General features: G+C 67.9%; 49 protein-coding genes and 5 pseudogenes. 32 read left to right on the forward strand and 22 right to left on the reverse strand.

Annotated elements, in window-relative coordinates:
• From ACH4DX_RS34805 to ACH4DX_RS34830, 6 genes are all read right to left on the reverse strand, one after another.
• On the reverse strand, positions 1-232 hold a 232-nt coding region (locus ACH4DX_RS34805), incomplete at its 3' end, for a hypothetical protein (RefSeq protein WP_398158048.1).
• Positions 233-925: 693 nt separating this feature from the next.
• Entirely contained in the window at positions 926-1,429 is a 504-nt protein-coding gene (locus ACH4DX_RS34810; protein WP_398158049.1) for a hypothetical protein, read from the reverse strand.
• Positions 1,430-1,460: 31 nt separating this feature from the next.
• On the reverse strand, positions 1,461-2,429 hold the full coding sequence (locus ACH4DX_RS34815) for a helix-turn-helix domain-containing protein (RefSeq protein ID WP_398158050.1): 969 nt from the start codon (positions 2,427-2,429) through the stop codon (positions 1,461-1,463).
• A 1,067-nt stretch (positions 2,430-3,496) separates the two neighbouring features.
• Positions 3,497-3,682, reverse strand: coding sequence for a hypothetical protein (locus tag ACH4DX_RS34820; RefSeq protein ID WP_398158051.1), 186 nt, complete (start codon positions 3,680-3,682; stop codon positions 3,497-3,499).
• A 5-nt stretch (positions 3,683-3,687) separates the two neighbouring features.
• Positions 3,688-3,867, reverse strand: a complete 180-nt coding sequence (locus ACH4DX_RS34825; RefSeq protein WP_398158052.1) for a hypothetical protein — start codon at positions 3,865-3,867, stop codon at positions 3,688-3,690.
• Positions 3,868-4,313: 446 nt separating this feature from the next.
• Complete coding sequence (locus tag ACH4DX_RS34830) at positions 4,314-4,736, reverse strand: hypothetical protein (protein ID WP_398158053.1); 423 nt, start codon at positions 4,734-4,736, stop codon at positions 4,314-4,316.
• 72 nt (positions 4,737-4,808) lie between these two features.
• Between ACH4DX_RS34830 and ACH4DX_RS34835 the strand changes: the two genes are divergently transcribed.
• Positions 4,809-5,021 (forward strand): hypothetical protein, encoded by a 213-nt coding sequence (locus ACH4DX_RS34835; protein WP_398158054.1) that lies wholly within the window; start codon positions 4,809-4,811, stop codon positions 5,019-5,021.
• A gap of 51 nt (positions 5,022-5,072) precedes the next feature.
• Positions 5,073-5,206: pseudogene (locus ACH4DX_RS34840) on the forward strand (DUF664 domain-containing protein); the annotation flags it as partial.
• A gap of 487 nt (positions 5,207-5,693) precedes the next feature.
• Here the strand turns inward: ACH4DX_RS34840 and ACH4DX_RS34845 are convergent.
• Positions 5,694-5,855: pseudogene (locus ACH4DX_RS34845) on the reverse strand (sporulation protein); the annotation flags it as partial.
• 750 nt (positions 5,856-6,605) lie between these two features.
• On the opposite strand from ACH4DX_RS34845, the gene ACH4DX_RS34850 reads away from it, so the two are divergent.
• The 6 genes from ACH4DX_RS34850 (at position 6,606) to ACH4DX_RS34875 (ending at position 11,609) form a co-directional block, all read left to right on the forward strand.
• Positions 6,606-7,217 carry a hypothetical protein gene (locus tag ACH4DX_RS34850; protein WP_398158055.1) on the forward strand — a complete coding sequence of 204 codons (612 nt, stop codon included), beginning with the start codon at positions 6,606-6,608 and terminating at the stop codon, positions 7,215-7,217.
• A 1-nt stretch (position 7,218) separates the two neighbouring features.
• Positions 7,219-7,920 carry a cupin domain-containing protein gene (locus ACH4DX_RS34855; protein WP_398158056.1) on the forward strand — a complete coding sequence of 234 codons (702 nt, stop codon included), beginning with the start codon at positions 7,219-7,221 and terminating at the stop codon, positions 7,918-7,920.
• Positions 7,917-8,684, forward strand: a complete 768-nt coding sequence (locus ACH4DX_RS34860; RefSeq protein WP_398158057.1) for an SDR family oxidoreductase — start codon at positions 7,917-7,919, stop codon at positions 8,682-8,684. Before ACH4DX_RS34855 ends, ACH4DX_RS34860 begins: the two co-directional genes overlap by 4 nt.
• Before the next feature lie 219 nt (positions 8,685-8,903).
• Positions 8,904-10,130, forward strand: coding sequence for an MFS transporter (locus ACH4DX_RS34865; RefSeq protein ID WP_398158058.1), 1,227 nt, complete (start codon positions 8,904-8,906; stop codon positions 10,128-10,130).
• On the forward strand, positions 10,120-11,316 hold the full coding sequence (locus tag ACH4DX_RS34870) for an aminotransferase class I/II-fold pyridoxal phosphate-dependent enzyme (protein WP_398158059.1): 1,197 nt from the start codon (positions 10,120-10,122) through the stop codon (positions 11,314-11,316). Before ACH4DX_RS34865 ends, ACH4DX_RS34870 begins: the two co-directional genes overlap by 11 nt.
• Positions 11,313-11,609 carry a chorismate mutase gene (locus tag ACH4DX_RS34875; RefSeq protein WP_398158060.1) on the forward strand — a complete coding sequence of 99 codons (297 nt, stop codon included), beginning with the start codon at positions 11,313-11,315 and terminating at the stop codon, positions 11,607-11,609. The genes ACH4DX_RS34870 and ACH4DX_RS34875 overlap by 4 nt, the downstream gene beginning before the upstream one ends.
• 341 nt (positions 11,610-11,950) lie before the next feature.
• Here ACH4DX_RS34875 and ACH4DX_RS34880 read toward each other — a convergent pair whose 3' ends face one another.
• From ACH4DX_RS34880 to ACH4DX_RS34895, 4 genes are read right to left on the reverse strand one after another with little or no spacing between them, the layout of a single operon-like run.
• Complete coding sequence (locus ACH4DX_RS34880; RefSeq protein WP_398158061.1) at positions 11,951-12,106, reverse strand: hypothetical protein; 156 nt, start codon at positions 12,104-12,106, stop codon at positions 11,951-11,953.
• A 17-nt stretch (positions 12,107-12,123) separates the two neighbouring features.
• Complete coding sequence (locus tag ACH4DX_RS34885; RefSeq protein WP_398158062.1) at positions 12,124-12,339, reverse strand: hypothetical protein; 216 nt, start codon at positions 12,337-12,339, stop codon at positions 12,124-12,126.
• A 33-nt stretch (positions 12,340-12,372) separates the two neighbouring features.
• Positions 12,373-12,582 carry a hypothetical protein gene (locus ACH4DX_RS34890; RefSeq protein WP_398158063.1) on the reverse strand — a complete coding sequence of 70 codons (210 nt, stop codon included), beginning with the start codon at positions 12,580-12,582 and terminating at the stop codon, positions 12,373-12,375.
• Positions 12,583-12,588: 6 nt separating this feature from the next.
• Positions 12,589-12,906 carry a transposase gene (locus ACH4DX_RS34895; protein WP_398158064.1) on the reverse strand — a complete coding sequence of 106 codons (318 nt, stop codon included), beginning with the start codon at positions 12,904-12,906 and terminating at the stop codon, positions 12,589-12,591.
• Positions 12,907-13,093: 187 nt separating this feature from the next.
• Here ACH4DX_RS34895 and ACH4DX_RS34900 point away from each other — a divergent pair, with 187 nt between their 5' ends.
• A complete protein-coding gene (locus ACH4DX_RS34900; protein WP_398158065.1) occupies positions 13,094-13,372 on the forward strand; it encodes a Dabb family protein in 279 nt (92 codons plus the stop codon).
• An 89-nt stretch (positions 13,373-13,461) separates the two neighbouring features.
• On the opposite strand, the gene ACH4DX_RS34905 is transcribed toward ACH4DX_RS34900, so the two are convergent.
• Together ACH4DX_RS34905 and ACH4DX_RS34910 are read right to left on the reverse strand one after the other, a co-directional pair.
• Positions 13,462-13,893, reverse strand: coding sequence for a hypothetical protein (locus ACH4DX_RS34905; protein ID WP_398158066.1), 432 nt, complete (start codon positions 13,891-13,893; stop codon positions 13,462-13,464).
• Positions 13,894-13,912: 19 nt separating this feature from the next.
• Positions 13,913-14,917, reverse strand: a complete 1,005-nt coding sequence (locus ACH4DX_RS34910) for a tetratricopeptide repeat protein (protein ID WP_398158093.1) — start codon at positions 14,915-14,917, stop codon at positions 13,913-13,915.
• 415 nt (positions 14,918-15,332) lie between these two features.
• Here ACH4DX_RS34910 and ACH4DX_RS34915 point away from each other — a divergent pair, with 415 nt between their 5' ends.
• The 5 genes from ACH4DX_RS34915 to ACH4DX_RS34935 all read left to right on the forward strand — a co-directional run bounded on the left by ACH4DX_RS34915 (position 15,333) and on the right by ACH4DX_RS34935 (position 19,274).
• A complete protein-coding gene (locus tag ACH4DX_RS34915) occupies positions 15,333-15,467 on the forward strand; it encodes a lasso RiPP family leader peptide-containing protein (protein WP_398158067.1) in 135 nt (44 codons plus the stop codon).
• Positions 15,468-15,629: 162 nt separating this feature from the next.
• Positions 15,630-17,468, forward strand: coding sequence for an albusnodin/ikarugamycin family macrolactam cyclase (locus ACH4DX_RS34920; protein WP_398158068.1), 1,839 nt, complete (start codon positions 15,630-15,632; stop codon positions 17,466-17,468).
• On the forward strand, positions 17,452-17,754 hold the full coding sequence (locus ACH4DX_RS34925) for a PqqD family peptide modification chaperone (RefSeq protein ID WP_398158069.1): 303 nt from the start codon (positions 17,452-17,454) through the stop codon (positions 17,752-17,754). Before ACH4DX_RS34920 ends, ACH4DX_RS34925 begins: the two co-directional genes overlap by 17 nt.
• A gap of 5 nt (positions 17,755-17,759) precedes the next feature.
• Complete coding sequence (locus tag ACH4DX_RS34930) at positions 17,760-18,173, forward strand: lasso peptide biosynthesis B2 protein (RefSeq protein ID WP_398158094.1); 414 nt, start codon at positions 17,760-17,762, stop codon at positions 18,171-18,173.
• Positions 18,174-18,263: 90 nt separating this feature from the next.
• Entirely contained in the window at positions 18,264-19,274 is a 1,011-nt protein-coding gene (locus ACH4DX_RS34935; protein WP_398158070.1) for a protein-L-isoaspartate O-methyltransferase, read from the forward strand.
• A gap of 57 nt (positions 19,275-19,331) precedes the next feature.
• On the opposite strand, the pseudogene ACH4DX_RS34940 reads toward ACH4DX_RS34935, so the two are convergent.
• A pseudogene (locus ACH4DX_RS34940) lies at positions 19,332-19,649 on the reverse strand (transposase); the annotation flags it as partial.
• Between the two features lie 350 nt (positions 19,650-19,999).
• Positions 20,000-20,377 carry a peptidase inhibitor family I36 protein gene (locus tag ACH4DX_RS34945; RefSeq protein ID WP_398158071.1) on the reverse strand — a complete coding sequence of 126 codons (378 nt, stop codon included), beginning with the start codon at positions 20,375-20,377 and terminating at the stop codon, positions 20,000-20,002.
• 612 nt (positions 20,378-20,989) lie between these two features.
• On the opposite strand from ACH4DX_RS34945, the pseudogene ACH4DX_RS34950 reads away from it, so the two are divergent.
• The 3 genes and pseudogenes from ACH4DX_RS34950 to ACH4DX_RS34960 form a co-directional block, all read left to right on the forward strand.
• A pseudogene (locus ACH4DX_RS34950) lies at positions 20,990-21,172 on the forward strand (ATP-dependent DNA ligase); the annotation flags it as partial.
• A 19-nt stretch (positions 21,173-21,191) separates the two neighbouring features.
• Entirely contained in the window at positions 21,192-21,320 is a 129-nt protein-coding gene (locus ACH4DX_RS34955; protein WP_398158096.1) for a hypothetical protein, read from the forward strand.
• A 440-nt stretch (positions 21,321-21,760) separates the two neighbouring features.
• Complete coding sequence (locus tag ACH4DX_RS34960; protein WP_398158072.1) at positions 21,761-21,910, forward strand: ATP-dependent DNA ligase; 150 nt, start codon at positions 21,761-21,763, stop codon at positions 21,908-21,910.
• 709 nt (positions 21,911-22,619) lie between these two features.
• On the opposite strand, the gene ACH4DX_RS34965 is transcribed toward ACH4DX_RS34960, so the two are convergent.
• Positions 22,620-22,805, reverse strand: coding sequence for a hypothetical protein (locus ACH4DX_RS34965; protein WP_398158073.1), 186 nt, complete (start codon positions 22,803-22,805; stop codon positions 22,620-22,622).
• A 396-nt stretch (positions 22,806-23,201) separates the two neighbouring features.
• The gene (locus ACH4DX_RS34970; protein WP_398158074.1) at positions 23,202-23,552 is read right to left on the reverse strand and encodes a hypothetical protein; all 351 of its coding nucleotides are present in this window, start codon (positions 23,550-23,552) and stop codon (positions 23,202-23,204) included.
• A 1,318-nt stretch (positions 23,553-24,870) separates the two neighbouring features.
• Between ACH4DX_RS34970 and ACH4DX_RS34975 the strand changes: the two genes are divergently transcribed.
• The 4 genes from ACH4DX_RS34975 (at position 24,871) to ACH4DX_RS34990 (ending at position 27,926) form a co-directional block, all read left to right on the forward strand.
• Positions 24,871-25,101, forward strand: coding sequence for a hypothetical protein (locus ACH4DX_RS34975; RefSeq protein ID WP_398158075.1), 231 nt, complete (start codon positions 24,871-24,873; stop codon positions 25,099-25,101).
• On the forward strand, positions 25,098-25,988 hold the full coding sequence (locus ACH4DX_RS34980) for an XRE family transcriptional regulator (RefSeq protein ID WP_398158076.1): 891 nt from the start codon (positions 25,098-25,100) through the stop codon (positions 25,986-25,988). Before ACH4DX_RS34975 ends, ACH4DX_RS34980 begins: the two co-directional genes overlap by 4 nt.
• Before the next feature lie 10 nt (positions 25,989-25,998).
• The gene (locus tag ACH4DX_RS34985; protein ID WP_398158077.1) at positions 25,999-27,006 is read left to right on the forward strand and encodes a hypothetical protein; all 1,008 of its coding nucleotides are present in this window, start codon (positions 25,999-26,001) and stop codon (positions 27,004-27,006) included.
• A 752-nt stretch (positions 27,007-27,758) separates the two neighbouring features.
• Positions 27,759-27,926, forward strand: a complete 168-nt coding sequence (locus ACH4DX_RS34990) for a hypothetical protein (RefSeq protein ID WP_398158078.1) — start codon at positions 27,759-27,761, stop codon at positions 27,924-27,926.
• Between the two features lie 101 nt (positions 27,927-28,027).
• Here ACH4DX_RS34990 and ACH4DX_RS34995 read toward each other — a convergent pair whose 3' ends face one another.
• Positions 28,028-28,405, reverse strand: a complete 378-nt coding sequence (locus ACH4DX_RS34995; RefSeq protein WP_398158079.1) for a hypothetical protein — start codon at positions 28,403-28,405, stop codon at positions 28,028-28,030.
• 508 nt (positions 28,406-28,913) lie between these two features.
• Between ACH4DX_RS34995 and ACH4DX_RS35000 the strand changes: the two genes are divergently transcribed.
• The 7 genes from ACH4DX_RS35000 to ACH4DX_RS35030 all read left to right on the forward strand — a co-directional run bounded on the left by ACH4DX_RS35000 (position 28,914) and on the right by ACH4DX_RS35030 (position 34,355).
• Positions 28,914-30,032 (forward strand): sensor histidine kinase, encoded by a 1,119-nt coding sequence (locus ACH4DX_RS35000; protein WP_398158080.1) that lies wholly within the window; start codon positions 28,914-28,916, stop codon positions 30,030-30,032.
• Positions 30,029-30,667 (forward strand): response regulator, encoded by a 639-nt coding sequence (locus ACH4DX_RS35005; RefSeq protein WP_398158081.1) that lies wholly within the window; start codon positions 30,029-30,031, stop codon positions 30,665-30,667. Before ACH4DX_RS35000 ends, ACH4DX_RS35005 begins: the two co-directional genes overlap by 4 nt.
• An 803-nt stretch (positions 30,668-31,470) precedes the next feature.
• A complete protein-coding gene (locus ACH4DX_RS35010) occupies positions 31,471-31,812 on the forward strand; it encodes a zeta toxin family protein (RefSeq protein ID WP_398158082.1) in 342 nt (113 codons plus the stop codon).
• 191 nt (positions 31,813-32,003) lie between these two features.
• On the forward strand, positions 32,004-32,519 hold the full coding sequence (locus ACH4DX_RS35015; RefSeq protein WP_398158095.1) for a multiprotein-bridging factor 1 family protein: 516 nt from the start codon (positions 32,004-32,006) through the stop codon (positions 32,517-32,519).
• Positions 32,441-32,818, forward strand: coding sequence for a toxin Doc (locus ACH4DX_RS35020; RefSeq protein ID WP_398158083.1), 378 nt, complete (start codon positions 32,441-32,443; stop codon positions 32,816-32,818). Before ACH4DX_RS35015 ends, ACH4DX_RS35020 begins: the two co-directional genes overlap by 79 nt.
• A 491-nt stretch (positions 32,819-33,309) precedes the next feature.
• On the forward strand, positions 33,310-33,672 hold the full coding sequence (locus ACH4DX_RS35025) for a hypothetical protein (RefSeq protein ID WP_398158084.1): 363 nt from the start codon (positions 33,310-33,312) through the stop codon (positions 33,670-33,672).
• Positions 33,669-34,355, forward strand: a complete 687-nt coding sequence (locus ACH4DX_RS35030) for a nucleotidyl transferase AbiEii/AbiGii toxin family protein (protein WP_398158085.1) — start codon at positions 33,669-33,671, stop codon at positions 34,353-34,355. The genes ACH4DX_RS35025 and ACH4DX_RS35030 overlap by 4 nt, the downstream gene beginning before the upstream one ends.
• A gap of 252 nt (positions 34,356-34,607) precedes the next feature.
• On the opposite strand, the gene ACH4DX_RS35035 is transcribed toward ACH4DX_RS35030, so the two are convergent.
• The 3 genes and pseudogenes from ACH4DX_RS35035 to ACH4DX_RS35045 all read right to left on the reverse strand — a co-directional run.
• Positions 34,608-34,820 carry a hypothetical protein gene (locus ACH4DX_RS35035; RefSeq protein ID WP_398158086.1) on the reverse strand — a complete coding sequence of 71 codons (213 nt, stop codon included), beginning with the start codon at positions 34,818-34,820 and terminating at the stop codon, positions 34,608-34,610.
• A 512-nt stretch (positions 34,821-35,332) separates the two neighbouring features.
• Positions 35,333-36,127: a hypothetical protein gene (locus ACH4DX_RS35040; RefSeq protein ID WP_398158087.1), complete on the reverse strand. Its 795-nt coding sequence runs from the start codon at positions 36,125-36,127 to the stop codon at positions 35,333-35,335.
• 313 nt (positions 36,128-36,440) lie between these two features.
• A pseudogene (locus ACH4DX_RS35045) lies at positions 36,441-36,689 on the reverse strand (GDP-mannose 4,6-dehydratase); the annotation flags it as partial.
• Positions 36,690-36,876: 187 nt separating this feature from the next.
• On the opposite strand from ACH4DX_RS35045, the gene ACH4DX_RS35050 reads away from it, so the two are divergent.
• Positions 36,877-37,179, forward strand: a complete 303-nt coding sequence (locus tag ACH4DX_RS35050; RefSeq protein WP_398158088.1) for a hypothetical protein — start codon at positions 36,877-36,879, stop codon at positions 37,177-37,179.
• Between the two features lie 132 nt (positions 37,180-37,311).
• Here ACH4DX_RS35050 and ACH4DX_RS35055 read toward each other — a convergent pair whose 3' ends face one another.
• Positions 37,312-37,905, reverse strand: a complete 594-nt coding sequence (locus ACH4DX_RS35055) for an exonuclease domain-containing protein (protein ID WP_398158089.1) — start codon at positions 37,903-37,905, stop codon at positions 37,312-37,314.
• A gap of 89 nt (positions 37,906-37,994) precedes the next feature.
• On the opposite strand from ACH4DX_RS35055, the gene ACH4DX_RS35060 reads away from it, so the two are divergent.
• The 3 genes from ACH4DX_RS35060 to ACH4DX_RS35070 form a co-directional block, all read left to right on the forward strand.
• Complete coding sequence (locus ACH4DX_RS35060; RefSeq protein WP_398158090.1) at positions 37,995-38,867, forward strand: phytanoyl-CoA dioxygenase family protein; 873 nt, start codon at positions 37,995-37,997, stop codon at positions 38,865-38,867.
• Positions 38,868-38,915: 48 nt separating this feature from the next.
• On the forward strand, positions 38,916-40,202 hold the full coding sequence (locus tag ACH4DX_RS35065) for a nitrate/nitrite transporter (protein ID WP_398158091.1): 1,287 nt from the start codon (positions 38,916-38,918) through the stop codon (positions 40,200-40,202).
• Between the two features lie 297 nt (positions 40,203-40,499).
• Positions 40,500-41,292 (forward strand): IS701 family transposase (locus tag ACH4DX_RS35070; RefSeq protein ID WP_398158092.1); only part of this gene is annotated, 793 nt, incomplete at its 3' end.

Genomic DNA, 41,292 nt, shown 5'->3' on the forward strand with positions numbered 1-41,292 from the left:
TCCGCGCCACGAGGGAGTCGGTGATGCGGAAGTCGGAGATCTCGTGCCAGGGGAGCGCGCCCTGGCCCTCGGGCACGTAGGCGGGCACCTCACCCCGGACGCGGGGCGGCGCCTTCGCCGTCGTCTCGCCGGTGCGTGCCCGTTCCTTCTGCTGGGCCCGCCAGGCCGCCTGCTCCCGCGTGGGCTCCGCCTCGGCGACCGGCGCCACCGGCCTGGTCTCACCGACCTTCACCGGCGGGACGGTGAAGGGTTCCCTGGGTTTTCCCCACACGGATGACGGCCCGGGGTCCGGCGGTGCCGGGGCAGCCAGCACCGCTGTTCCCGACGCGGCGAGCGAGAGGGCCGCCACCGCCGCTACCAAGGCGAGACGTGATCTGTGAGCAGATCTGCGGGCACGCCGAACGGGCGTGCCCCAGGCACGTCTGGACATGTCTTCCCCCCACGAGAAGAGACCTCACAGCGACCCCGTTGGTCACTGGAGGCGCACACGCTGCCACGACTCCTTCACAGAAGGCCCTGTCATTCCCCCGAATTTGCTGCACATGCCAACCGAAATCAGACAAGTCCCTGATCTTCTGTGCTGAGGCGAACCCTCACTCCAGGAAGGCGGCTTCTGACCGGCATCAGACTGGCCTGGAGGTCTTGACCGTCGGGTCACGTGAGAGGCCACCCAAGATTGACTGAAAGCCTTTGCTAATTTCGGCGCGACGAACACCCCGCCTGGGCGGTGGTTCGCTGACCCACTGCTATGGCAAACAATCAGCTATAGGCGGCCGATTCTGCCGCTCGTCGCTGCTTCCAGTCAGCCCGACTTAACGCGCAGACCGCCGATTGAGGTATCGGCTCCGCAGCCCCGGAACGCGGGGGCCCTGCTGATGGCCGCGGGAGCACTCCCCGCGCAGCTGTGCGCGGACCCCTCGCGCAACTACCGCTGTAAGGACGAACCGTGGCCGTCATCGGCTGCGGCGGGCTCTGCTGCGCCCGTTCGTCGGCCTCCTGGTGGCCGAACACTCCCACCGTCGGGGTCACTGCCGGTGCGGCAGGGGGGAAGGGACCGCCTTGCCCGGCGGCCGGCAGCCAGCAAAGCTGCGACGGTGGCGTCGTCGGTCCCGGTGATGGTGGCGATCTGGCCGATGCTCAGGCGCAGGACGTCATGAAGCAGCAGGGTGTCCTCGGCCGGTGCGGGGGTGCGGCCGGTGCGCCGTGCGATGGCCTGGGTGTGTGTTTCCCAGGCCCGTGCGGAGGGGCGTGGTGTGGTGACCACGGTGGTCCAGGTGGCCGCGATGAGTTCGAAGACGTGGGTGACGGTGATCAGGGCTTCGTGCGGGGGGAGGTGGGCGGCTGCGTAGGCGTGGTAGGTGGGGCGGTGCAGGTCGTAGAAGGCGTAGAAGGCGGTGGAGAGCACGCTGGGTGCGGTTGCGGGCTTCATGGTCTCCTCCTTCGCGGTGGCCGGGGTGGTGTCAGCCGAAGGCTGAGGCGTCGATTCCGCAGGTCTGGGTGCTGGTTTCGGCTTCGGCGTGCGCCAGGCGCCACAGGCGGCGGGCGATCTCGGGCTGGGACTGCAGGGCGGCGGCGATCTGCTGGATGGCCGGCCAGGGGGGCACGCCGGGGCCGTCGAATGCCTGGCGCAGGTCCGCGGTGGTGAGGGTGTGCTGGAGCTGGGGGGATTCGAGGATCTTGCCGTTGTCCGTCTCGCTGTAGTTGGCCGCGTAGCGCAGGGCACGCAGGTAGGTGCGCAGATAGTGGACGGTGTCGGTGGTCGGCAGTGGGGCGCTGGATGCTGCTTCCCAGAGCGGTTTGATCAGTTCGGGGCTCTTCGCGCAGGCGTCGCAGATGATCTTGGCGTGCTGCCAGGAGACCTCGCGGTGCCCGGAGAGCATGCGAGAGACGTAGGAGGGGTCGACGTCAAGGAGGGCGGCCAGTTTCCGCTGGGTCTGGCGGCTCTGTCGTGACATGCGGGTCAGGGCGCTGGCCAGACGCTGGCGGGGCATGCGCAGGTCCTGGCGTTTCTGGTGCGGCGATTCCGGTGCGGGGTCGCCGTCGTGGGGGCGGGGGTGGGGGCGGGTGCGGGCGGCCAGGGCGGCGTCGATGCTGTGCGGCGGGTACTTCTTGCGCAGGCGGTCCTTTGTGCGGTCCAGGAAGTACGCGGCCTCGTCCAGTGATTCGCCGCGGGAGCGCTGCAGCACCACGGTGGCACCGGTCAGTTCCTCGAGGAGCCGGTGCAGGGTGACGATGTGGGGCAGCAGGTTGGAGACGGCCGTGCCCGGCCCGTACGCGTCGTTCATCAGGTTCTCGGAGGCCACGGTGAAGTCCTCGGCGATGTCGCGGATCGCCTCGGTGCACCGCCGGGCACGTGTGGTGTCGGCCGCAGGGCGGGAGGAGGGAGGGCGGCTCGCTGTGCGGGCCCGGGTGCGGGTACGCGTGGACACTGGTGACCTCTTTCGGGGGTACCTGGCGGGTATCTGTGCCCGCTGGCTGGAGATGCAGAATCGGCTGGGTCCGGGCTGCGTGGCGCGGACAGCCTTGTCCGCGCCACGCAGCCGACCGGCTCAGTGGCGGCGGATGCGCTGACGGACCAGGGCAGATCCGTGAGCGGCCGTCACAAAGAGGACTAGGAGCGGCAGGACGCGGACAGAAACGCTGCCCGCGGACGCGGCGAGCACCGCCAGAGCGCCAGCGGGAAGACTCCCGCGCACGATGACAGCCGAGGCATCCCACCCGAAGGTTTGGGCCACAGGGGGGAGAGGGATGATACGTTCGCGGCTCGGTTTCCGGAGTACGGGAACCCGAGTCCGGCGTCGACAGGAAAGCACGAAGACTCCTTCGTTCAAAAATTTCCGACTGGCGTCAGCTGCGACAAGACCCCGGCGAGGGCCACCAACCACACAGCCGGGGTCTTTGCGCGCCCGGCGAGATGCCGGGAATCGGACAGTACTACCTAGCGCACGCATCCGGTGCCAGAACGTAGCGCCGTGGGCACAGGCACCCGCCGCCGTGAACCACGAACTGACCAACGGTCAGCCGTTTACCTGCGTACACACGTTTGAGAACCGGTCAGAAACGGCCCCAGGCGAGCGCATACGCGACGCGAATTGTCTGACCTGTGGGGGCATATTCCGCCCGCGCGTACTCCCCCAGGGCTCCCCCAGCCCGCCCGCGCGCCTCCCCGCCCCACCACCCAAGATCGACAACCGTGTCAACGTATCGACACTGCACGAGATCCCCGATACCCCCAGAAGTAAGGTCTCCCGCCAACAACAAGCCCTACGCCAAGCGCCAGTCTGCAGACGACGGCTGTCCATGGCGGATGATGGCAGCAGTCTGCTTTCGGCACCTCAGGACACGGGCACCCCGCCGAGGCTGTCAGCGCAGTCGCACGGGACGTCATTGAAGCCGGTGGCGGACCCGGTGGTTGCTCCTCAGCTCTGGTATGGCGCATCAGGACGGGTCCGTCGATGCTTGCGCGAGCTCGCCGTGTACGCCGTGATGCTTCTCTTCAGTTCCGGATCCAGGTGCGGATCCCCGCAGCGGTACTGCGCACGTCGAGGGCGTCCCGGTCGATGCGCTCGGAAAGGTCGGCGGCCGACTTGGCGCTGACGGTGACGAACAGACCCGACGCGCTCAGGCAGGCCGCGGCGACAACGGCGGCGAACAGCTTGTTGCGTGCCTCCAGAGCGGGCACGCGCACTAGCGGGTCAGGGCAGCAGCACGGTGGTGCGCCTCGGTGTAGACGTAGACGTCCATCACCTTGTCGGCGTGCCGGGCGACGGCAGCCCGCAGACTGCCGAAGTCGGTCACTTCCGGGTCATCGGGCAGGGTGCGGTGGGCCAGGTCGAGGAGCCAGGCCCGGTCGATGCGGACGAACACGCGGCGTGCCCGCCCCTGCGGGCCCGGGCGCCGCCGTGGCCATCGGTGCCGAACCGGTCGTCGAAGTGGTCGGCCCACTTCCCCACGCGGCACCCCGGCGGCGCCTTCCTCCTCGCCGACAGCCCCGGAACCCTCAGCACGGGCGCCCTCTCCGTGATGGAGCGGCTCCTCGCGGCCTTCGTCGGCGGGCATCCCCGTCGACGGCGCGGGCGGCGCGGCCGACACCCTCCTCAGCCACGTCACCGGCTTCGTCCTCCAGGAGCAGCCGGAGAAGGAGTCCCCGGGCGCCGCGACCCCGCCCGTCACCGCCGAGGTCCCCGCCGAGCTGCGCGCCCGCTTCCCCCTCATCATGAAGCAGATGCCCCGGCTCGGCCAGGACGAGAAGTTCCGGCGCAGCGTGCGGCTGCTGTGCACGGGGTTCCGGACGCTCGCCTCCGGATGCCCTGTCAGGCCAGTGGCTTGCGGTCCGGCCACCACCGCTGGACGGCCTCGACGGTTGTCGTCGGGCTCACGTTGAAACAGAGCTTCGCGGCGGGCGCCAGTTCGCGGGTGACGTCGACCAGGACTTCGAGGAGCGGGGTCAGCGCCGGGTCCAGCCGGATACCGGCGCCTATCACCACCAGGTCGTAGTCCTTCGCGGACAGCGCGGCGCGGTAGACCGCCTCGGCCGTGCGGCCGTAGTCGAGCAGGCAGAGGTCGACGGTGAAGCCCAGCTCCTGGAGCCTGGCCCGCTCGGCGGCCACCCCGGCCCGGACCACGTCGACGTCGAGATCGGGGAACGCCGCCCGCGACGAGGCCGCGTCCTCCACGAGGGCGGGATCGAGCCCGATGGTGAGTACGGACGCGGCTGCGGATGTGGTTCCGGACATGCCTCGGTACCTCCTGTGCGGTGCGGTTTCCGGACCGAGGGTGGCATCGGGCCGCCCGCGTCGCCAGCCCGTATGTGCTCCCCGCACCCGCGGGGGTGGTTCGGCGGACTGCTCCTCGCCCTCGCCCGCGCTGGACTCGCCGTCACCGGAACCGCGGTCAAGGACTACCACCTGCCGCTGACCGCACAGATCATCGGCGGATGCGGGGCCGCCGCGGTCATCGCTGCGATCGCTGTTTCGCTTCTCGTCGTGCGCCCCGACACCGGCGGCGACGCCCCCACATGAAACGGCTGCCCGGGCAAGCTCTCACCCGGGCAACTGACCATGTCTTGGGCGGCGCCAAACCTGGCCCCCTGGTGGCCACACCCCACGTGAAGCTGTTCAACATCTTGATCCACATGCTCACCGAGACCAGTCGGCACGCTGGACACGCCGACATCCTGCGCGAACAGCTCGACAACTCGACAGGGACAGGGGTCCCAGCCTCCCCTGGCGCGTTCGTCTGGCTGAGGCTCGGGAGGAAGTCTGGCGCCGAGGAGTGCCCGGGGGCGCAACGCCCCGCTCTGGTGGACGCTCCGGCGGCCCCGGAGACCGCTGGAGTGCCCGGCAGCCAGAGCAATGTTCATCCGTGTCCAAGAGCTCCTCGGGTCGAACTGGTCCCTGCACGGCCTCCGCCACATTGTCTCTGCTTAGGGTCCGCACCATGGACGGGCGGAACTGACGTAGTGCATGACGCTGCCCGCGGCGTCGACCGTGCCGTGCGGATGGACGAGTTCGGCCAGGCCGCAGGCCAGGTCCCGGGCCAGCCGACCTCACCTGCGTGTCCAGCAACGGCGCCGCGCGGAGTTCTCCCTGACGGTCTGCCGAACCCGCTGGAATGTCTGGAGGGGGGCGAGCGGCGGGCGCTGTTCGCGCACGAGCGCGCCCACCTCGCGGGCAGGCATCACCGGTTCCTACGCCAGCCACCGCCGGCTCCGTGTGCACCCCGAGCACGATGCCCAGCGCCTGCCCGTACAGCTCCGTGATCGACGTCTCCTACAGCAGCGCCACCGTGAACGGCACACTGCACTGCTCGCCCGCCGTCAGGCGGAAGCCGACGGCGACGGTGAACCGGCCAAAGCCATCGGGCGGATGTGCCGCCGACTGGTGGCAATAGTCGCCTCCGACTCGAAGGCAGGCAGATGCCACATCTGCACATACCCCTGAGTGTTGAGATTCCAGGCACCGACAGCGCCCGCCAGCATGCGCCCGTCAGGTCGCACGCCAGGTCCGGCACGGCGGACTCTGGGACGGCAGACCGTGGGACCGACCGTTACGCCGCGGGTGTCGTGACGCCGAGGTCAAAGAACATAGATTTGCGCTATTCAGCCATCCGTACGTACAGATTTTTGCTGCAAACAGCTGTAGAGCGGTTGCGACGCGTACTCGGCACGTGACAAGTACCCGCAATCTTCGGCAGTAAACTGCTTGACTTTCCGTTGCCATCTATTCAGTACATCTCGGCACGTCAGCCCGCCGTCAATTCGGAATGTCGCAGTCCGTCGCGACGTCGCCGCGTGGAAGCAGCACCGGCGAGAAAGACGCGTATCTCTTTGACAGTCGTGTGAGTGAGCTGGATATCTTGTTGGCATGACGTCGGCCTTTTGTTGGCATGGCGTCGGCCCCTTGGATGAGCAGTTCTGTACGCGGTTCTGCTCCCTTACGCACGAAGCACGACCGGCGGCGGCACAGGCAACAGCATGACTCTCGAAGGCGCGCTGCGTCTCGCGATCTTGCCTGTCAGCAGCGCCACAAGCACGCGCCTTGGATGGCATTCACGGCCACGGGATGAACAGCTTATAAACGTGCACCGGAGCAGAGAGGGCAGGTATGGAGATCCTTCAGATTCCTGATGTGGAAAGGCGAGCACTCGCCGAACGCGTGTCGGGATATTCTGCAGAGCCGATCGTTCTGGGGACGTTAGGTCCTACAGGTACCAGCAGTGAGTACGTTGCGGGGATGATGTCACGCTCTGTTGCTGATCGTGGGCGCTTCCGGATCGTCCTGGAGGACACGTACGAGCAGTGCCTGGACGCTCTCATAGAGGAGCAGTTCGACCTTGTCCTGGTGGCACACGCCTACTCCAACATCAACGCCTTTTACATGCATCCCGAATTGGAGCCGGCGACTGTCTTCCGGGGGTGCACACCCGAGTACGGCCTCGCGACACGGAAAAATTTCTCTTTCAGCCGAGACCTGCTGGCCAGCGAGACCGTCGTCTCCCATCCCGCGCCGGTTCCTCTGCTGGGATACCACTTTGGCCGGCCCGTGAAGACTGTGACTGTTGACTCCACGAGTCAGGCAGCCGACCACGTCGCCGACGGGCGGTATGACCTCGCCATCACGAACGAGGAGGCAGCGGAGCAGTACAACCTGCGGTTCGTCTACAGGTTCTCGCGCATTCCCATGACCTGGACCGTCTTCTCAAGGAAGAAGGGCTGAAATGGCCACGCAAGTACAGGAACGACTCTACTTCCCGAGTGCCGACACGGTGCTCCATGACAACGGCGTCCGCATGGAGTCCTACTGGCGCGAGGACACAGAGGTGCGGGTCTCGTACATTCCGCCGGACGCCGTCATGCCTGATCAGACCAGCGACCAGGCGCAGGTCGGGATGGTCGTCCGCGGTCGCCTCGCCATGAGTGTCGGAGAGGTGACGAAGGTCATGGAACCCGAGCACGACGTATATGTGGCTCCCCCCGGCCTCGCACTCTCGGCCGTCAACCCGTCCTCGGCGGAGACCGTCTTGCTCGAGCTAAGGCGCAATAGGCCGGGAGAGTCCTACCCTGCACCGCAGGGTTACTTCCTCGAACCGATCGAATCGCGCAAGTTCGTCAAGATGGACGTGACGTTCTTCCTGGCCGACTGGATCGAGCTGATGATCGCTGACATCCCCGGCGGAGGGGAGATGCCCTACCACAAGCACTCCCATGAGCAGATCGGGATCTGCCTGGACGGACGCTACGACATGACGGTCGAGGAAGCGGATCATGAACTCCAGTTCGGTTCCACGTATTTCTGCGGAAGCCAGGAGGGGCACGGGGCGGTGAACCCCAACGCCGGCATCGCGCGCTCCCTCAACATTTTCATCCCGCCCCGCTACCATCGAGTCCCCCAGGCAGAAACCGAGCAGGGAGCCCAGTGAGGCGGGTAGCGATTGTTCTGGGTGCCAGTCATGGCATCGGGAAGGAAACCGCACTGCACCTACGGGAAAAGGGATACGCGACGGTCTTATGCGCTCGTGATCGGGACGCCTTAGAGAAGGTTGCTCACGAGACTCCCGGCGGTGAAGCTGCGTATGTTCTCCCCGGGGATGTCACTTCGCCGTCCTTCGGTGCAGCGCTGGTGGACCGTGTCGATCGCTGGTTCGGCAGAATCGACGTGCTGATCAACAATGCCCCCGGACCGCCTCCGGGCACCTTCGAAACCCTGCACGTCGGCGACGTGAGTTCCGCTATGGAACTGAAGCTCGTGCCGTACTTGGCGACGATCAAGTCCGTTGCTCCAATAATGGCCAGGGAAGGTTTCGGACGCATCGTCAACATCGTCGGAAACACGGGGAAAGAACCCTCCCCCGGGTTGTTCCTCTCCGGTCTGGTCAACGCAGCCGTCTCGAATGCAAGCAAATACCTGGCGTCCCAGTACGCCAGGAACAACGTGACCGTCAACTGTATCCACCCCGGAACCATACGGACGCGACGCTACGACCAAACTGTGGAGCATATGAGCCTCACCAGTGGGGTATCGCGTGAGGAGACGGAGAACCGGTTGAGGAAGACGATCCCGATGGACAGGGCGGGCGAGGCCGTTGAGGTAGCCGCCGTCATCGGTTTTCTCGCATCGGAGGAGTCTTCCTTCCTCACAGGGCAACAGATCTCAGTCGATGGCGGACAACTGACGTGCGTGTAACGGCAGAGTTGTCCCGCCATTGCCCTGACAACAGAAACCCGGCGGCCAGACGCCTCCCAACCCCGGCAAGGATCTAGGGATAGCGCGCACCCCCTGAGGGCGGGGTGGCCACCGTCCTCAGGGCGTTGGGGTGCGTAGCCGTCGATGCAACTGCACAGAAGAAGGGTGGCTGGAGTGTCAGACCGGTTGAGCAGGGAGGGACGCCCGGAGGGGTTCCCCGTGCTGACGGTCCTCGCGCTGATGGCAGGGATTTTCGCGGTCGGCTCCGAGGAGCTGGTCGTCTCACCTCTGCTGGCGCCGATGGCCGAGTCGTTCGATGCGTCGGTGGGCGTGATGGCACTCTCGGTCAGCATCTACGGCCTCAGTACGGCGGTTGGAGCACTGCTCTTCGCTCCCCTCGGGGACCGGGTGTCGCGTCGTTTGAGCCTGGCACTCGGGATGACCGTGTTCATCCTGGGAACCGTTGTGTGCGCCGTCGCCGCGGGAACGGGCATGTTCTTCACCGGCAGGGCTCTAGCGGGCCTGGCGACGGGGGCCTTCGTCCCGACCGCCTATGCCTACGTCGGTGACCAGATCCCATATGAGCACCGGGGCAAGGCCATGGGCATCCTCGTCTCCAGCTGGTCACTCTCCCTCGTGCTGGGCGTGCCGATGGGCTCGTTCATCGGGCAGTGGGCGGGCTGGCGGTGGACGTTCGTGGTTCTGTCTTTCCTCGGGGCCCTGGTACTGGCCGTGTTGCTGCGAGTCGACGGCCGGCGGAGCCCCGCCCACGCAGAGGAGGCCTCAGGGCAGTCGGCACAGGGCTGGACACGATCGGCGGCTCGAGCGTTCCTGGCGCCGAAAGTAGCGGTGTATGTGCTGGTGACCTTCCTCGTCATGCTCGGCTGGTACGGGCTGTACACCTTCCTGGGCACCGCATTCCGCGATCACTTCGGCGCCCGGAGTTCCTTGACCGGCATCATGATCCTCCTCTACGGACTGGGGTTCGCGACGAGCTTCGTCACCGGCAGATGGGCCGACAAACTGGGTAAGGAACGTGTACTCACCGCAGCATTGGCGGGGTTGGTTCCGGCCCTGGCGGGCGTTCCGCTGGTAACCGAGTGGACAGTGTTGCTCGTGGTCTGCCTCTTCCTGTGGGGAGTGCTGCAGAGCCTGGCCGTGACCCTGCTCAGCACCCTGCTGAGCGAGTGCTCAGAGCGCCACCGTGGAACTGTCCTTGCCTTTTACAGCCTCGCGACCAACCTGGCCGTGGCCCTGGGGACCGCTTTGCTGGCTCCCTTGTTCACGTCATATGGCTTTTCCGCCGTGGGCTGGGCGTGCGCCTCCATCACACTGATCGCGTTTGGCCTGAGTGCCTGGATGCACGTGCGAGGCAAGCGGATCCATCCCGCGACACCGCCCTCCGTCCAAGAAGACGAAGCGAAGGCGCTGACCCATGAAGACTGAGTTTGCTCGTCGGCTCCAGGATCTGCCACGGAGCTCGTTCGCAACGACAGCGGCCAGAGTAAACGAACTCCTCAGGACAGGCACGGACGTCATCAACCTGTGCCAGGGCAATCCTGACCTGCCAACACCACCACACATCGTCGAGGCGTTACGCCGTGAGGTACTTGACCCGGCCACACACCGCTACCCGGCCTTCTCCGGACTGGCCGAACTCAAAAGAGCAGTGACCCAGTGGTACGCATCTCACCACGACGTCCATCTGGATCCGGAGACGGAAGTGGCCATCCTGTTCGGTGCGAAAGCCGGCCTGGTGGAAATCAGCCAGTGTTTTCTGAACCCGGGTGACCTGTGTCTGATGCCAGACCCTGCATTCCCGGACTATTGGGCCGGCGTAGTCCTCGCCAGGGCGCACATGCACTCGCTTCCGCTCCACAGGGACAACAGCTACTTGCCCGAGTATGCCGGGCTCGCTCCTGCCATCCGCAAGCGTGCCAAGCTGATGTTTCTCAATTACCCCAACAACCCGACGTCAGCGACGGCCCCACCGAGCTTCTACCAGGATACCGTCCGGTTCGCAGATGAACATGGCGTAATCGTGGCCTCCGACTTCGCCTACGGAGCACTGGGGTTCGACGGACACTCTCCGGCCTCCTTCCTCCAGACGGACGGCGCCAAGGACGTGGGGGTGGAGTTCATCTCGCTCTCGAAAATGTTCAACATGGCCGGCTGGCGGATAGGGGCCGCGGTAGGGAACTCCCACATCATCGCTGCCATCAACCTCATCCAGGAGCACTACTACGTCTCCCTCCCGCCGTTCATCCAGCGTGCCGCCGCCGTCGCCCTCACTGCACCACAGGACAGCGTTCAGCAGCTGACGAAGACCTACGAACGCAGGCGAGACGTCTTTACAGCCGGAGTAAGGGAGGCCGGCTGGCACCTCGACACGCCTGGCTCGATCTTCGCCTGGCTGCCGATCCCAGCCGGCAGCCAGGGATCAGCAGCGTTCTCCGAGGAATTACTGGAGAGGGCCAATGTGGCGGTCGCACCCGGACAGTGGTTCGGCAAGCACGGCGAAGGATATGCACGCGTGAGTCTACTCGCGCCGGAGGAAAGGATACGGGAAGCCGCTCTCAGGATGACCAAACTCCAGTACGGGATCGCTGACACGGAGGAGACACTATCGTGACTGAAATCATCGAGCACACAACACAAATCGAAGAAAGCCGTACAACGATCGACAGCCTCGATACACACATCATCAAGTTACTCACCCGGCGGGCAGAAATATCCGCCGCTATCCAGAAGATACGGACCGGTTCCGGGGGCCCGCGTACGGTTTTCACCCGCGAAATGGACATCCTCGCCCACTACCGGCGTGGACTGGGAGAACACGGGACACACATCGCGATGGACGTCCTCAAACTATGCCGGGGCGCCGGTACGCTGCAGCCCTGCCCTCTGAAGAAGAACGTCGGCTAACTACCGCTGCTGGTGATAGGAGCGCCGCACGGTACAGCTGGGTTCGCCCACGACACGCCGACGCCGGGCGAGTGCTCCGCAAGTTCGACCACCCCCGAACCGTAGGAGACTTCCCAATGTCGTTGTCGAGCCGACGCCGTGACCGGTGGAGTGGCTTGGTAGCCCGCTCAGTCACGGACTATGGCCCACAGGACATTGGCCCGGCGTCGGGCAAGTGCCAGCAGCGCCTGGTTGTGCCCCTTGCCCTCGGCCCGTTTGCCCTCGTAAAACTGCTTCGAGGCCGGGCAGCCTCGGAGACTGGCGAACGCGAAGAGGTAGAAGGCACGAAGCAGGCCGCGGTGTTAGCAGTGAGGGCAGTGGAGATTGCCACTGCCGCGTCCGGAGTCGCGGGGGTCGTGGGCGAAGCCGGCACATCCGGCCGGACGTTCGGCGGTGCCGAAGGCGTCCATGTCACCGCCGGTCGCGACGAGGAACTCCGCGCTCAGCAAGGGGCCCATGCCGCGCAGGCTCTGGATCACTTGGAGTGCGGATGCTCGCGAAACCGGGCCTCGACGAGAACTCCAAGTTCAGCGATCTCCTCATCGAGGACCATCAACCCCAACGCGAGTCGGGCCACCATGGTGGCCACGAGTTTCTCGCCGGACAGCGCGGTGAACTGTGCCCTGACCTCCACGACGGTTCGGGCCAAGGCCGCACCGCTCCGGTCCCTGCGGTTCTTCAGCCACGTCAAGATACGAATAGGTCCGGCGAGACAGATTGCGGCCTAGGTCTGATAACCGGTCAGCAGCATGTCCGGCTCCTTCTTCGGCAGATCCAGCGAGCGTTCCAACGCACGGAGAACGTTGAAGAGGTGGGCACGCAGCCGACTGACCTGCCGGGCCCGGTCGCAGACCAGATCAGTGTGGCGGGTGACCAAAGAGCGCAGGTCGACCGATATCTCGTCACCGGGCCGTACGCCGAGGTCGGTGCGCATCCGGGCCTAGTCGTCAATGGTGAAGGCGTCCTTCGTATCGGTCTTGGCCTGGCTCCGGTGGCCGACCGAAGCACGCTGAACGGCGAGGCCGGTGATGTGATTGATGCGCTGATCGTGGCTGGCCAACAAGCCGAGCAGGAACGCGGCCCTACCGCGGTTGCTGACACCGCCCACAGCACGCCCTGCGATAGCTCCAGCATGTCGACGACGAGCTTGAGCAACTCGCTCTCGTCGTTCAGTACCCGCCGCGACAACAGTCGCTTCCCCTGGGCGTCGATCACCACGGCCGATGCCCACTCCGGCCCAGGTCTCGGGCGCAGCCACCTCCGCCAGCTCGTCGTGTATGAATCCAGCAGCGGTCGAGTCGTCGTGGGGCTCCGGCCGATCAAGCCTCCTGCGCCATCAGCGGCGTGACCGTGACAGCCATACCCAGGCCCCCTGGGCATCTCGATCTCATGAATGACGGATCAAACCCACAAAGAAGGTAGGACTGACTGTGATACGCCACGTAGTGCTTTTCAAGTTCAAGGACGGGATCGACTGGGGCGACGCACGCGCCTGTGAAGCAGAGCGAACTGCCGCCATGGTGGGCGGTGAAGTACCCGAGCTCCTCGAGTGGCGGTGCGGACGCAATGTGTCCGCCAGGGACATCGCCTACGATTTCCTCGTCGAAGGGCTTCTGGATGACATGGAAGCAGTCGAACGTTACCTCGCTCACCCCTTTCATCAAAAAGCAATTCGACAATGGAAAGAAATCAGCGAGTGGGTTATCGCCGACATCGAGCAATAGTTGCCTCCATCGGCTTGAGTGCATATCAAAGATAGACCAAGCTAAAAGCCCCACTAAGGATGTTTGGCGGTGCTTAGGTCGCAGTATTGCTAAGTGATGCCAGTGAGATCGACGTAGAGTATGGCGCCCATGACGCGGCGGGGTCGCCCTGGGGATGACTGCGCACGTGTGACGCCTTCGTTCTTCTCGGCGTTGCCGCGAAGAGGGCAACCATCCCCGCGATCCGCGAGCTGCTCGGCTCCCAGACCAGGCAGATGCACGCGGCCCTCGGCCTCGTCGACGGCGTGCGGCGGGGTGAGGTTGCCGGTGCGCTCCCAGCGACTCAGGGCCTGGCGGTACAGGTCACCGGAGAAGCCAGCGGCGGCCAGGCGCAGGCTCTCCCAGCGCCTGCTCCAGCTTTCGGGGTCGCCACCGCAGGCCAGCACGTATCCGTTGACGGTGGCGCAGGTGGGCAGCTTCTTGCCTGCGTGAGCGTTCGAGAGCGTCGCGGTGGACAGCCCGCTGTGTTCGGCCATCGCCACGAGGGGTGGGTCACCAACGTCACGTGCGGGCAGTGATGCGTTCGCCGAGTTCCTGGGCGGCCGCGTTGTCGGGGAGGCCCGGCAGGCGGGCGGTGATGTTGGTCAGGCCGTCGTTGATGCGGACGGACTGCACGCCGTCCGAGCAGTCGAGAAAGTCGTTCCAGGTGTGCAGGGCCTGGCTGGTGTTTCCGCGCTTGAGCTGGACCTGACCGAGGTCGGCCAGGACGATCGCCCGGGTGCGCTTGCGGTCGAGACCGTGAATGTCCAGGGCCAGGTGCAGGTGCTCCTCGGCCGCGGCGTAGTCGCCCAACTTAGCGTGGATCATGCCGGATTCGTGCGCCCAGCGGCCGTGGCTGTAGTGGCTGGCCCAGGACTGGCCAGGCAGGGCGGGGGCGTGCTCGATCGCGGACTGCGCGGAAGTGAGCATCTGTGCGGCGGCGGTGCGGTCGCCGTCGGCGGCGGCCGCGCGCGCGAACGTGTTGCGGTAGTACGCCAGCGCCTTGGGGTTGCTCAGCCTTTGGCCGCGCTGCTCGCAGGCCTCGGCCAGCCGTACGGCAGTGGGGATATGGCCGAGGTCGATGGCTTGGTCGGCGAGACCGCGCAGGGCGGTCGCGGCGAGTTCGTTCTCGCCGGCCTCGGCGGCAAGCTTGTAGCTGTGGACGTGATAGCGCTGGCTGAGGCCCTGGTTGCCCTCGTCCCGGGCCATCCAGCCGATCAGGTGCACGAGCTCGCTGGACGCGGCGAAGAGCTCGCGGCCGACCTTGTCGGTGTAGCGGCCCTCCAGCCACCTCTTGACGTCGAGAGTCAGGTACCGGACCGCGAGGTGGCGGGCATGTCCTCCGCCGAGTTCGGAGGCGGCATCCCCAAGCGACGTGGTCATCATGCGGACAGCACTCACCTCGCCCAGGCCGACCGCGACGGGGCCAGGCCGCCTGACGCGGCGGGTCACCGCCTCGGCGTCCGTCAGGTCGAGCGCGGCCAGACCAACGGCAGCGGATGCCGCGAGAAACTGCCGTCGTTCCACGTCGCTTCCTCCCAGGAGCATGACTGAGGTCACGGTATCGGCGAACTCGGGCTCATCGTCCTTCGGCAGATCCAGTTGCAGGACCTGTTCGAGGAAGGGCAGCCACTCCTCCGGTTCCCGTCGGCCGGTCTCCCACCGGTAGACCTGCTGCCGGTCGAGATACCCCGCCTTGCCCCACCGTGCCACCGAGAGCTCGTCAGCGAGTCGCTGCTGGCTGCATCTGGGGCGCCGTGTTTCACGTGCCGCGCGGATGCGCTCCGCAAGAGTCATGTCCAGCCGATCGTCGATCCTGGTTCACAACTGGCCTACACCTGGCAGACATTGTGGCAGCTGTCCACGCCGTGCGTCCGGGCGTTGACTGATCGTCATAGCCCGGCGGGACAGCTGCCGGGCAGCCAGCGAAGGGACGTTCGTCATGAACCTCACCCCCACCCCGGTCACCCCGGTCTACGAGGCCCCCCTCGTGCTGGACGCCGGCGAGGTCGTCGCGGTGACGCTGGGCACCAACAGCTTCGACACCGCCGACGACACCGAGTACAAGAACGCCTGATCCGCCAACCGCCGGAGCACCCGGGCATCGAACGCCACGTCCCGGCCCCGGCAAGGAGGCGCCGGGTCCTGTCACACCTCGTGCTGGGGCACGGGACGGGCGGGCCCGGCGCCTCCGCCCCTGGTTTCGACCACGCGCGCACGGACAAGGGAGTGGGCACCGATGAGGTGGAGCGCGGGATGGCACGGCGGCATGAAGCAGGACCGGCGTCCCGCCGGAGGCCGGGCGGTGTCCGGCCTCGGAGCGACATGGGCGTGCGGATGGCCGCGCGACCGGGTCCGGGCCGTTGCCGATGAGCAGGCGGCGCTGGCCGTGATCGGCGAGTGCGGCGCAGACGACACCCAGCTCCGGGAGAAGCTGCCGGTGGTGCGGGCCCGCAGCTGGCGGGCGTTGACCCGCTGGCCCGGCTCCTACCTCGTGGTGGCGCGCAGCGGCAGCCTCCTGGCGGTGAGCGGCGATCTGGCCGGGCAGCATCCGGTGTACTACCGCGCCGACGTATCCGGCACCTGGTGGGCGACCGCCGCGACCGCGCTCGCCGCGCTGGACGGGGCCCCGGTCGACGTGACCGCGCTCGCCGCCCATCTCGCTTTCGGTCAGCCCGACGTGCTCTCCACCCGCAGCCTGTTTTGTGAGGTGACGCGGGTGCCGGGCGGACATCTGCTGCTGCTCGGCCCGGACGGGGCACGCGTCGAGCGGTACGAGCCGATCACCTACGGCGGCGTCGGCCTGCACCAGCAGGGCCCGGTGGTGCGGGCTGCGCTTACCGAGGCGGTCGCTACCCGGCTCGACGGCCGTGCAGTCAGCGCCGATCTCGCGGGTCTGGATTCCACGACCCTGGCGTGCCTGGCCGCCCAGCGCGGACCAGTGGCCGCCGTGACCTTCGCCGATGAACGGCTGCGTGATGACGACCTCGCTTTCGCGGCCCGGACCGCGGCCACCGTGCCAAGCCTGACCCACCACAAGGTTCCCGGCGCACCGGGCACCGTGTACTACTCCGGACTGGACGACCTCGCCTCGCTGACGAGGACCGACGCGCCGAACGCGTACGCGGTCACCGCCTCCATCAAGCGGGCCGTCCTTGACACCGTCACCGCGTACACCCCTGGACCGGGGGTGCACTTCACCGGGGCTGCCGGGGACGCGGTGCTCTCCGCCTCCTCGTCTTACCTCGCTGACCTGCTGCGCGAGCGGCGGCACCGCCGGGCCTGGCAGCATGCCCTGGTGCACGCCCGGCTACGGCGCACCTCCACGTTCGCCGTCGTGGCCCGCGCCCGTCCGGCCTCCCGCCTCGACCTGGCCGGAGCCTGGTGGCAGACGGCTGCCGCACTCCGGCGTCCCGCCCGGGACTGGATTCCCCAGGCTCAGCGGCCGATCGCCTGGACACCGCTGCTGGCCTCGGCGGACTGGATGACGCATGGCGCCCGCCTGATGCTCGCCGCCGCCCTGGACGAGGCCGCGGGCACGCTCACCGACGCGCCGGCCCGGCTGGCCGAGTGGGCCGCCCGGCAAGACCTCTCCCGGGTCGGCGCGAACACCACCGGATGGCGGGCGCTCGCCCTTGCCGAACACGGCATCGAGCTGGCCGCCCCGTTTCTGGACAACGAGGTGATCCGCGCCTGCCTGGCCGTCGACGCCGACCAGCGCGGCGCCCCCGGCCAGTACAAGCCGCTGCTCAACGCGGCGTTCACCAGCAGCGGTGTGCTGCCCGGTTTCGTCCTGGCCCGCACCACCAAGGGTGGCTTCAACGCCCTCGCCTATGCGGGCCTGCGCGAGAACGCGGCGGTGCTCAAAGAGTTACTCGGCCCGACATCGCGGCTGGCCGCGCTCGGGCTCGTCACCGAGCAGCCCGTCATGCAGGCCCTGTCCCGGGCCGCGGCCGGGCAGCCCACCGCCCAGGGAGCCCTGCACATGGTCGTCACCGCCGAGGTCTGGCTCCGTCAGCTCGCCACACTGTCAAGCGACTGGTGGCAGGAGGTGAACGGTCGTGTGGCGGCTGCGTGACGGCACTCATCCGGTCCTCACCGACGAGGGCGGCGCGATCCTCAGCGAACGCACCGGCCGCTGGTCCTACCTGACGCCGGCGGCTGCGGCCGCAGTCATGCTGCTCCTGGCCAGCTCCACCCAGGAGCAGGCCGCTGACCGCTTCGCCAAGCGATACCGCATCCCGGGCGAACAGGCCGTAGCCGACATACGGACCGTCGTCGAGTCGCTGACCGCCCAGGGGCTCGCCCACGACGAACCACCACCAGCACCACACCCACGACCGTGGTGGAGGTGGCCCCGTTGACCAGCATGGAGGCCTACTCCACCACCCGCTCCGGCACCTACCGCGAGCGCCTGGCCGCCGCGGCCGGAGTCGTTCTTGCCCTGGTACTGCTACGACTGCCGTTCCGGCACACCGTCCGCGCTGTCCGTCTCGCCCGCAAGGCAGGACGACGCGAACTCGATCTCGCCCGCGCCGAAGTCCTGGTCAGTGCCGTACGCCACACCGCACGCATGTGGCCCGGCCGGGCAGCCTGCATGGAGACCTCGCTCGGCAGCGCGCTCGCTGCCGCCCTGCTCGGACAGCGTCTGGACTGGTGCCTCGGGGCGCGTTTTGCCCCGCCCCCGGTCGAGTATCACGCCTGGCCCGAACTGCCCGGCCACGGCCCGGTCGGCGAATACACCGCATCCGGCTGGCACCACTACACCGCCCTGACCATCTGAGCCCGCATCACGGCGGCCGGGCGCGTGTCCTTCACCCTCCCGGAGCAGTTACCGGATACGAGTACCCCCATACCCCTCAAGGAGTGAGCAGTGACCGCCGTCGCCGACGTCGCCGCAACCGTCCCCGAACGCCACTACACCCACCACGACGGCCGCGGCGTTACCCCGCACCGCTCCAACCCGGTTGTGATCCACCGCGAGATCACCACCCTGGACGTGCGCGAGGGCATGAACGTCATCGAGTACGGCACCGGCTCCGGCTACTCCGGTGCCGTCATCGCCGGGATCGTCGGCAACACCGGTCACGTCACCAGCCTGGACATCGACGCCTACCTCGCGCGCTGGGCGGGCCTCATCCACCACGAACGCGGCGTACACAACATCCGCTGCCATGTCGCCGACGGCACCGCCGGCTTCCCGAAGCTGGCCCCCTTCGACCGGATGGTGTCCTGGTGCACCCCGCCGCTCCTGCCCAAGGCGTGGGTGGACCAGGTCGTCGACGGCGGGCTGATCGTCGCCCCGCTGCCCATCGCCCCGCTGCCCAACTTGACGGTCGTCGCCAAGATCCGCGCCGTGGGCGGTGCGCCGGTAGTCGAGGAGGTGTTCACCGGCGGCTACATCGAGGCCACTACCTCACCCAAGGACAATTTGGACCTCCCGGGCCGGTGGGTGGACTGGGAGAACCGGGTGCCCAGCCCGTCATGGATCTCCCTCGCCTGGCGCGACCGCGACGACCACCGGAACACCGGCGCCCAGACCGCCCTGGGCCTGCTGACCAAGGATGCGTACACCGAGCCGTACCAGGGATCCATGCTCGACTGGCCGTCCTGGCGTACGTTCGCCGCGGCCCAGGCGGACCCGCAGCTCACCATGGCAGGGCTGCGCCCCGACCTGTGGGCGATCGGCCACTCCACACCCTCCGCAGCCGCGGTCCTGCAACAGGACGGCCTGATCCTCGCCGACCGCGCCGACTCCCCCTCCCTCGCCACCCTGCGCACCTGGCTCACGGCCTGGGAGGACGCTGCGCGTCCCGCACCGGAGACCTACAACCCGACACTGATCCGCTCCTTAGACGGCTGGGACCTGCGACTGACCCGGTAGCGCATGCGAGCACGGCGGGGTGGTGCCCGCGAGAGCGTGAGACGCCTCCCGGGTACCAGCATGAGCGTTGTCGTCGCGGCCCCGGGCCTGCTCCAGCAGATGGGCCCAGGTACCGTCCGCTTCCCAGCGGACGAACCGCTCATGGAACCTCTGCCACGGCCCGTAGCGTTCGCGCGGATCACGCCATACAGCACCCGTCCGCAACCGCCACAACACCTTGTTGATCACCTTCCGGTGTCCCCGCCACGGTCGCCCGCGGCCATCAACACCCGGCAGCAAAGAAGTTATCCGCCCCCACGCCGCATCCGTCAGCTCACCACAACCCGTTACAAGATCAACTATCAGACAGGCCCCAGCAGGTAGTGCCGTTCGCATCGGGAGCTGCAGTATGCGGCAGGCGCACCGTGATGTCGGCGGCGCCTTTCGGGGTGGAGCGTGCAGACGCCACGGCGCTGAGGGGAAACCTCGAGTGCGGGCGTCTTGGCGGCGGGACTGCGGGCGCAGTTGGCCTCCGGCTCCGGCGGTGGGGCCCGGGCGGTTTCCCCGCCCGGGCCCTGCTTGCTGTGTGTCTTCTTCTCCAGGGCGGGCGCCGGGCTAGGGCACGGCCCCGGGTCATCTGGCACGGATGGTCTTGGTGCGCTTGGGTGTGGCACTGCTGCGGTGCCGTTAACCGTACGAACTCAGCCGCGTCGCTCGAGCGGCGGCTAGCCCGATGGCGGGATCGGTCAGCAGCGGATTGAAGATGCGGTGTCGTTCTCGTTGCCGGGAAGGTTGACGCGGAAGCGGTTGCGCATGTCGTGCGCGGTGCCCTGGTAGTCGGCGTGCGGGTACCAGTAGCACGTCACACCGGAGTCGTTGGACCAGGAGGACATCATGTCGTTCATGCGGACGTTGTTGAGGTTCGGCAGAGAGTCCCCTCGTTCGAAGGAGACTCCACCGCCGTTGAACTCGATGTCCTTGTAGATACAGAGGCTGTTGTCCGGGCACTGACGGCCCGAGAAGTGGTAGATGGCGGACGGGTCGTACGCGGGCTCAGCGGAGGCGGGTACCGCGGTGAGGCTCGCGGTCATGAGCGTGGCAGCTATCAGGCCAGTACGGAACATGGGCTCTCCAGTCCACGGTGCTGCGAGGTGCCGGATGCCGTCCGGCACGAGGAGCCCGGCAGGCTCCGCAGGGCGAGCTACCCTGCCGTCCAAAGCGAGGAAACGCCCCAGTTGCCGCAATGGCCTGGAGTGGTGGGGGCAGCATCCAACTTCCTTTTGGAGGGACGCGCAGCCCCAGCCCGCAGGAGCTGGCATGGGCTTGCTGGGCAGCAGCCGGCGGGCGGCGGGCGAGGCCGGGTGGCGGTCCGCGACCGGATGGCCGACAGTCCGCGACGCTGGATACCGGGATGGCAACGGCGTTAACTTGTGCGTCATGCACCCGTAGCCGGGCAGCCTACTGAGCTGCCCGGCTACGCCACGGCCGGGTCGACGGCGGTGAACGGCCGCACCCGTACGTGGCCGCCCGCACCCGGGCTCGCCCGGCGGGTAAAGTCCCCAGCTTCTGGTGGTCGCCGTTGACTTGCCGCCTGGCCCGGGGCCGCCCTGCAGACGCACGACGGGCTCCGGGCACGGCAAGCCACCCAAGCGCGGCCGCGCGGGCTCGGCCGGACAAATGGGCAGCGAGGGCACCCAGGAGGCCGTCCAGGCGTTTGCTGAGGGCTCTGGAAAGGCATGGACGCCCGAGCAAGGCGGGCGGCGGAGCCGAAGTGGGACGGCTACCGCGCCCAGCTCGCCGTACACGCCGACGGGCAGGTGCTGCTGCGCTCGAGGCAGGGCGCGGACATGACCGCCTCATTTCCCGAGATCCGCGCCGCCGCACTCGCTCAGCTCCCGACCGGCACCGGCTTGGACGGCACGCTGGTCGTCTGGGAGGATGGCCGGCTCGCCTTCGAGCGGCTCCAGCAGCGCCTCGCCCGCCGGGGCGGCAGACGGCGCGCGCCAGTGGCCCGCGCACTACGCGGCGTTCGACCTGGTGCACGCGGGCGCGGACCTGACCGTATGAGCGGCGGCGCGCCGCGCTGGAGACGTTGTTCGCCGAGCAGAGCCTGGCCGCGCCGCTGACGCTGTGCCCCTCCACCACCACCCACCCCCGCCCTCGCCCGGGAGTGGCTGGGGGGTGGACGGCGGCCGGGCTGGAGGGGCTGTGCTTCAAACAGCTCGGTGAGCCGTACCGCGCTGGTGCGCGGTCGTGGCGGAAGTACAAGCCGCGGGTCACCACCGAGGCCATCATCGGCGCCGTCACCGCTACCCCGCACCGTTCTGCTCGGCCACCGCGACGCGCACGGCCGCCTGCACTACACCGGGCGCAGCACCACCCTGAGCCAGGCCGCCGGCCGCGTCCTGGCTGGGTGGCTGACCCCGCCCGTCAGTACGGCGCATCCGTGGGAGGGGTGGACGTTCGGCGCCGGATGGAGAACACAACGCACGCTTGACGTTGTCCTGGTGCAGCCAGACGTCGTCCTGGAGATCGCCGTCGACGTCGCGCGCGACGCGGCGGGACGGTGGCGCCACCCAGTCCGCCCCCACCGCGTCCGCATCGACCTTGGCGTGGACCAGGTCCCGTTGTTCGGCAAGGACACCACACCGGTGTGACGGGCCCGGTGCGGCCCTGCAACCCCGGCGGCCAAGGGCCCCCGGTGCGCCATGGCTAGGACCGGAATACCTTGGACAGCGGGTAGTGCACGGCCCGCGGCTTCGGCGCGGATCTGCCACTGGCGTCTCGTGCGTACTGCTCGCGTTGATGTTGGCGCCGATGTTAAGCGCGTACCTGAGGAGCAGACCGAGGTGCCGGCCGCGCGCCCGCGGGCTGACTCGCTCCACGCACACCGACACCGAGACTGAGTCCCGCCACGAAAAGGCCCCACATAACGCCGGCTACGCCGCTGCGCACCCCATCCCGCACCCGCCCCGCGTCCTCGGCCTTGCCCAACCGCCACACTGGACTCGTTCCCACGCCTCGACCCACTGATACTCCTCCCCTCTCGGGCACAAGGCAGGCCAACAGGAACGCCCGCAGCTGCTCCATGGAACCAGGCAGCCCCTTGCCGGTGGCGATCCGCCAAGCGCTGGTGTGCGATATCCGGGCGCACGCACCCCACCCGATCACCTTCGAGAGCCACGCGGCCACCCCCGCGCGTCGGGCCATCTCCCGGTAGCGCGGCTGCCGGGCCAACTCGAACTGCCGGATCAGCGCAGCGGCGTCGTGGGCAGCCTCCAGCCTGGCGCCCGCCGTAGCGCCGGGGCCCACCAGCCAAAGCGCAGCGCGCCCTGGCGGGCCGGGCCCTGCCCGATTGGGAGCTGGTCAGGGCGCCAAGTCCAGGCCATGACCCAAGATGTTGATCAGGCGCCCATCGCGGAAGCGGACATCGACTCCGTCACCCAGTTCGTCATGAACAGTCACGACCTCGCCCTCGCTACCCGCCGGCAACCCCGGGTCTTCGAAATTCGTCCTGACCAAGATGCCGACAGCCAACTCCGATTTCTTCATGCCGCACACCCTCGCAGGCGCCTGAGCTGCCAGGCGAGCGTTGCTTGATGTGAAACTAGCGCTCACTGCGCGCCCAAGCTCTGTCGCCCCACCTCTCGTATACGGGGTCGTCCCGCACGCGATGGTCGGTCCTGGTGATCCCCGTGGCGATGCTCGCGGGCACCTGACCACCGCCGGACGATCGCTATCCGGCCAGCGACTCGTCCGCGTCAACGAATCGACACGCGCCCCGGCACGATCACATCGCGGGCCGCGGGCCGCGGGACGGTGCGGCGGGCGAAGGGACGAAGCCGTGGGGGCGAGGCCGGTGATCGGAAGGCCGCCGCAGGCACGGTCAGGTGCGTGGCAGCCTGGCTTGCGGCATAGCGGACGCCGGGATGAAGAAACCCATCGCCCTCACGAGGGAGGAGGGACCTCCCGGATGAGGCCCAGGGCGTCCCCGAACCGCAAGGCCAAGGATCGGCCGCCGTACGTATCCGCAAACCCGCGGCAGATGGCCGGCTCAACACCCGCGGGCGTCGAGCCCGGCAGCGTCGCGTGACACGTCACATGTCCTTCGGCTGCCACAGCATCAGCCACCATGCTTCGGATCCGTTCCGGCATCGTGGTTCGCAATGAGTTGCCCGGCCGGAAAATGCAGGTCGAGCACCGCTCGGACAGCAGGCGAATCTCGCCGTCCGTCTCATCGGCAACCGGAACGCAGTTCACCGCGTTATTCCCTGACAAGTCGTCGGTCTCCATCGGCATGCAGGCCATGATGCTCGATGCACGCCGCGTGTGCTTGAGGTCCCTCCCCAAGGTCCGGTTGTGGGCGGTTGTGGTGGGGCCTCGTCCGGGTCAGGGTTCATAGGCCTTGACGTGCGACGGCGTCCACTCAGGCTGGGATCCGGTGACTTTGCTGCGCGGCCTGGCCCGGGGGCTGCACGTGGCGCCCGGCTATGTCGATCTGTACGCGCACTCGCTGTGGGCTCTGCTGACGGCGTTCCCCTGGTTGCCGCAGGCAGCTGGCCCCGCTCGCCGGGCCACTGCGCGAGCGGGCCGCCCAGCTCCTGGGCGGGGCGGCCATCTCGGCAAGATCGCGGCACGAGTTGCCAAGAGTCGAGCGAATCAGCCATTTTTGCGAACCAGGCCAGGATTTGCCGGAATCACGCAGTTTCGTTCGACGTGAAGTCGGAGGGGGTGGCCGCCAAGAACTTCACGGGGCCCGTTGAGGCGCGGCAGAGGCCTGCTGGACGGCGGCCGCCTAGGCCGGGCGGGCGGCCAGATTCGGGTGATCCGGCCGCAGACGTGGAGCGTGGAGCGAACGGACTTCTTCGGCGGTGGCAGAAGTCACCGAAGGTGGTGGAAAGCTGAAGTGGCAGACGGATGGGGCCCGCAGGGAGGCACACCACAGAGGGCCGCAAGGCCATCCAGGCCTTCTGGGCGGCGACATCCCCGGAGAGCCGTATGACGATCCGCGACCACGGACGTACCGGTGAGCCAAAAGCCCACCTCCGCCAGCCCTTCGGCTCCGCGCTCGTCAGCACCTTGGCCGCCCTGGGGGCGATCGAGGGCACTGTGCACGACCTCGAGTGCTATGGACCCGCCGCGGCAGCACCGGCGTCGCACTGCGGGAGCGTACCCAACTGCCCGTCGCCGTACGCGAGCCCGGCTGGTCCGGGGAGGGTGGAGGCGCTTCCGCCCAGCGCGTGGGTGGGTAGCTGGACGGAAGCGGGACGGTCCTCTTCGGTTGTTCTTGAGCACAAGAGGGCCGCGAGGCCTTCCAGACTGGAAGGTGTGACGCCCAGGGTGGCGTCGCCTTCCATGGTGCGCTATCCCGCCAGTGGCGTACTGGGAAGTACGGATTAGCCCTCAAAAGCGCTTGTGTAGCCAAGTTTTGTCAAGGTCGCGGGCAGTTCATGTAGCCGGGGCCAGAGGGGAGCAAGGAAGCCATTGTTCCGTAACTCCATGATCACGTTGAGTGGCGTACGCCCCGCGCACCATGCTGTCGTACAGCTCCCCGGGCGCTTGAGCACCGCTTCGGAAGGGGCCCTTCCAGACCCTCGAAGCCTTAAGGGAAGGTGCAATGACAGGCAAGCAAATGATGACCGTGGCCGTGCTGGCAGCGGTCCTCGTGTGGAGCACGGTGATGACCGTGCTGGGTCAGCTCGCGGCCGTGGCCGCACTGTTGCCCTCGCTGGGTCTCCTCATCCAGCAGGTCATCTCTGCACTCCACAGCCACAGCACACGGCACAGCACGACCACGACGACGGGGTCTGCCCCCGTGCCGACCGGAACTGAGGGGCCCTCACGGTGAAACCGCCTCAGGTTCCCGAACAGCCGGAAACGGATCCTCCCAGTCGGCTGGGACGACCGCCGGGTCCGATCAGCGAGACGGTCACCGCAGCGCACCGCACGTGGCTGCAGCCGGTCCGTAACCGGCTCACCGCAAGCGGGCTGACCCTCGACGCGCTCGCCAGCCGCTCCGGCTACAGCAAGACGCGACTGTCCGAACTGCTGCGCGGCAAGGGCTACTACCCCGGCTGGGCCATCACCTACAGCGTGATACGGGCCCTGGACCTCCCCGTCAGCCCGGTCCGCCGACTGTGGAAGGTCGCCGCGGAGGACGCCGCCAAACACACCGACTGGATCAAGAGCGGGATCGAGGATGTGCAGTTCGTCCCGGAAGATCAGCCCGTCGCCCACCACGCGTTCACGCAGGCCATGAAGGGCCCCTACACCGCCTACGCGCAGGCCTTCCTGCAAGCCCAGCCCCGCGCCCGCAGGGTCGTCGGAGAGACCTTCGACATCCTCTGGCTCACCTGGGACGAAGCGACCACCAGCCCCGACACCCCCCGCCACGCCTGGCAGATGCTGCGCCGCAAGGTCCTTGCCGTCACCCCCAAGCGGCCCGACGGCCGCCCGGACCTGCGAGCAGCCGCCTTCTCCACCGCAGCGCAGGCCAGCCTCCCCACCCTGACCGAGCGCCTGCACCGCATCGACGTCCTCGCACAGTTCTTCGACACGATCACCCGCCTGCCACCGGACCAGATGGACGTCACCGTCCTGCGCTACCTGTGCGGCATCCCCGAAGAAACCGTGCCGGGCATCCTTGGCCTGCCGCCGGCCATCACCCACACCCTGGACCACCACGCACGAGGGGCCTTGCACGAACTGCGCCCCGACCTCGACTCCCAGGAGTGATCTCCCCGCCATGAGCACTGTCGACGCCCTCCTCGCCCAGTCACTGCTGCTGGCCCAGCCGCACGTCCCCTGCGATGTCGTCAGTCACGACTACCTGGACTACGCGGGACTGGCCAAGGACTTCCTCCTCCAGGACCGTGACGGACCCGGGCACGGCGACGACCGCGCCGCGCAGAACCTCACCGCCCTGTGCGAGGCGGCCGTCGCCCACTGCACCCTGGAACAGCTCGCCGACTTCCTCACCGAACACGTACCTCAGCCGCGGGCCGCCTGGATCCTGGGCTGCGCCCTGCAACTGGCCGGCGCCGACGACGGTGCCCGCTTCTGGTGGCAGTACGCCGCCGGCGCCGACGACGCCCCCGCCTCCTACTGCCTCTACCTGCAACACCTGGCCTGCGGTGACACCCAGGCCGCCGCCTGGTGGCAGGCGCAGGCCGCACAGGACACCGACGCCGCAGAAGCCGGTGACGAGACCCCAGCTCTCGCGATGATGGCCGCCGACACCAGCATCACCACTTTGCTGCGGGTCCTGAGCAGGCTCAGCCTCACCATGCCACGCAGGCACACCCTGGCGGCGCAGGCTGTCATCGAATTCGTCGCCGCCGCGGTAGCCGCAGGCTACAACCACCACCCCGACCTCGAGCTCCCCATGCCAGGGGCGGACTTCGCCGAACAACTGATCATCGTCGCCGCGGCCTTCGCCCATAAGCCCCCGTCCAGCAACGACGATGTGCCTGCAGAGGAACTACCCAACCGCCGCCGACTGGACGGCAGTACGCGACACCTCCCGGGAAGAGGCCGGGCCCAGGGCCCCGAGCGGCTCCTGGTGGAAGTCACCGCCGGCAACAACGAAGGCGCCACCGCACGCGTGTTCTTTAAGGAAGCGGTCGCCGTCTGCTGGGAGAAAGCGACCGTCGCCACCGGCGCGGAAGTGCGCGGCACCCCCATGGCCTACTACCTCAAACGCTTCCGCACACGGACCGCCCTGACCCGCTCCCCCGCCCCTCTGCACACGTGAACAGGCACCATCCCTGCCATCTGCCCAGACCGCCTCCGACAGATACAGATGACCCCCAACCATGACCCGACCGGGCCCCCGGGCCCTGCCAGAAACACCCACGACGTTCCTCGCATCGCGCCAGCCGAAACGGCCCGGACGGCAGGCCTGGGCAGGCAGCCAGCAGATCAGGGCACCCCGCCGCGCCCACGAGAAGACGGGCGGCCCGGCATGGCTTCGGCCCGGCCGCGGGCGGCCCCGCGGGCCCGGGAACCGCCGTGTATGATCTTGGTGTAACTCCGGTGCAGGGCATGGGAGTCACGCGTCTGTGGTCCAAGGAAAGACGTCCATCATCCGATGGGAAATGCAGGTGCAAGGCCTGCCGGACGCTCCGCTGAAGGCTCCCTCACATGGTGAGGGAGCCTTCGCCCTATCCGCTCATTCCCGGCGGTGCCGGTGCGACTTACCGCTCGCACGGGTGACAGGTATCCCCATCCCGGCACGGCCCTGGCTCTTCCGCTACTTCCTGATCCACCCCTCGATCACACCAACCCCCCACCGGCCAGTGGATCAGAACGCACGAAACTGAAACAGCGTCATCCCCTGGTGCAATCGGGGTCGCGAAGAGGTGCACCGTCGCCCCTGCGCGGTAACCGCGCGGCTCAGGGTGAAGCCGCCGTTCCTCCCGATGCGTAGCACCATGTGGGCGGCCTGCGGGAACAGCAGACACACCAGCGCGGTGTACAGGTCACCCGCGGCGGTGTCTCGTCCGCGTGCAGCTCGTCGGTGACGAGCTGCACGCGGAGGCGGCCAGACACTGCGACGGGAAAGCGCTGGCTCCCCTCAGCATCAAGATCGGCCAGATCTCCTTCTTCATCGTCCTGGCCCTGATCGGCAAGTCTCAGCCGGTCGCTTCTCTCGCGGCCGAGCAGTGGGGCTGACCTTGTCGCGCCGGCCGCGGGGCCGGTTGGCCGACGGCCGACAACAGAGGCGGGCGGGCCGGTATCCCGAGGTGGGGCCCGTGTGGGCCGTTCGGCCGGGTTCAGCCCGTGAGGGTGTAGCCGAGCGGGCCACCGGCGTTGGTCATGCCCTCGCAGTTCGGGTCGGTGGACTCGAATATCTGGCGTCCGCTGGCGAGGCACCGGTAGAGCGGTGCGCTGGGCACGCCGGGCTGCGGGCTGTCCTGGATCCAGCCCAGGCGGGTCACGTACTGCTGGCCCTCGCAGTTGACATCGCCGGTGAGGAAGTGGTCCCCGCGAACGGTACAGAGGTACAGCGGATGGGTGCCTGGCGTCGGCGCGGTGTAGAGGCGGCCCATGCTGCCTTCCCGGTTGTACCCGTCGGGGACGTGCCAGACGCTGCTGAGGTGGTCCTTGCCGGGCTTGAGGTAGCGGTACAGGTCCAGTTGCGCTGCGGCCACCGCCGGTTCCCCGACGCAGGTGATTTCCCGGATCGAGGTCCAGTACCCCCCGATGTGCTCGAAGTCCGTCCCGTTGGTTTCACGGCACTGGGAGGCACTGAATCCGGTAGCCGCCGCCTGGGCCTGAGCCGCCTCGGTGGCGGCGCGCTGCGCGATGTTCCGGGGACCGCCGCCGGTCCCTGTGTAGCGCAGCTGGACCGGTCCGACGCTCGCTGCGGCGGCAGCGGAAGCAGAACCGGAAGCGGGGGCGGCTTGGGCTTGGACGGAGCCGGCCAGGGCGGTGGTGCAAACAACGGCCGCGGCCAGGAGTACGGCCCGTAAGCCTCGTTGACGTCGCATGGCTTCTCCAGGAATCGCTCGGGCGTGATGTCCGGGGACGGTCTTGACGCCAAGAAACGTAGCGAGATGCACTGAGTGCTCGGTACCCGTCCATTTAGGGGGGTACCGGTGGGGGATCTCATCACACGGGGGTAGGCGAGTGGGGCTTCAGCGTGCACGGGGGTTCGCTGTGAAGGCCGTCGGGCTCTTTCGGATCGCGCACCTGGTGTACGCGGTCGACGTCGTGGCCACCGGTCCGTCCGACTGGTGGAGCGTCGGTCTCGTGGCCGCTGTGGGCGCCGTCACCCTGCTCCTCTACGGGTCGGCCCTTCTGCGCGGCTGGTTTCATGCACGGTGGGTCTGGGCCGATGTACTGCTGACCGGGTGTGTGTTCCCGTGGGTCGCCGTCGCCGCAATCGGTGACGGCCCGGCGGTGGAACCGCACGGCTGGCTGATGGTGCAGGCCCTTTCCTCGGCAGCGGCCGCCGTGGTGGCGCTCGGTTTACGAGGTGCCGCTTGGGCGGTCCTGCTCCTGCTGAGCACGTCATTGAGCGTCTACGAGGTGGTCGCCAGCCCCACCTTGCCGGCCCTCCTCGATCACTTCACGGCGGTCGTCGAAGCCGCGGCCCTCTCCGGAGCGGGCTGGTGGTACCTCCGGCGTCAGGGGTCCCGGCTGGACCTTGCGCAGGAACGGGCCGTCGTCGCCGAGACCGCGCGGGCGCGGCAGGCGGAGCGGGTGGCGCACCACGCGGCACTGCACGACACCGTGCTCGCCACCCTGACCACCATTGCCGCTGGCCGGGTGGACGCCAACGCGCCCGCCGTCCGCGACCGCTGCGCCCGCGAAGCGGCCTACCTGCGCCGGCTCGTGCAAGCCTACGAGGAGCCGCACCGGCACAGCGGCCTGCCCGCACCCGGCAGGATGGGTACCTGGGCCGCCCTGGAGGAGGCCGCCCGCTCCGCGGAAAGCCTCGGCCTGAAGGTGATCGCGCAGTACGACGCGGTGCCGGACTTGCCCCGGGAGGTCGCCCACGCCCTGGCCGCCGCGGTGTCCGAAGCACTGAACAATGTGCACAAGCACGCGCAGACCCCGCTGGCCTACCTCACCGCCTTCGGCAACACCGGTGGTGTCAAGGTGGTCGTGGCCGACCGTGGCATCGGCTTCGACACCTCCGACGAGAGCCACCGCCGTGCCGGGACCGGACTGCGCCGCTCCGTACACGGCAGGATGGCCGCCATCGGAGGCAGGGCGGAAGTGGACAGCTGGCCCGGCGAGGGAACAGCGGTCGAACTGCGGTGGCCGGCATGATCGACATCGCGGTGGTCGACGACGACCGCATGCTCCTCGACGGGCTGCGCGCTTGGCTGTCCGGCCAGCAACGCCTGCGCCTCATCAAAACCGTGTCGACGGTCGACGCCCTGCTGGCGGGCACCGCCCGGACGGTCGCTGTGGTGCTCCTCGACCTTGTACTGGGGGACGGTTCCCGCCCGGAGGCGAACGTACACCGTGTGCGGGCGGCCGGGAGCAAGGTCCTGGTCATCAGCACGGTCGCCGACCACGCCCGGATCGTGGCAGCCGTGGCGGCCGGAGCCGACGGCTACCTCACCAAGGACCACGCCCTGGACACCCTGGTGGAGGCCGTTGAGACCGTGGCCGCGGGTGGGACGGCGCATTCTCCTGAACTCGCCTTCGGCTGGGTGAAGGACACCACCCCGACCCGACCACACCTGGCTCCCCGGGAACGTCAGGTGCTGCGCGACTACGCCTCCGGACTGACCCTGAAAGCCACCGCCCGGCGAGCGGGGATCACCGTCAACACCGCGAAGTACTACCTGGACCAGGTGAAGGAAAAGTACCGACAGGCCGGCCGCCCGGCCTTGACGAAGATCGACCTGGCCCGGCGGCTCGACGAGGACGATTCGTACGGGGGAAGGCTCAGATGAGCTCGGTCAGCGTTCGTTCGACGCTTGTCATGGAGGACCATCTTTCGACGTGCGCAAGGACCAGGCCCAGGGCGCAACCGTGAGGCCGCGCCCACGCTGGGCGGGCGACGGGGAACTGCTGCGGGCCTTGAAGGGCAGGGCCCGCCGCGGGCTGGCGAACCGGGCGTGATCACACCTCGACGCTCAGGCGAGGTGATCAGTTCGGGAGAAGCGGGACGCGCAGTTTTTTGAGGCCCCGGCGGCCGGGTGCCCGGCGGCACGGGTGCTCTCGGTGGGTGGAGAGGGCGACCCGCGCGCAGCCCTCAGGAAACGGCCAGTGGGGTGGAACGGCTTGGCAGGATGGCTGCTGTCAGCACTCCCCTGTCATCTGTTCGTCGGCCAGGATCAGATCGGGTCACGTGATGCGGGCAGACACGGTCATGCCACGTCACTCTTCCCTTGCGAGATGAGCAGCGGCCGCACGGTAATAGACACGGCGTCAGCTTCGTTGCTGCACCTGTCCGGGATCAGGGCCTTCCCGTTGCCGCGGGAAGGCTGCCCCACCCGACCTCACCCAGCACGTAGGGTGTGTCCCGAGAGCCGCCCTGGTGGCGTCGGCGCTCAGAGGCCACACAACCTGCGCACCGCCCGCATAGCCGCCGGGCTCACGGCGCGGCAGCGGTCCCAAGAGCACCTCCTGGGGCTGCTGCCGCTCGTCAAGTTCGGCAAGATCGTGCCCGAGCTCGCGGGTCGGCCGCTGCCAACCGTCGCCGACGACGAGATCGGCCAGGCGCTCGAACAGCTCTCGGTGCGGTGCGGTGCGGGTGGACCCGGACACCTACAAGACCATCCACCCGCACTACAACACCTTCTTGACGCAGGACGTACGGACGGCCGGGATGCGGGTGTGGCAGGAGACCTACCGCTGGCAGGCTGAGGCCGAAGCCCACGAGTGCAGGAGGGACGCTCCGCTCGGCAGCGGCGTGGCCGCCACGTCCCTCTTGATGTCGAAGGCTCAGAGGGACGACACAGCAACCCGCCGCGAGGACGGTCGCGCGAACTCTCCACGCGGTAGCCCCGAAGCAGGGGCCCTGCGTATGGGGGTGGTCCGGGCCCTACGGCACGGACCGCAGGCGGAGCCCTACCCACCCGCGAACCGTACGTAGTTGAAGGCGTCCGTGCTGTGGGTTCCCTTCCGCCCCTATCGCGCCACCGCGGCTCGTGCGGCGCCCAGGAGCCCGGTGAGCGCGTCGAAGGCGTCGTCTCGTGCACCGGACGTCGCGCCCCCGCCCCGCGGAGCAGGCGTGACGCAATCGGGACTCTGTGGAGCAGCGTGGAACAGGACATGCTGCGTGGCATGACGCAGTCGTCCTCCTTCGGCAAGCGTGTGCGCTTTCACCGAAAGCGTCGTGGCCTTTTACAGTGGGAACTCGGGGCACTGCTCAGCCGCTCAGAGGACTGGGTGTACCGAGTAGAAGCTGACCGGATCCCCGTGAATAGCATAAAGATGTTTCTGGACCTGGCTCAAGCTCTCCGAGTTCAGGTCAAGGACTTGTGCGAACAGCCGACTTCCATTGGCGACGGGAATGACATTGGCAACATTCCCGCCATCAGGTCAGCCCTCATGCAATCACGGCAGATGAGCGGATCTTTGTACATGGATCGTGAGATTCCAGGGTTGGAACGCTTGCGCACGGAAGTTGATGCCGCCTGGGAATGTTTCCATGCGCAGCCGCCTTTCCCGACGAGGAACCCGACGCCGCTGACCACTCCGGAGCAAAGGCCGCCTGAGCGATGCCGCCCGAGCTCTACATCGACGTGGCATGGCTCCTGGAGCAGCAGGCCGAATTCCTTCCCAAAGCCCTCGACGTGAGCGACTTCTCGGGTCTGGTCGCCGCGATGGCCCGCCACAAGGTCAACACTCCCAAGCTCGGGTACCTGCCCGACGCCTCGTGGCGTGCAGCCGCGCTGTTCCACGAGATCGTCAGTGTCCGCCCGCTGCCCGCGCGCAACCCCACGTTCGCCGTCCTCGTAGCGATTTCCTACATGCAGGCTTCCGGCGAGGGACTCGCCGAGCCGTACGGCGGCTTCATCGACCTCGCCCACGCGGTACGGGCCGGCCAAGCGGATGTGTATTCCTGCGCCGAACGGATCCGCCGCTGGCGTATCTGATCATCCCGGTTCGGTATCCCCGCCCCACCACTGACGGACACACTCAGTGAGTCTCACTTACAGCGAGTACAGGAACGGACGCGAGGGCGAGGCGCTGAAGATGTTCACCCAGCGCGCTGAACAACCTCGAGCGGAGGTGATTCGCCGCAGTGCAGGAGGACCCGCTGCGCGCCGCCCTGGAGCCCTGTACGCGGCTGCCGCCACCCACGGCACCGCCTACCCACATCTCCTGGCAGCCGCGCGCGACACATTCCCAGACCTGAACTGGCCATCCTGAGACGGTGCTCGCTCCCGCCATCAGCCACCGGCTCCGGGCAGCGTGCTCACGAGAACCCCCTCCCCCACAGACAGGTCTCGGGGCGTGCCACCACGGCGGCCGGTGTCTCAGATCCCTTGCGTCGAGGTCGTGAGGGGGGAGCTTAAGCCCGACATGAGGCCTACAGATGCCCCCGATAGTGACCGGATCAGCCGTGGCACGCCATAATCAGGGCATGGCTTCGACGACCGTTCCCGATGCGTTCCACGCGCTGGAGGTGCTGCGCGCCCGGTACGCCCGCCAGCTGCCGACACGGCTGGACGAGCTGACCGGCCCTGCCCGCGGCACGGTCGACCTGCCCCTGCACGTCGTGTGGTCGGGATTGCGCTCCTTCGACTTGGAGCGCCCCCGGCTGCGGATGAGCTTGTACCGCACCGTCCTGGCCGAAGGCCTGCACCAGGACCTGGTCACCTACCTCAACCGTGACCTGCTGATCGGCCAGTGGCCCGTACTGCGCACCCTCATCAGCCGCCCGATCCGGGAGGTATGGGAGAACGCTTTCCCTGAACTCACCGCTCGGGCCGCGACAACTGCATGAACCTGAACGACCTGCACCGCCGGCTGCTGGCCGACGTACTCGCCATCGGAACGCCCTACCCCCTGGTGATCACCGGCGGGTATGCCGTGCAGGCCCACGGTCTCGTCGACCGCCTCAGCCAGGACCTCGATGTCGCCACCGAGAACCCTGCCCCGATGGACGACATTGTCCGCACCGTCAGAGACGGACTCACCCAGCGCGGCTGGCAGGTGCGGCAGGTGCGATCCGACCCGCTCTCCGGCCGGCTAGTCGTCTCCGATCCCGCCACCGGCGCCGCGTGTGAAGTCGATATCCTCAAGGAAGCCTTCTGGGCCCCGCCCACCCCCACCGAGTACGGCCCGGTCCTCGCTCTGGATGATGTGATCGGTACCAAGGTCCGTGCGCTGGCCGACCGCGGCGCTGTCCGCGACCTCATCGACGTGCAGGCCGCCTCCCGGCACCACAGCACCGCAGACCTGGAAGCCCTCGGCCGCCGCCACGCCCGCTTCGAGTTCAGCCTGCAAGACCTCCACGACCGCCTCACCGGTGCCGACTGGCTGGAAGATGAGGAGTTCGCCGCCTACAACCTGAGCGGCGACCAGATCCAGGAACTCCGTTCCTGGGCTCTGCACTGGGCTACCGACATCGAAAGCCGCCTCCACGCCGCGCAGGACCCTCCAGAGCACCCCGACAGCAATTGGTGAGCCGACAGAACGACCGCACCACGACCTGCCCGGCCTCAGCCAACACCCGAAGTCACCTGGCTACACCAGCGGCCCCAGTGCCACAGCCGCATCGCGAGCGGGTGCCACGCAGCGTCCCGGACGAGGGTTCACCGAGATCTTCGCGCGCCTGCCCTCGCACCGTGAACCGAGCCCTGGTTGTCTTCTTGTGTCCACCTGCACCCGCGCCGTCGAGCTGTTGTCTGCCACACAGGGCGGGGCCGACCCGGGACGTCAGCTGACCGCGGTGTTCCGCCGACTCTTGGCGTAGGTGCCGGTGGTGTTGTCCGGGGTGATCTCCCTGACGACCGCCTCTGCGAGGTCCCCGGCCTCGGCCAGACGCCGCACGGCATCGACACCGTGGCCCTCGGTCCACTGCTCGATCAGCTCCTGCAGCTCAGCGGCGGCCGGTACCGCCTCGGGGAACCCGGCCGTCTCGGCAGTCACCAGCAGCCGGTCAGGACGGCGCACCCAGCGGCGCCGACGGGGCTGGGGCGCGTCACGGTGCTCAACCGCGCGTCGAAATCAGCGTCGTTCTTCACCCCAGAGCAAGCACGCCGCGCCGGTTTCAGATGAGGAAGCGGCCTTGCTCGGCCTCGGAATCGCTGTCAGAGGTCGTGGCCCTGCAGCCGGTCCACCCCTGGCGTCGGCCTTGACGGTTGTCAGGAGTGGACCGGCTCGAAGGCGTCAGGGTGTTCGCCGCCTGCTCACGTAACGGGCGATTCGGGTGGCACCTATTACTACCGGCACTACGACGATGCACCCGATCAGCCCCCACAAGATGGTAGCTGGCCAGGACCGATCGCTCGCGCCCAGGCCGAGGGCCACTCCCATGGCGGCCGACACCGCAAGCGAGGCGATCCGCTCGGCGCCGGCGCGACGATTCTTCATGTCATCTGTCATTGCAGTACTTCTCACGAGTCATGTCGGCGGCGCTTGAAAAGTGACAGCGTCGCCTGTCAGTCGAAGAGGCCGCCGACTACTCCGGCGACGGCACCGCCCAGGCCTCCTGCGACAGCCCCGGGTATGCACCCAGCTCCTCCTCCGGCGACGGCGCCACTCACGCACCCGGTGGCAAGTCCCATGGCGGTGCCCTTGGCGGCGTCGTGCACCCACTTGGGGTCGGCGACGACGGGGAAGGCTGTGGAGTCCGTGATCTGTACCGACTGGATGAGGGTGTTGCCGTCGATGCGGTAGCTGGTGGGTACGGGCTTGCCGGTAGCGTCCTTGGCCCAGGGGGTAGTGAAACCGCCGAGGAATGTGCCGTTCTTGGCGACTGCGGCGACGGCGCCGGTGTTGAGCTTGACCAGGCGGGCGCCGTTTGGCAGGCCGATGTCGTAGCGCTGTTCGCGCGGGGCGGTGGCGTTCTTGAGGACGGCCAGGGCGCGGATGCCGCCGTCCGTGGTGGGCTGGATCGCGAGGTCGGTGGCCTTGGCTGCCCCGGGGTAGACGGTGGTGTTTTTGCCGCCCTTGGTGCCGATGACGTTGTTGCTGCTGGGAAGTGCGATGGATATGGCGGCACCCGTTGCGGCGACGGCTTTCGCATCCCCCGTGGAACGCTGGGGGATCGTGGTGCCTGCGGTGGGGGCCGGGGCGATGCTGGTGGTGCCGGTGGCCTTCTCGACCGCGGCCGCAGTGCTTTCGGCTTTCGAGGGGGCCTCGCTGGCCATGGCGGCGGAGGCGGTTCCCAGGGTGAGTGCGGCCGTGCTGATGGAGGCAACGACGCCGCTCACTACGCGCTGACGGTGGTTCATGGAAAACCCTTCGTAGACGGTGCGCGGGCCCCGGCACAGCCGGTGGAGGGGGGTGGCTGCGCCGGGGTGAGGATGATCTTGGCATGCGCAAACGATCATGAGAAGGGTGTTCGGCTGAGCTCGGGGAAGTTGAGGACTTTAGTCCTTGCGTTTGCCTGCTTGTCGGGACTTTAGTCACCGCACTTTCGAACCCATCGGGTGTTTATACCTGGCTTTTGCCGTCCAGGCGTCCTTGCCTTCAGGCGGCGACGAGTCCCCCCTCTCCTCAGATGCGCCCGCAACCTGCGCAGTGCGCGAGCGGCGCCCGCCCTTCGCCGCCGTGGATGGAGCGGTCCGCGTGGGATTCGGCCGCGAAGTGCACGACCTGGTCGTGGTCGCCCATCAACCGCACGACGAGGTCCGAGTCGCAGATATCGCCCCTCACGAAGCCGAATGCCGCTTGCTCACGCACCGCGTCCAGGCTGGCCGTACTCCCGGCATAGGTGAGCTTGTCCAGCACGGTCACCGAGATCTCAGCGTCTTCAGCTTCTGCTTCGCCGTCTCCCGCTCCGCCCGCGAGCAGCCTCGTCGCGACCAGCACCTCCAGCAGATCCAGCGCGTCGTCGACCGCCCTGCTCGTCAGGTAGACCGCGGTGTCCATTCACGCCACCCCATGTGGACGTCGCTTCCGGCTCTCCTAGACGCGACGGCCACGGCTCTGGAGACCGGCGGGGCCGTGGATGGTTACCTGCCTGTCGCAGTCGACGAGGATGAGCTGGACTGGGACTTCTGATGCACAGGACGAGATCGTCGTCCGCCGAACCTGGCGGGGCACCGGCCTGACTCCCCGCATCCACGAGGAACTCCTGCGGGAGAGGACGGAACAACGGGTCACCTTGCTGGTCAACCCCAAGGCCGGGCACGGCAAGGTACAGGCCTTGTACCAGCGGTGGGGCTACGAAAAGCTCGGCGAGCAGCAGCCGTTCCCCGCCTCCCCGGTCTTCGCCGCCATGATGTGTGATCTCACGCCGCCCCTGCCGCCCCGTCCGCCACAGGAGGGGCGGCTGCCCTAGCCGGCCTCACGGCGCAGAACGTCACCGCAGTGATCCTCGCGAACCCCGAGATCGCCCGCGTGTGGTTCCTGTCGATTCCCGGCGCAGAGCACTCCCCGACCCAAGGTTGGAGGGGAGGAACGGGGCGGCGGGCTACCAGCAGCCTTCGGGCAGTGAGGCGCCGTTACTGCGCAGATGGCCGAGTGCGGCAGCGAAGGAGTAGCAGTCGAACAGCGCTGAGTGTTCTTGTCCGGAGGCGGGCTTGGACAGTCCCAGTACGTTCCACAGGCGTCCGACGTTCGCCTGCGCCGTGGCCGGCGCCACGGTGTTCAGCCAGGGGCGGATGTTGATGAAGGCCGCGTCGAGGAAGCTGTGCTTGATCTGTTCGCCGCGGGCGCGCGCCCAGCCGACGTTCTCGCCGAGCACGACCATGTCGTTGCCGTAGGACAGGACGGTCTGCTCCCGGCAGAACCCCAGGAATTCGCCCAGGGCCTGTTCGGCGGGGATCCCGTCGCGGTCGACAGTCTGCTGGCTGATACCGGTGAGCTCGGTGAAGTAGGGCGACAGCTCGGCATTGACCTTGGGTCGTACCAAAGCTTCGTACTCCTCGATGACGGTGCAGTCCTCGCGCAGGCGCAACGCTCCGATCTGCACGATCTCGCGGAGCTGACCAGGCGCGCCCCAATCCCGTTCCAGCGCCTGCGGCCACGAGGTGAATTCAAGGTCGAACACAACGAAGGTAGACACCCTGACACTCTGCCCGCCATCACCCTAGGCAGGGCGACGGATCACAGGATGTCCGGCAGCTGTTAACGGTACGTGCATACGGCATTGGCATGTGCAGAGAAGGATGCCCGGGCCGTTTCCGATGGAGCGGCCCGATCGAGTCCGTCTCAGTACAGGAGTTGTCGGTGACCACAACCCTTGCTTCACCTGCGGAATTAGCGGACCACGTCGCCAGCGACGGCTGGGCCATCGCCCGGCGTCAGCTCGAGCCTCACGAGATCTTCAGTGCCCGAACCCTGATCGCCGCGCACTTCCAAGCCGGTCATGGAGTGCAGATCGAAGGGGCACGTGTGCAGCCGGCCGCCGCTCACTTCCTCCCGGGACTCGCCTGGCTCTACGCTCACCGCCGCGTGATCGAGCTCGCCCGGGCCGCACTCGGCACCCGCGACGTGATCTTCACCGGGCACAGCGATGCTCACCACGGCTTCACTCAGGGCTGGCACAAGGACAGTGGCAGCTCAGCCCTGGGCGATCCGGAGACCGGCTACTTCGGCGAATCACCCACGACACTGTTCCTCCAGCCGCCCGAGGTGGTGAAGGTCGGCATCTACCTCCAGGAGTCGACGGACCTCAACTGCCTGCGCGTGGACCCGGGTTCGCATGTACGCCCCGGCCTCCAGCCCCTACGGCCCACCCGGGTCCTTATGGACGCAGGCGACCTCGTGGTGTTCGACGTACGCATCACGCACGCCGGGGCCGTGGTCCCCGATCCGCACTCCGCGGATCTGGACGCCCTGCGCCAGCGCATGTCCGCCTTCGTCACCTTTGGCCGGGACACACCACGCACCAGGGCCTTCGCCCGGGCCAACATGATCCGGCAGAAGGGACAGGTCGGCCTCAGCCAGGACGCCACGATGGCCGCCGACCGCGGCCACGCAGCCCTCCTCGCCTCTTACGGAGTGGGTACGTGGGAAGACTGCTGATCCCGCCGCAGTCGGCCGGTACAGCCGAGGGCCCTGCCCGGTGACGCGGTGACCGCGCCGAAGAAGCGAAAGACGCGCATGGAAAAGGCAGCATCCTTAGGCATTCCCGCCCGGGCCTGGGTGTCGTGGGGTGCCGCAGCCCTCACCTACGTCATCGCCATCTTCAACCGGGGCAGTCTCGGCGTGGCCGGTCCGATGGCAGCGGACCGCCTCGGTATCGACGCCACCGCTCTCTCCTCGTTCGCCGCGGTCCAACTCGCCGTGTTCGCCGCCACCCAGGTACCGGTCGGCCTCGTGGTCGACCGGTACGGGCCCCGCACGATGCTCACCGCGAGCCTGGCCGTCATGGCCGCCGGGCAGGCCATGGTGGCAGGCAGCCACAGCTTCGCCCTGGTCCTCACGGGCCGGGCTCTGCTGGGCTGCGGCGATGCCATGGTCATGATCAGCGTGCTCCGCCTGATCACCTCATGGTTTCCACCCGCCCGTATTCCAATTCTCGCCCAGGTGACCATCATGGTCGGCACCGCAGGCGGCCTGGCTGCCGCCCCGCCACTGTCCGCCGCACTACGGGCTTTCGGCTGGGAGCGCGTGTTCTTCTCATCTGCACTGGCCACTGCCTTCATGACTGTCGGCGTGTGGGTGAGCGTGCGGAACGCACCCGAGGAGGACACACCGTCCGCGATACGCGGCTCCTCCACGGAAACCCTGCGCACCGCTCTGGGCGCAGCGTGGCGCCAGCCCGCCACGGCGGTTGGCCTGTGGCTGATGTTCACCGTCCACTTTCCGGTGCAAGTCTTCGTTCTGCTCTGGGGCTATCCGTTCCTGACCCAGGGGCAGGGAGTGTCCGCAGCCACGGCCAGCTACCTGGTCGCGGTACCTCTGGTCGTCACCATGGCCCTGGGCCCGGTGTTCGGCATCATCTCCGCTCGCCGCTCCCACTGGCGTCTCCCGCTGATCCTTACGATCACCTGCGCGACTACCGTCACCTGGGCTGCGGTTCTGCTGTGGCCAGGAGAGCACGCTCCCTTAGCCCTGTTGTTTCTGCTGACCGCAGTGCTCGGCCTCTGCAACCCGGCCGCAGTCTTCGGCCTGGACATCGCCCGCTCCGGCAGTCCACCCCACCGTGTAGGGGCAGCCTCGGGCATCGCCAACATCGGCGGATACACCGCCGCCCTGCTCGCCATGATGCTAATCGGCGCCGCACTCGACCACAGACAGGGCACAGCCGCCACCCCGGACCACGCGGACTTCCGCGTCGCCATGGCCACGCAGCTCGTCCTCCAAGTGCTCGGAGTGAGTTTGCTCCTGCGCAGCAGAAGCCCGTCGCGGGACTGAGAACCGGCTGTCTGGGTTCGGGCACCGCCACCACTACGGTTCGAACAAAGCGAAGCAGGTCTCGTGCTGCTGCGAACGTGTCCGGGAGCCAGAGCTGGCGAGCCGCACGTCGCCGGGAGGGCGGCATCTTTCGAGAAAGTCCAGGTAGCCGAGGCTGAGCTGCACGTGGGTGAGGCTGTCACCGAGGCACGCGATTGAGCCGTGGCCGCCTGCCATGTGCTTGCGAACACTCCGGTGAGTACTAGTAGGACTCCGTTAGGTCTTGATGTCGGTCCTGTTGAGGAGCACGTTGAGGGTGTGGACGCACATCAAGTCAACCGTGTTCGGGCGATGTTGGCGTGGTTCGTGGCGGATGTGTTCGCCTCGGTGCCGCGCAAGGACCAGCGGGCCAAGGGGGACTGCTACCTGCGGGGACTGATGTTGGATGGCCGCCGTAAGTCCATTCAGGCCATGGCGTCTCGGCTGCCGGACGGCAATGAGCAGAACCTGCAGCAGTTCGTGAATCAGTCGACCTGGGATCCGGTGCCGGTGCAGCGCCAGATCGCCGAACGGATGCTGCCGCTGGTCGCTCCGACGGCCTGGGTGATCGACGACGTGTCGGTCCCCAAGGACGGGATGATGTCGGTCGCCGTGGCCGCGCAGTACTGCGGGGCCCTGGGGAAGGGGGCCAACTGCCAGGTCGCGGTCAGTGTCCACGCCGCGAACGACACTGCCTCCTGCCCGCTGCAGTGGCGCCTGTTCCTGCCGAAGGAATGGGCCTCGGACGCCGGTCGCCGGGCCAGAACCCGTATCCCGCCCGAGGTCACGCACCGCGAGAAGTGGCGCCTGGCGTTGGACATGCTCGACACGCTCGCCGGCTGGGGCATGACGCCACCGGCCGTGGTGGCCGACGCCGCCTACGGCACCAACGCGCACCTGCGGACCGCACTGTCCGACCGCGGCCTTGCCTACGTCCTGGCCATCCGGACGGATGTGGTCGCCCACCCCTTAGATGCGAAGCCCGTGGCACCGGCCCGCAACGGGCCCGTCGGCTGCTGGCCCCAGCCCCGCTACCGCGATCCCGCGCCGTCGGTGGCAGACCTGGCCGCCG

Origin of the sequence: Streptomyces sp. NPDC017940 (assembly GCF_044328435.1) — a bacterium.
Taxonomy (GTDB): Bacteria; Actinomycetota; Actinomycetes; order Streptomycetales; family Streptomycetaceae; genus Streptomyces.

Bases quoted from the DNA above. Each gene is read 5' to 3' on its own strand.
- ACH4DX_RS35040 (WP_398158087.1), bottom strand. From the start codon at position 36,127: ATGAACCACCGTCAGCGCGTAGTGAGCGGCGTCGTTGCCTCCATCAGC.
- ACH4DX_RS34945 (WP_398158071.1), bottom strand. From the start codon at position 20,377: ATGTTCCGTACTGGCCTGATAGCTGCCACGCTCATGACCGCGAGCCTC.
- ACH4DX_RS34965 (WP_398158073.1), bottom strand. From the start codon at position 22,805: ATGAAGAAATCGGAGTTGGCTGTCGGCATCTTGGTCAGGACGAATTTC.
- ACH4DX_RS35015 (WP_398158095.1), top strand. From the start codon at position 32,004: ATGACGCAGTCGTCCTCCTTCGGCAAGCGTGTGCGCTTTCACCGAAAG.
- ACH4DX_RS34870 (WP_398158059.1), top strand. From the start codon at position 10,120: ATGAAGACTGAGTTTGCTCGTCGGCTCCAGGATCTGCCACGGAGCTCG.
- ACH4DX_RS34975 (WP_398158075.1), top strand. From the start codon at position 24,871: ATGACAGGCAAGCAAATGATGACCGTGGCCGTGCTGGCAGCGGTCCTC.
- ACH4DX_RS34855 (WP_398158056.1), top strand. From the start codon at position 7,219: ATGGCCACGCAAGTACAGGAACGACTCTACTTCCCGAGTGCCGACACG.
- ACH4DX_RS34930 (WP_398158094.1), top strand. From the start codon at position 17,760: ATGGAGGCCTACTCCACCACCCGCTCCGGCACCTACCGCGAGCGCCTG.
- ACH4DX_RS34810 (WP_398158049.1), bottom strand. From the start codon at position 1,429: ATGAAGCCCGCAACCGCACCCAGCGTGCTCTCCACCGCCTTCTACGCC.
- ACH4DX_RS34985 (WP_398158077.1), top strand. From the start codon at position 25,999: ATGAGCACTGTCGACGCCCTCCTCGCCCAGTCACTGCTGCTGGCCCAG.
- ACH4DX_RS34830 (WP_398158053.1), bottom strand. From the start codon at position 4,736: ATGTCCGGAACCACATCCGCAGCCGCGTCCGTACTCACCATCGGGCTC.
- ACH4DX_RS35060 (WP_398158090.1), top strand. From the start codon at position 37,995: ATGTGCAGAGAAGGATGCCCGGGCCGTTTCCGATGGAGCGGCCCGATC.
- ACH4DX_RS34955 (WP_398158096.1), top strand. From the start codon at position 21,192: ATGGCCGGCTCGCCTTCGAGCGGCTCCAGCAGCGCCTCGCCCGCCGGG.
- ACH4DX_RS35030 (WP_398158085.1), top strand. From the start codon at position 33,669: ATGAACCTGAACGACCTGCACCGCCGGCTGCTGGCCGACGTACTCGCC.
- ACH4DX_RS34915 (WP_398158067.1), top strand. From the start codon at position 15,333: ATGAACCTCACCCCCACCCCGGTCACCCCGGTCTACGAGGCCCCCCTC.
- ACH4DX_RS34890 (WP_398158063.1), bottom strand. From the start codon at position 12,582: ATGCGCACCGACCTCGGCGTACGGCCCGGTGACGAGATATCGGTCGAC.
- ACH4DX_RS35050 (WP_398158088.1), top strand. From the start codon at position 36,877: ATGAGCTGGACTGGGACTTCTGATGCACAGGACGAGATCGTCGTCCGC.
- ACH4DX_RS34850 (WP_398158055.1), top strand. From the start codon at position 6,606: ATGGAGATCCTTCAGATTCCTGATGTGGAAAGGCGAGCACTCGCCGAA.
- ACH4DX_RS34920 (WP_398158068.1), top strand. From the start codon at position 15,630: ATGAGGTGGAGCGCGGGATGGCACGGCGGCATGAAGCAGGACCGGCGT.
- ACH4DX_RS34835 (WP_398158054.1), top strand. From the start codon at position 4,809: ATGTGCTCCCCGCACCCGCGGGGGTGGTTCGGCGGACTGCTCCTCGCC.
- ACH4DX_RS35025 (WP_398158084.1), top strand. From the start codon at position 33,310: ATGGCTTCGACGACCGTTCCCGATGCGTTCCACGCGCTGGAGGTGCTG.
- ACH4DX_RS34970 (WP_398158074.1), bottom strand. From the start codon at position 23,552: ATGCCGATGGAGACCGACGACTTGTCAGGGAATAACGCGGTGAACTGC.
- ACH4DX_RS34880 (WP_398158061.1), bottom strand. From the start codon at position 12,106: ATGGGCCCCTTGCTGAGCGCGGAGTTCCTCGTCGCGACCGGCGGTGAC.
- ACH4DX_RS35005 (WP_398158081.1), top strand. From the start codon at position 30,029: ATGATCGACATCGCGGTGGTCGACGACGACCGCATGCTCCTCGACGGG.
- ACH4DX_RS35020 (WP_398158083.1), top strand. From the start codon at position 32,441: ATGCCGCCCGAGCTCTACATCGACGTGGCATGGCTCCTGGAGCAGCAG.